The organism is Marivita sp. (genome assembly GCF_051859345.1).
Taxonomy (GTDB): Bacteria; Pseudomonadota; Alphaproteobacteria; order Rhodobacterales; family Rhodobacteraceae; genus Marivita.
On sequence record NZ_JBHYFV010000016.1, the window covers coordinates 1 to 57,671 of the forward strand.

The following is a 57,671-nucleotide window of genomic DNA, read 5'->3' on the forward strand; positions in this document are numbered from 1 at the left end:
ACCACGCGGTCACCTTTGCGCACGCCAAGGCTTTCCAGGATGTTGGCCATCCGGCAGACGCTGCGATGCAGGTCTTTGTAGGTGATGTGCTTGGCCGCCTCGTTGGGATCATCCGGTTCGAAGATGATCGCGGTCTGATCGCCGCGCGTCGCAAGGTGCCGGTCGACACAGTTCGCCGCCACGTTCAGCGTGCCATCGGCGTACCAGTTGATCTTGACCTGACCCAGGGTGAAATCCACGTCCTTGATCTGCGTCGGCGCCTTCATCCAGTCCAGACGCTGCGCCGCCTCGGCCCAGAACCCTTCCGGATCAGACACAGACCGCGCATACATCTCCTCGTACCGCGCAGCGTCAATATGGGCGTTTGAAGCCGTCTCTGCCGATGGGGGATAGGTTGTGTCAGTCATTTGGGTGTCCTCCTCTTTGGTCAAAGAAAACCGCCCCAGCCGGGAAATGGCAAGGGCGGCAAAGGTCGCAAGAATGCAACGCCCCGCATTCAGATGGCGAGATACTCGGCGCGCAGCGATTCGTTTTCCAAAACTTCCGCCGCCGTTCCGTCAAACACGATGGACCCGGTGTCGAGGATGATCGCGCGGTCCGCCAGTTGCAGGGCGCGAACTGCGTTCTGTTCAACAAGGATCGTCGTCATCCCCTGTTCCTTGATCAGGCGTAGGGTCTTTTCGATCTCGTCCACGATCACCGGCGCAAGACCTTCGTAAGGTTCGTCCAGCAGAAGCACCTTGATGTCGCGGGCCAATGCGCGGGCAATGGACAGCATCTGCTGTTCGCCACCGGACAGGGTCACACCTTCCTGCTTGCGGCGTTCGCCAAGGCGGGGAAACAGGTCGTACAGACGTTCGATCGACCAGCCGACGGGTGGGGCGATCTGCGCCAATTGCAGGTTTTCCTCGACTGTCAGGCCGGGAATGATGCTGCGATCTTCGGGGACGAGACCAAGACCAACTGTGGCCGCCTCGTAGGACTTCATCTTGTGCAGCGGCTGGTGGTCCAGCCAGATTTCGCCATGGTTGACCTGCGGGCTGTCCATGCGGGCGATAGAGCGAAGCGTGGTCGTCTTGCCGGCCCCATTGCGGCCAAGAAGGGCAACGATTTCACCTTCATGGACGTTAAACGAAATGCCCTGCACGATATAGCTTTCGCCGTAATAGGCATGCATATCCCACACCGACAGAAAGGCAGGGGCGGTTTCCGCGCGGTTGGCGTGTTTCGAGAAATCGGGTCTGACGTTCATGTGTCTGTCCTCGCAGTGGGAGGGGTGGCGGGGAAGATCCCCGCCGGAAATGCGTTAAGCGGCTTCGCCGAGATAGGCTTCCTTGACCTTCGGGTGGCCCTTGATGTTTTCGGGGGTGTCCTCGACCAGGGGCGTACCCTGGGCAAGAACCGTGATCCTGTCGGCCAAAGAGAACACCACATGCATGTCGTGTTCGATGATCGCGATGGTGATGTCGCGCTTTTCCTTGATCTCTTTCAGCAGATCGATGGTGTTGTTCGTATCGGCCCGCGCCATGCCTGCAGTTGGTTCGTCCAACAGCAAGAGCTTGGGATTCTGAACAAGGCACATCGCCATTTCGAGACGGCGTTTGTCACCGCGTGACATCGAGGCTGAATGCATGTTGCGCTTGTCGATCATGTTGACCTCTTCAAGCATTTGTTCGGCCTGATCGCGCAATTCGCCTTCGCTGAAAACCGAGCGAATGCCATGTAGCGCAAAGGAACCGTCCCGTTTGGCGAAGCACGGGATCAGCATGTTTTCCATCACGGTCAGGTCGCCGAAAATCTCGGGTGTCTGGAACACGCGCGAAATGCCCATCTGGTTGATCTCGAACGGGGTGCGGCCCAGCACGCTTTGCCCGTCAAACATGACCGAGCCGGTGTCCGGGATCAGCTTGCCGACAAGGCAATTGAGCAATGTGGACTTGCCGGCCCCGTTGGGTCCGATGATCGCGTGGCAGGTGTTGTCTGCCACGCTGAGATTGACATCGCCCAAGGCCTGAAGGCCACCGAACCGTTTATTGACGTCTTTGACTTCAAGAATTCCCATCTCAAAATCTCCTTATTCCGCAGGTTCAGTGGTTGCGTTCTTGGATTCCTGTGTCTTTTTCCGGCGGAAGAGCCCCGCGATTTTCTGACCGCCCTGAACAAGTCCGCCGGGCAGAAATATCACCACCAGCATGAACACGATGCCCAGCGTGAGGTGCCAGCCCTTGCCGATGAAGGGATAGATCAGGGTCACCACGACATCCTCGAGCCCGTCCGGCAGGAACGCAAACCAGCCATGCAGGATGTCCGCGTTGATCTTCGAGATGATGTTTTCCATGTACTTGATCAGGCCCGCACCCAAGACCGGACCGATCAGCGTTCCGACACCGCCAAGGATTGTCATCAGGACAACTTCGCCTGATGCAGTCCAGAACATGCGCTCTGCGCCGGCCAATGGGTCCATCGACGCCATCAGGCCGCCGGCCAGACCAGCGTACATGCCAGAAATCACGAAGGCAGCAAGAGTATAGGGGCGCGCGTTCAGCCCGGTGTAGTTCAGGCGTTGCTGGTTGGATTTGATCGCCCGCAGCATCAGACCGAAGGGCGACCGAAAGATACGGATCGACATGTAGAACGCGATCAACATGAAGATTGCGCAAAGGTAGTAGCCGACGTTGAACGTAAAGCTCCATGGCCCAAAAAGAAGGTCAAATCCGGACCGCATCTCCACACCGGGCAGGATATTCGTCGAAGGGATCGAACCGTCGGCGGTGGCCGATTGGCCAAGGAATCTCGGATCGTTCAGCGTCAGTTGCAGCCCCGTTTCGCCATTCGTCAGCGGGGTCAGCACCGAATAGGCAAGGTTGAACGACATTTGCGCAAAGGCGAGTGTGAGGATCGAAAAGTAGATCCCAGACCGACGTAGAGACACGAACCCGATGAGCAAGGCAAACACTCCGGACACCACAACGCTTAGCGCGATGGCCGGCAGGATATTCATGCCCACAAGTTTGAACACCCAGACCGCCGCGTAGGATCCGACTCCAAGGAATGCCGCGTGTCCGAAACTCAGGTATCCGGTGAGGCCGAAGAGGATATTGAACCCGATGGCGAAGATCCCGAAGATCACGAAACGCTGCATCAGGTCCGGATACCCGGCATTGAACTGCGCCATCGCGCTGTCCGTCGGGAACGGGTTGAGGATGAAAGGCGCGAATAGGGTGAGAATTGTCACGATAAGCAACAATGTCCCGTCTTTCTTGTTCAATCCGAACATGGCTTAATCCTCCATCACGCCTTTTCGGCCCATCAGGCCCCGCGGACGGGTGAGCAGAATGATCATTGCAACAACATAGATGATGATTTGGTCGATGCCCGGAAGGATCGATTTGACCTCGTTCATGGATGCAAGGCTTTCGAGAATTCCCAACATGAAACCGGCCAGAACCGCACCGGGCAGGGACCCCATTCCGCCCACAACCACCACGACGAAGCTCAGGACGAGAAAGTCCATGCCCATGTGATAATTGGGCGAGTTGATCGGCGTGTACATCACACCAGCAAGGCCCGCGACAGCTGCGGCGAGACCGAACATGATGGTAAAGCGCCTGTCGATGTTGATACCAAGCAAGCCCACGGTTTCGCGATCCGCCATGCCGGCGCGGACAACCATGCCGAATGTTGTGAACTGGAGAAATGCAAAAACCGCACCGATGATCAGGGCCGCGAAGGCGAAATAGACCAATCGCCAGTAAGGATAGATAATCTGGCCAGGATCGAACCCGATCATTGCGCCAAAGTCGAACGATCCGACAAAAGCCGCAGGAGCGGGGGTCGGGATCGGGTTGGCACCGTAGTAGAACTTGATGATTTCCTGCAATACGATCGCAAGGCCGAAGGTCACGAGGATCTGATCCGCATGCGGTCGCTTGTAGAAGTGCTTGATCAGGCCGCGTTCCATGATGACGCCGATGGCGATCATCACCGGGATGGCGAACAGGATCGACAAGGGTACGGCCCAGTCGATTATACTTGCACCCAGGCTTTCACCGAACATGTCGTAGACATATGGCACGTCGCGCATCTGTGGATTACCGAGAAAATCAACCTCGCCTGGAACAGGCACTTCGTGGCTGATGCTCAGTAGGCGCGACAGCGTCACGGCGCAGAAGGCCCCAATCATGAAAAGCGCGCCGTGGGCAAAGTTCACCACGCCAAGCGTGCCGAAGATGAGTGTCAGGCCCAACGCGATCAGCGCATAGGCCGAGCCTTTGTCGAGGCCATTGAGAATTTGCAGAACTATGGCGTCCATTGCCCCACCCTTTGCGGTCAGAAGTGTGGAAGTGCAGACAGCCCGTCAAGCCAACGGGCCAGAGAAGATCGGGATGGGCGCATCGGCCCACCCCTGAGTTTTTCGGCTTATGCGCCGTTGTTGCAGTTGCCCAACTGGCCGCCCGCAAACATCGGGTGATCGGCCGGGTAGGTCACCTGTGACGCCGGGGTCACTTCGACAACTTCGAGAAGGTCGAACTCGGATGTCGGGTTCTCTTTCCCGCGCACCACAAGAACATCCTTGAAGCACTGGTGATCGTCGGCCCGGTAGAGCGTCGGTCCGTTGCCCATGCCATCGAATTCGAAGCCTTCCAGCGCTTCGCCAACCGCGCAGGGTGCGAAGGAGCCAGCACGCTCGACCGCATCGGCATAGAGCAGCGTCTGCACATAGCAGGTGTGCGCGGCCTGTGACGGCGGGAAGCCGTACTTGGTGCCGAAGGATTGAACAAATGCCTGGGAGCCTTCGTCCTGCAGCGACCAGTGCCAGTTGGTCGAGCCGTGAATACCTTTCACGTTTGCCCCGGCACCGCGTGCCATCAGACGCGAATACAGCGGCACGACGATTTCGAAGTTCTTGCCATTCGCCTGACGGTCGCGAAGGCCGAACTGCACCGCGTTGGTGAGCGAGTTCACCATGTTTCCGCCGTAGTGGTTCAGGACCAGAACGTCGGCGCCGGAATTCATGACCGGTGCGATGTAGGAACTGAAATCAGTTGCGGCCAAAGGTGTCAGGACCGTGTTCACGGTTTCCCAGCCCAACGCTTCGGTTGCGGCGACGATGGATTCTTCCTGCGTCCAGCCCCAGGTGTAGTCCGCCGTCAGGTGGTATGCCTTGCGGTCGCTGCCGTAGATGCTTTGAAGCACGGGGGCAAGCGCTGCACCGGACATGTAGGCGTTGAAGAAGTGACGAAAGCCGTTTGCCTTCTTGTCCTTGCCCGTGGTGTCGTTCGAGTGGGTCAGGCCGGCCATGAAGATCACGCCTGCAGATTGGCACAGATCCTGAACTGCGACCGCAACGCCCGACGACGATCCGCCGGTGATCATGATTGCGCCGTCTTTTTCGATCATCGAACGCGCAGATGCGCGGGCGGCATCGGATTTTGTCTGCGTGTCGCCTGTGACGTATTCGACTTTCTTGCCCAGGATGCCGTTCCCCTGCAACGCCTTCGACGAGAAGGTGTTCATCAGACCACCATCGCCGCCGCCGTTGAGGTGTTCGACCGCCAGTTCGTAGGCGCGCAGCTCGTCGGCCCCTTCGTCGGCGTAAGGGCCGGACTGCGGAACGTTGAAGCCCAGCGTCACGGTCGATCCTGTCGGCGCGTTGGTGAATCCGCTTTCCTGCGCGGACAGGTAAGTTGGCAGAGCAAGACCTGCGCTGGCGACAGCACCTGTCTTGAGCACGCCGCGACGTGTCAGATTGCCTTTGGACATATAATCCTCCCAATGTCTTTAAAGGTTCGACGGGGTTCCTCCACCCACCAAACCGCACATTTGTGCAATATGATTATCGGCCATGCACGGAAAACATAGCAATAAGCGCTTTTCCCAAAACGATTTTTCTGTCAAAAAATGTACAATGCAGCGCAGAAATCTGTAAATTTGTTTTTTCTGCGACGCAGAAAGGGATTGATTCAGCATAGGATTTTGCCATGCCGCGCGACACTCTGACAGGCAGCCGCATTCGCGAACGCCGCGTGATGGCAGGGATCAAGCAGTCAGAATTGGCAAAGCGGGCCGAAATCTCGCCATCCTACCTGAACCTGATCGAACACAATCGCCGCAGAATCGGCGGGAAATTGCTTGTCGACATCGCGCATGCGCTTGGGGTCGAACCGGCGTCGCTGACGGAAGGTGCGGAAACTGCGTTGTTGGCCAATCTGCGCGAAGCGGCAACCGATACAGAGATGTCCGAAGCTGAATTCGCGCGGGTCGAGGAATTTGCCGGTCGATTTCCCGGATGGGCCGCCCTTCTGGCCGACAGCCAGCGCAGGGTCGAGACGCTTCAGCGCAGCGTTGAGGCTTTGACCGATCGCATGACCCATGACCCGCATCTGGCGGCGTCCCTGCACGAGATGCTGTCAACCGTGACGGCGATCCGATCTGCCGCCTCGATCCTCGCAGAGCCGGGTGACATCGAACCGGAATGGCAGCGACGTTTCAACCGCAACATCTATGAAGACAGCGCGCGTCTTGCCGACAGCAGCCGCAGCCTTGCGCAATACCTGGAAGAAGCGGATTCCGAGGCCTCGGAAACCAATGCGCCGCAGGACGAACTGGACGCGGTGTTTCAGAAGACCGGCTTCCATCTGCCAACGCTGGAGACCCCGGATGCAGATGTCGGCGCGTTTGCGTCGCAGCTGGAGCAGGGACTGTCCCAATCGGCGCGTTGGCTATTGCACGGGACATTGTCGCGCTATCGCGATGATGCCCGACGGATGCCCTTGTCGGACTGTGCCGACGTGGTGGCCGCGACAGGCAGTGACCCGTTGGCCTTTGCGCAGAGATTCGGATGTGACGTGGCCAGCGCGATGCGCCGTCTTGCACATCTGCCGGATGATATTCTGGTCAACCCTGTGGGCCTCGCCATCTGCGACGGGTCCGGTGTGACCACCTTTCGCAAACCTTTGCCGGAATTTCCGTTGCCGCGTCTGGGCGCGGGTTGCGCGCTCTGGCCGCTGTACCGCGCCTTGGCCCGCCCGATGATGCTGCACACCGACCTGATGGAGCAATCTGCCCGCGCATCTGCACGGCATCGCGGCTACGCCATTTCGCAACCCACGGGACCAGCCAGGCTGGGTGATGATGTGCTTTTTGAAAGTCATATGTTGATCGTCCCGGAACCCAAGCGCGACACCTCGGAACCGATCCGACAAGTCGGGCTGACCTGCCGGATATGTCCACATCCAGCCTGTGACGCACGCCGCGAGCCGTCGATCATGATCGCGTCCGCGCCGAGGAAGCTTTGACACATTGCCCAGCCTTCGTAATAGTTTAGACAAGCTGGCCTCAATCAATGGCAAAAGACGACCAGCGCTTGCGGCATCGGGGGAGGGTACGCATGTCCAAACAGGTTCTTTTAATTGAAGATGAACCCAATATTATTGAAGCGATCAGTTTCATTCTGTCTCGGGACGGGTGGAGCGTAAAAACCCATTCCAACGGCGCCGACGCGGTGGAAATGGTCAAGGTGCGCAAACCCGATGTAGTGATTCTGGACGTGATGCTGCCCGGAAAGAGTGGCTATGACATCCTGCGTGAATTGCGCGAAGACCCCGACAACGCGAAACTTCCTGTCTTGATGCTGACCGCGCGAGGCCAGACCAAGGACCGTGAAATCGCGGAACGCGCCGGGTGTGATGCCTTCATGTCCAAACCGTTTTCCAATGCGGATGTCTTGGAAACCGTGAGAGCGCTTGCCGCCAAATGACGGACCCGACGGACAGGCCCGGACCGCCCACCGTCTTCCACGAACGGCGCACCTATCGCAGACGCCGCATCATGGATGCCGCGCGGGTCGCACCGGTTCTGGCTTTGCTGCTCTGGAGCCTTCCACTGGTCTGGCCCCAGATCGGCGAAGGCACTGTGGGAAGTGCAACAGCGCTGATTTACATTTTCTCTGTCTGGGCCGGGATCATCCTTTTGACCTGGGGTTTGTCGCGTCTTCTTGGAGGCAAAGCCGATGATCCGCCGGACACGGACGCATGAGCACATTCAATCTTCTTGTCGCGGTCTGCACAGCCTATGTGTTTTTCCTGTTCCTCGTGGCGTTTGTCGCGGACCGGATGGCGCTGCAGGGCAAGAAGGCGTGGCTGCGTTCACCCTTGATCTACACCTTGTCGCTGTCGATCTATTGCACCGCATGGACGTTTTACGGTGCCGTCGGTTCGGCAGCGCGCAACGGGTTTGAATACCTGACGATCTATCTTGGACCAACGCTGGTCATGGTCAGTTGGTGGTGGCTCCTGCGCAAGCTGATCCGCATTGGGCGCACGCAGAAGATCACGTCGATTGCTGACCTGATCTCGTCGCGCTATGGCAAATCAAGCTTGCTTGCCGCCGGGGTGACGATCCTCGCCGTGATCGGCACGACACCTTATATCGCGCTTCAACTGCAATCGGTGACGCTTTCGTTTTCCGTCTTCGCAGAGCGGGCGGACGGGGTCTCGCCGCAGGATCAGGCCGATCTGGCGTTGTGGTTGTCGCTTGGCCTTGCGCTTTTCACGGTTCTGTTCGGCACCCGGAACCTTGATGCCAAAGAGCGGCATGATGGCGTTGTGATGGCGATTGCCGTCGAGGCGGTGGTCAAGCTTGTTGCGCTCTTGTCCGTTGGGATCTTTGTGGTGTGGGGAGTGTCCGGGGGTCTGACCAACGCACTCAACCAGATAGATGCGTCAGAGTTCGGGCAATGGCACACCGACCGCAGTCGCTGGGCCGGTTTGATCTTCCTGTCGGCCGCCGCATTCCTGTGTCTTCCCCGGACATTTCAGGTGCTGGTGGTCGAAAATGACGACGAAAGCCATCTGCGCACGGCAAGCTGGGCGTTTCCGCTCTACCTGTGTCTGATCAGCCTGTTTGTTGTGCCCATCGCGGTTGTCGGTCTGGACATCATGCCGGACGGGTCGAACCCGGATCTCTTTGTCCTGACGGTGCCTTTGGCCTTGGGCGAAAACGGACTGGCGATGCTGTCTTTCCTCGGCGGTTTCAGTTCGGCCACGTCAATGGTGATCGTGGCGGCGATTGCGCTTTCGACGATGGTGTCGAACCACATTGTCATGCCGATCTGGCTCCGGCTGCGGCCCAGCGGGGCCAGCGTGTCGGGCGATGTGCGTGCCGCCGTTCTGATGGCGCGGCGCATCTCCATCGTCGGGGTCGTGATGCTGGGCTATCTCTATTTCCGTCTGTCCAGCGGCGGTGAGGCGTTGGCCTCCATCGGGCTTGTCGCTTTCTGCGGTCTTGCGCAGGTGCTGCCTGCCATGCTGGGTGGCATGTTCTGGCGCGGCGCGACCCGGCTCGGGGCGTTTGCAGGGCTCACGGCCGGCTTTGCGACATGGCTTTATACGCTTTACCTGCCAAGCTTTGGCGTCGGGACGATTCTTCCCGTGTCGATTGTCGAAAACGGCTTGTTCGGGTTGATATGGCTGCGCCCGGATGCGCTCTTTGGAATCATGGGGATGGATCAACTGATGCATGCCCTGCTGTGGAGCATGTTGTTCAACGTGCTGGCCTTTGTCACGGTCTCTCTCATCACGTTCCCGTCCCCCCTGGAACGGTTGCAGGCGGCACAATTCGTCAATATTTTCGACCATTCCGCAAACACCCGAAGCTGGTCCGGAGGCAGCGCCCAGAGCGAAGACCTGATGGTCATGGCGCAACGTATTCTGGGGGCAGGCGAAGCGCAGGCGCTGTTTTCGCGCTATGCAAAAAGGCAGGGCGCGCGTGGTGATCTTCCAGCCCCGACACCCGATTTCCTTCAAGTGCTGGAACGGGAACTGGGAAGTTCCGTCGGGGCCGCAACGGCACACGCGATGGTGGGGCAAATCACCGGCGGGATGGCGGTATCGGTCGAAGACCTGATGGCGGTGGCGGATGAAACCGCACAGATGCTCGAATATTCGGCCCGTCTGAAAGAGCAGTCCGAAGAACTGAGCCGCACCGCGCTTGAGTTGCGCAACGCCAACCAGAAGCTGACCCGCCTGTCGATCCAAAAAGACGCGTTTCTAAGCCAGATCAGCCATGAATTGCGCACCCCGATGACGTCGATCCGCGCGTTTTCGGAAATCCTGCGCGACACCGACCAGATGCAGCCGGAAGACCAGTCCCGGTATGCGTCGATCATCCATGATGAATCGCAGCGTCTGACGCGTTTGCTGGACGATCTGCTGGATCTGAGCGTGGTGGAAAACGGGCAGGTGAACCTCAACCTGACTGAAGGCACACTGCGCGATGCGCTTGATCGGGCGGTGTCGTCTGCGGCGATCGGCGAAGACGGGGTGAAGCTTGAAATTCGGCGCGATCCGAGCCGCGAAGACATCGTTCTGCATACTGATCTGGATCGCCTGAGCCAGGTTTTCATCAACCTGATCGCCAACGCCCGCAAGTATTGCGATGCGAAAACGCCACGTCTGGTGATTCGCGTGATGCAGGAAGCCGACCGCGTTGTGGTTGATTTTCAGGACAATGGCGCAGGAATTGCTCCCGAGGCTGTCGACATGATTTTCGAGAAATTCGCGCGCGTCAGTGATCAGAAGGCAGGGGGTGCGGGGCTTGGCCTTGCCATCTGTCGCCAGGTCATGACCCGACTGGGTGGGGCGGTCGATTATGTCCCGGCATCGCGCGGGGCGACGTTTCGCGTGGTGGTGCCTTATCGCACGGCGATGGCGGCGCAATAATCGGCAAGGCGCGATTTCGGTAAACCCTTGGTAACCAATTCCGGCCATAACCTTGGACGTGCGGCAAAGGGGTTTGATGCGCAGCCATGACAGATGACGCGGGCGATACGGTTCTGGAACGCAAGGCGCAGGCGCAGCGAAAGGCGCTGGGTGTCGGCGCTGTGTCGATGCCGCGCGCCTTGGGGCGGGGGCTGTCCGTCGCGGCAGACGCGCTGTGGGGGCTGGGGCTTGTCGCTGTGCAGGCGACAGATGATACCCTGCGCACCGAACGCGCCATATCGCGCATCGGTGACGACCAACTGTTGATCATTCTCGAAAACGAAACTGGTCCCTGCGGTCTTGCAGCCTTTGATCGCGACATCGTAACGGGCCTGATCGAAGTGCAGACCTTGGGCAAGGTCACGCGATTTCCCAATGACAGCCGCGCCTATACCCCAACCGACGCGGCGATGATGGCACCGCTTCTGGACGCCGCCTTGCCACGTTTCGCGTCCATGCTCGCCGGTCAGCCGGAAATGGCGCATTTGCAGGGGTATGGATTTGGCGCGCTGGTCGAAGATGCCCAAACTGCCGGGCTCGCGTTGGACGCGGACCAGTACCATCTGACAGCCTTTGACATCAGCCTTGCACAGGACACCCGAAACGGGCGCGCCCTGTTCCTGTTTCCCGAGCCTCCAAAAGCTGCGGTTTCCGGCAAACCTGCTGTCACCGGGAAACACGAAGCGTTGTTCAAACGCGTTCCCGCGCGGATGCAGGCGGTTCTGACCCGCATCCATATCCCTCTGGACAAGGCGCAGGCGCTCCGGCCCGGGGATGTGCTTCCTCTGTCGTCGCAGGCGACATCCGGCGCGACACTGGTGGTGGCGGGTGGCCATGTCGCGGCGCGCGGCGCCTTGGGGCAGATGAACGGATTTCGCGCCATTCGCATCGGGGTCGAAGAAACAGCGCTTCACAAACCCGAACCACGCCGCCCGCAGGATGCAGGGTTGCCGGTGGTGGCAAATCCCCAACCACCGTCGTCAACCGGGCTGGTGGCCCAGCCGACGACAGGCTTTTCCTTTGACGGGGCTTTCGACATGGCGCTGGATGATCTTTCGACAGACGTGCCCGCGTAGATTGACTCGGTCTGATCTTACGATCGGGCGGCCGCGGCGGCATCCAACGTGGGGCGCAGCGCCGACAGGTCGTACCCCGCCCGCGCAACCGCGCCCAGGATCGCTTCGGACGGTTGTTGTCCGGCCTGACTCAGCGCCCAAATGATCGAACACCGCGTGCCAGACGCGCAATAGGCCAGAACCGGTCCGTCTGACGCGTCCACAATTGCGGCCTGTTGGGCCACCCGGTCTGGCGTCATTGTCTGATGGGTGATCGGCAACACCTCAAAGCGAAGCCCCTCGGCCTCGATCGCGGCGCGCAACGCGTCCGCCTGATGTGAGGGCGGCACCTCGGCATCGGGGCGGTTGCAGATCACGGTTGTGATACCTGCCGCCTTGATGGCGGCAGCATCTTCGGGATCAATCTGCGGGGACACGTTATAACGGTCGGTGATTTGGCGAATATCCATGGCAAAGACCTACTGCGCAGGCGCGGGCCTGTCCAGCCATGCCCGCAGGCCCGGCATGGCAAGCATTCCCGCAAGCATCGCACCAAGAAAAACCAGACCCTCGACACCACCATAGCTGAGCGATGCAATGGCGGGACCGGGGCAAAGGCCGACAAGACCCCAACCCATCCCAAACAGGATCGAGCCGACAACAAGGTTGCGACCCAGCCTGGGGTCCGGGGGTGGGGGCATGACATCGCCTGTCAGCGAAAAGCGCCGCTTTGCAGCAACCCGCCATGCGATGGCCATCGGAAGGATCGCCCCTCCCATGACAAAGGCCAATGTCGGATCCCAGTTGCCAAAGATGTCGAGCCACCCCTGAACCTTGCGGGTGTCCGTCATGCCTGAAACGAACAGCCCGGCACCGAAAAAGCTTCCGGCGAGAAAGGCAAACATATTGCGCATCAGATGATCCCCAGCAGATGACGGAACAGAACGACAGTCAGGCCGCCAGCAAGAATGTAGAACACGGTGGCCACCATGCCGCGCAAGGACAGACGGGAAATCCCGCAGACCCCGTGACCCGAGGTACAGCCATTCGCAAGGCGCGTGCCGACACCCACAAGCAGACCTGCCGCAATCAAAAGCGCAAAGTTACCAGTGGCGTGCGTGTCCTTGGGGCCAAGAAACATCAGCAGAACTACCGGGATCAGGGCAAGCCCGACCAGAAAGCTGATCCGTTCCCACATGGTGCTGCGCCCGCTTCCATCGACAAGCCCGCCGATGATGCCGCTGGCCCCCATGATGCGTCCGTTGGCAAGCAGATACACCGCGCCACCCGTGCCGATCAGCGCGCCGCCGACCAGCCCGTAAATCCAATCCGGGTTCATGTTCTTACAATCCGTTCACTGGGACCTTGAGGAAGACCTTGCCGTCCTCGTCCGCTGGTGGCATCTGACCGGCGCGCATGTTCACCTGCAACGACGGGATGATGAGTTTCGGCATCGCCAGCGTTGCATCGCGGGCATCACGCATCTCGACAAAGCTGTCCTTGCTGGCATCGGCGCCGACATGCACGTTCCTGGCCTTCTGTTCGCCAACGGTGGTTTCCCAGGCGAACTCGTCCCGGCCGGGAGCCTTGTAGTCATGGCCCACGAAAATCCGCGTCTCGTCAGGCAGCGCAAGAATTTTCTGCACGGAATCAAAAAGTTGTTCCGATGATCCACCGGGGAAGTCGCATCGCGCGGTGCCGAAATCGGGCATGAAAAGTGTATCACCCACAAAAGCCGCATCGCCGATCACATAGGTGAGGCAAGCCGGCGTATGGCCCGGCGTGTGCAGCACATCGGCGCGCATCTGGCCGATATGGAAACTGTCGCTCTCGACAAACAGCTTGTCGAACTGGCTGCCATCGCGCTGAAATTCGGTGCCTTCGTTGAACACCTTGCCGAACGTGTCCTGCACAACCTGAATGCGGTCGCCGATCCCGATCTTGCCGCCAAGCGCGTCTTGCAGGTAGGGTGCGGCGCTCAGGTGGTCGGCATGCACATGGGTTTCCAGCAGCCACTGCACATCAAGCCCGTTGCCTTTGACAAAAGCGATGATGGCATCTGCGGATCTGGTGTCGGTGCGACCCGACGCGTAATCGAAGTCCAGCACAGAATCGACAATTGCGCAGGCGCTGCCTTGGGGGTCTTGAACCACATACGAGATCGTATTTGTGGCGTCGTCGAAAAAACCGGTGACTTTGGGTGTCATCTTTCAACTCTCCTTGGTCTTTGTAGACATATAGCAAAAATTGAATACGTCACAAGGGGCAGGTGTAAAAAATGTACGCGGCGTGCAACTTTTTGGTCAAGCAGTCCCGTTGCCCGCGCCGGTCGGGTTGGCGAGGTAGCGCAGGACGTCGTCGCGGTCGATCACGCCGATTGGCTGGTCCTTGTCCATCACGCAAAGAGTGCCGCCCCCGGACACCAAAGTGGTCATGACCTCTTGCACCCGCATATCCGCATCGACGCTGGGCGCACCATCCGTCGCGGGTGCCTGACGCATGATATCGCGCGCGCGCAGCACGCCAAGCGGGTTCATATGCTGCACGAAATCCGCGACGTAATCGTTCGACGGATTGCGGAAAATCTCTTGCGGGGTGCCACATTGCACAATCCGCCCACCTTCCATGATGGCGATGCGATTGCCGATCTTGAACGCCTCGTCCAGATCGTGGCTGACAAAGATGATGGTGCATTTGAACCGTTCCTGAAGCTCGAGCAGTTCATCCTGCAACTTGGTGCGGATCAGGGGGTCCAGCGCCGAATACGGTTCGTCCATCAGCAGGATCGGTGCGTCGGTGGCAAAGGCGCGGGCCAAACCGACGCGTTGCTGCATTCCGCCGGACAATTCGCCGACCTTGCGATCAGCCCAGTCGGTCAGGCCCACAAGCGCCAGTTGTTCCTCGACGCGGTCATTGCGATCGGCCTTGGACTGACCGCCAAGTTCCAAACCCAGCCCGACATTGTCCCGCACGGACCGCCAGGGCAACAGGCCGAATTGCTGAAATACCATCGACACATTGCGCAATCGCATCTTGCGCAGGGTGTCCACACCGGCGTTGGTCACATCGACCATCTTCGTTCCGTCATGCACCCGCACACAGCCCCGCACCACCGGGTTGAGCCCGTTCACCGCCCGCAAAAGCGTCGATTTGCCCGACCCGGACAACCCCATGAGTACAAGGATTTCGCCCTCGGAAACCGTCAGCGAACAGTCATGTACCCCCAGAACCTGCCCGGTATCGCGCTGGATCTGTCCCCGATCCTGACCTGCGTCCATCAGCGGCAGCGCTGCCTTGGGTTTGTCCCCGAACACGATGGAGACATTGTCGAATTCGACGCGGGTCTCGCTCATTTGTCGCGCTCCATCCGCAGCATCCGGTCAAGGATGATCGCGACCACCACGATCACAAAGCCGCTTTCGAAACCCCGCGCAGTGTTCACCTGATTGAGCGCGCGCACCACCGGAACACCCAGCCCGTCGGCCCCGACCAGCGCCGCGATCACCACCATCGACAGCGACAGCATGATGGTCTGGTTCAGCCCGGTCATGATCTGCGGCAGCGCCGAGGGCAGTTCGACTTTCCACAGCAATTGCGATTTCGTCGCCCCGAACGCCTCCGCTGCCTCGATCAGAGGTGTTGGCGTGGAACTGACCCCAAGATGCGTCAACCGGATCGGCGCAGGCAGCACAAAGATCACAGTGGCAATCAGGCCCGGCACCATGCCGATGCCGAAAAACACAATCGCCGGAATAAGGTATACGAAGGTCGGCAAGGTCTGCATGAGGTCCAGAACCGGCCGCATCCATGCATACAACTTGGGCCGATGTGCCACCGCGATGCCAATGGGCACGCCAACGCCCATACAAACGACGCAAGCCGACAGGACCAATGTCAGGCTCTCGGTCGTTTCTTCCCAATAGCCCTGATTGATGATGAACAGAAACCCAAGCGCGACAAACAGCGCGACCTTCCAACTGCGTTGCAGGGAATAGGTCAGCGCCACGAACAGCCCGACGATCACCAGCGGATGTGGCGTTTGCAACAGCCAGAGAAAGCCGTCGATCATGCCTTCGAGCGCATCCGACAGCGCGTCGAAAAAGAAAGACCCGTTGCTTTCAAGCCAGTCAAAGGCTGTCCCGGCGATTTCCCCAACCGGGATCTTGTTCTCTGTCAGCCAGTCCATGCGGTGTCCCCGAGACGCATAAGGAAAGGGCGACCCATGGCCGCCCTGATCCGGTTACTGAAGCGCGGTTTTCACCGCGGCAACGGCATCGCCGCCATCTTTGGTGGTGACGCCATCCAGCCAGCTCATATAGGCATCCGGGTTCGCCTGAAGCCAAGCGGTCGCCGCATCACGCGCTTCTTCGCCATCATTCAGGATCGCGCCCATGATCTCGTTTTCCATGGCCAGCGTGAATTCGAGATTGTTGAGCAAGGCACCTAAGTTCGGGCAGGCATCGACAAATCCAGCCGCCGTGTTGGTGTAAACGGTCGCGCCGCCAAGGTTCGGACCAAACCAGTCGTCACCGCCCTCGAGATAGGTCATGTCGAAATTCGCGTTCATCGGGTGCGGTTCCCAGCCCAGGAACACAACGGGTTCGCCCCGATCATCGGCGCGGGCGACCTGCGCCAGCATCCCCTGTTCCGAACTTTCGACCACATCGAAGCCTTCAAGCTCGAACGCATTGGCAGCGATCATGTCCATGATCAACCGGTTGCCGTCATTGCCCGGCTCGATCCCGTAAATCTCTGCATCCAGCGCGTTGCTCTGCGCGGCAATGGCGTCAAAGCTGGTGATTCCCAGATCGGCCCCGGCCTTGTTGGTGGCTAGTGTGTATTTCGCGCCTTCGAGGTTGGCGCGCACCGTGTCGACGGTCCCGGCCTCGCGATAAGGCGCGATATCGGCCTCCATCGTGGGCATCCAGTTGCCAAGGAACACGTCCACATCGCCTTCGGCCAGCGCCGTATAGGTCACCGGCACCGACAGCACCTTGATGTCGGTCTCATACCCCAGCGCATCAAGAACCACCGTCGTGGCCGCCGTGGTCGCGGTGATGTCGGTCCAGCCCACATCGGAAAAGACAACCGTATCGCAATCGGCAGCGGCGGCGCCTGCGGCACAGATCGCAAGGATGGAAAGTGAGGATTTCAGCATTGATTTGGGTCTCCCTGAAAGAGGTCAGTTTTTTGTTGATTGACGAGTCAATTAAAAACGCCATACGGTCCGGACGTCAAACCATTAATGAAACGGGGTCAAACGTGCCGAAGCTCGGGATGGAGCCTATACGCCGAGAGGCGCTGGTGAAAGCCACGATTGCCGAGATCGGGCAGGCGGGGTCACTTGATGTGACCGTGGCGCAGATCGCGCGGCGTGCGGGCATGTCCTCGGCGCTGGCGCATCACTATTTTGGTGGCAAGAATCAGATCTTTCTCGCCGCCATGCGCCACACGCTCAGTTTGTACGGCGCTGAAGTACGGGGCGCTTTGGTCATGGCGCACGGGCCGCGTGCCCGTGCCGAGGCGATTGTGCGCGCCGGGTTCACCAGCTCGAACTTCCGGCGCGAAGTTGTTGCTGCGTGGCTGAATTTCTACGTCCTGGCGCAATCCGACGATCAGGCGCGCCGCCTTTTGGCGGTCTATCAGCGCCGGTTGCATTCGAATCTGGTCCATAATCTGCGCCCCCTGATCGGCCCCCGCGCTGGCGAAGTGGCGTTGCGCATCGCGGGCCTGATCGATGGGCTTTACCTGCGCGAAGCGCTTCGCAAAGACGCGCCTTCGGGGGATGAGGCAACACGACAGGTGCTGACCTTGCTTGACCAGGAAATCAAACACGCGGACAGGGACACCCTTGCATGAGCTATGACACGCAGCCCAAAGCCAGCCATTTCATCGACGGTGCGTATGTCGAAGACACGACCGGCGTACCGATTCCCGTGATCTATCCTGCCACGGGAGAGCAGATCGCGACAGTTTATGCTGCCACCCCCGCCATCATTGATCAGGCTTTGTCTGCCGCGCATCGGGCGCAAAAGGAATGGGCCGCGATGTCGGGCACCGCGCGGGGTCGGATCCTGCGCCGCGCAGCCGACATGATGCGCAACCGCAATCATGACCTGTCAGTGTTGGAAACCCATGACACCGGCAAGCCCTACCAGGAAACCATCGCCGTGGATGCCACCAGCGGTGCGGACGCGCTTGAATATTTCGGTGGCCTGGCGGGCAGCCTGACCGGCGAACATATCCAGCTGGGCGAGGATTGGGTCTATACCCGCCGCGAACCGCTGGGAGTGTGCGTGGGCATCGGCGCGTGGAATTACCCGACCCAGATTGCCTGCTGGAAAGGCGCACCTGCGCTTGCCTGTGGCAATTCCATGGTTTTCAAACCCTCCGAGACAACACCGCTGTGCGCTTTGAAAGTTGCCGAAATCCTGCACGAAGCGGGTCTGCCTGCCGGAATTTACAACGTGATTCAGGGGCTTGGCGAGGTTGGCGCGTCGCTGATCACTGATCCGCGTGTGGCAAAGGTGTCGCTGACTGGTTCTGTACCAACTGGTAAAAAAGTCTACGCGGCGGCGGCGGCGCAGATGAAACATGTCACAATGGAGCTTGGCGGAAAGTCCCCCTTGCTGATCTTCGATGATGCCGATCTGGAAAACGCGGTGGGCGGGGCGATTCTGGGTAACTTCTACTCCTCTGGTCAGGTGTGTTCGAACGGGACACGGGTATTTGTCCAGAAAGGGATTAAGGAAGCGTTTCTAAAACGCCTGACGGAACGCCTTTCGAATGCCGTGATCGGTGATCCGTTGGATGAAGCGACCAATTTCGGCCCGATGGTTTCCGAGAAACAGATGAAAATCGTTCTCGATTATATCGAAAAAGGCGAAAATGAAGGCGCGCGTCTGGTCTCTGGCGGCAAACGTCTTGATCGCGATGGTTTCTACTTGGAACCCACTGTCTTCGCGGACGTAACCGACAACATGATCATCGCGCGGGAAGAGATCTTTGGCCCGGTCATGGCAGTGCTTGATTTCGAATCTGAAGAAGAGGCGATAACCCGCGCCAATGACACGGAATTCGGATTGTCCGCCGGAGTCTTTACCCGCGACCTGTCGCGGGCACACCGGGTCATTGCGCAGCTTGAGGCCGGGTCGTGTTATATCAATTCGTACAACGACGCCCCGGTCGAAGCGCCGTTTGGCGGCACGAAAATGTCCGGTGTCGGGCGCGAGAACTCCAAGGCCGCGATCAACCATTACAGCGAAGTGAAATCCGTCTACGTCCGCATGGGTGACGTCGAGGCGCCGTACTAAGGCACTGATATGAATGCTGATTACGTCATAGTCGGCGCAGGCTCTGCGGGCTGCGCGATGGCATATCGTTTGTCCGATGCCGGGCGGTCGGTGATCGTCATAGAGCATGGCGGATCGGATGCAGGGCCGTTCATCCAGATGCCCGGAGCGCTCAGCTATCCGATGAACATGAAGCGGTATGACTGGGGGTTTCAGTCCGAACCGGAACCGTATCTGAACAACCGACGCCTGGCCTGCCCGCGCGGCAAGGTGATCGGGGGGTCGTCCTCGATCAACGGCATGATTTATGTGCGCGGCCACGCCAAGGATTTTGACCATTGGCGCGATCAGGGCGCTGCGGGCTGGGGATATGCGGATGTCTTGCCCTATTTCCAGAGGCTTGAGAACTGGCATTCAGGTGGTCACGGGGGTGATCCTGACTGGCGTGGCACGGACGGACCGCTGCATGTCACACGCGGTGCGCGGGACAATCCCCTGACGCGGGCTTTCGTCGATGCGGGCGCGCAGGCGGGCTATGGCGTCACCGGGGATTACAACGGCCATCGCCAAGAAGGGGTTGGTCCGTTCGACATGACGGTCTGGCAGGGTGAACGCTGGTCGGCGGCCAAAGCCTATCTGCGGCCGGCGCTCAAACGCGAAAACTGCAACCTTGTCAGAGGCTTGGCGCGGCGGGTTGTGATCGAGGACGGGCAGGCCAAGGGTGTCGAGATCGAACAAGGCGGGCAGATCAAGGTGATCGGCGCCAATGTTGAAGTGATCCTTGCAGCGTCGGCCATCAACTCTCCGAAATTGCTGATGCTTTCAGGGATCGGACCGGGACAGCATCTTAGGGAACACGGCATTGACGTGGTCGCGGATCGCCCCGGTGTGGGGCAGAATTTGCAGGACCACCTTGAGGTCTATGTGCAGGCGGCGGCAAGCCAGCCGGTGAGCCTGTTCAAGTATTGGAACTTGCTTGGAAAGGCCTATGTCGGGGCGCGATGGTTGCTTGCCAAAACTGGACCCGGTGCCTCTAACCAGTTTGAAAGTGCTGGATTTATTCGCTCTCGCGCCGGGATTGACTATCCTGATCTTCAGATCCATTTCCTGCCCATCGCGGTGCGATACGACGGGCAGACAGCGGCCGAGGGGCATGGGTTCCAGGCGCATGTGGGGCCGATGCGGTCGCCGTCGCGGGGGGAGATCACGTTGCGGTCAGGTGATCCTAAAGACGACCCCAGGATTTTCTTTAACTACATGAGTCATAAGGAAGATTGGGCCGATTTCCGCCAAGGTATACGTTTGGTGCGCAACATCTTCGAGCAGGACGCGTTCAAGCCCTATTACAAGCACGAGATCCAACCCGGAGATTCGGCGCAAAGTGATGAAAGCATTGATGATTTCATCCGCGACCATGCCGAAAGCGCCTATCATCCCTGTGGCACTTGCAAGATGGGATCGCGCGACGACCCGATGGCGGTTGTGGACCCGGAAACGCGGGTGATTGGTGTGGAAAATCTGAGGGTTGCGGACAGTTCGATCTTTCCGCGCATCACCAATGGGAACCTGAATGCGCCCTCTATTCTGGTGGGGGAAAAGGCGTCGGACCACATTCTGGAGAAGACAGCCTTGCCACTGGACAATCGCGAACCTTGGGTTCATCCGAATTGGGCGGTGCAACAGCGGTAATCCGTACGCTTGGTACGCCAGAACCGTACAAGGTTTTTGCACGGTTTCCACTTTGCGCGGCCGGGCACCCTTATGAGCGTTCAAACAGTTGAAACAAAAAGCCCAAGCTACAGGTTACCTGCGAACTGCCTGTAACCTCACCGACAGATCGCGTAACACTCTCCTATGACCGAGTCGCTCTCCGACATGATTGCCTGCCCCAAGTGCGACGCGCTTCATCGTGTGCCGCAAATCGAGACGGGCGCGCAGGCGAAATGTGTGCGCTGCGGGACAGTGCTGATGGCGCCGCGGGAAAGAGCCATGACGCGGATCGTGATGTTGTCGGTGACGGCGTTGATCCTGATGGTGGCGGCGGTGTTCTTTCCGTTTCTCGAACTGAGCACGCATGGGCTTGGGCGCAAAAGCTCGGTCTTTGATGCGATTCTGGCGTTTTCGGACGGGTTGATGTTGCCGCTGTCTTTTGCCGTGGCGGCGTTGATCGTGGTGTTGCCGGTCACGCGGTTCATTGCGCTGATCTATGTGTTTGCACCGATGGCGCTGGGCTGGGCGCCGGCGCGGCAGGCGAAGGCCGCGTTCAAACTGGCCGAAGCGATCCGGCCCTGGGCGATGGCAGAGGTGTTCATCATTGGCGTGGCGGTGGCGCTGGTCAAGGTGGCTGGGCTGGCGCAGGTGACGTTGGGACCGGCATTCTGGGCGTTCGTGGGATTGGTTATCATCACGGTTCTAAAAGATAATTTCATGTGTCGGGTAACGGTATGGCAAACGCTGAACGCGCGCAGCCCGTCCTGACCGCGCGCGCCGCTGGTCTGGTGGGATGTGCCGAATGCGGGCATGTCTTTGCGCGGGGCACAGAGACTTGCTCTGTCTGTGGGACCCATCTTGTCAGCCGGGACATGGCCAGCCTGCAGCGGGTGTGGGCGTGGCTGTTCGCCGGAATGGTGATCTACATCCCCGCCAACGTGTACCCGATGCTGCGTACCTCGACCCTTGGTCACACGCAGGAAAGCACCATTGTCGGGGGTGTGTTCGACCTGATCGACCATGGCTCTATCGGTGTTGCGCTGATCGTTTTTGTCGCCTCGGTGATCATCCCGGTCAGCAAGTTTATCGCGATTGCTTACCTCGCCTTGCGAGTGAAACGTGGAAAGCCGGGCACATCGACCCATTTCCATCTTTATGAGTTTGTCGAATTCATCGGACGCTGGTCAATGATCGACGTGTTTGTCGTGGCAATTCTGTCGGCGTTGGTACAATTGAATTTTGTGGCGACTATCAATCCCGGGATTGCGGCTGTCAGCTTTGCGCTGTCGGTTGCATTCACCATGGTTTCCGCCAATAGCTTCGACCCCAGGCTGATCTGGGATGCCCCTGGAGGAAAACCGGTTTGAGCGATCCTACCCCTGCTGACATGAACGTTGACCCGCCGAAAAAGTCGTTTCTGCGGAACCTGTCCTTTGTCTGGCTGGTGCCGCTGCTGGCGTTGGGCGTGTCGCTTGGCATTGCGTGGCAAAGTTTTGCGGATCGTGGCGAACTGATCGAAGTGGCGTTCGAGAATGCATCGGGGGTCACCGCAGGGGAAACCACATTGCGGTATCGCGAGGTGGTGGTGGGCACCGTGGAAGACGTGCGCTTTTCCAGCGATCTGGACAGGGTGCTGGTGTATGTGCGGATCGACAACGATGTCGCACCATTCATCGACGACGAGGCGGCGTTCTGGGTTGTGCGGCCCGAAGTGTCGGCGCGCGGGATCAGCGGTCTGTCGACCGTGTTGTCGGGCGTCTATATCGAAGGGGCGTGGGACAACGTGCCGGGTGCTGTGATGCAGCAGTTTACCGGGTTGGACACACCTCCGTTGAACCAACCGGGGCGGCCGGGGCGGCGCATCACGCTGGCCACGGATGACGGAACGACCATTTCGAACGGATCGCCGGTGCTGTATCGTGGCGTCGAAGTGGGACGGCTTGAGACACCGCGCCTGTCTTCGGATGGGCGGACGGTTCTGGTGGACGCGTTCATCGACGCGCCGCATGACGCGCGGCTGACGCAGGCGACGCGGTTCTGGGACACGTCCGGATTCGAGCTGTCTTTTGGCACGTCGGGATTTTCGGTGGATTTCGACTCGCTTGCTTCGCTTGTCACCGGCGGTATCGAGTTCGACGATGTCTACGAGGACGGTGAACCGTTGCCGTCGAGCTATGTCTTCACGCTGTACGAGGCCGAGGAAGACGCCCGCCGCAATACGCTTGTGCGGGGACCATCGCAGGGGGTGCCGTTTGCAATCCAGTTTGCCGAGTCGGTGAACGGTCTGGAGGCCGGCGACGATGTGACCTATCAGGGCCTCGAAGTCGGTGTCGTGACCGAGTTGCGGTCTCGGGTGATCGAAACGCAGTTTGGGCCAGAGTTGTCCTTGTCGGTGAACGTGTCGATTGATCCACAGCGCATGGGGCTGCCAGCGGGGGCCACGCTCGAGGAAACGGTCGATTTCTTCAGCTTCGCGGTCGAGACCGGGATGCGCGCGCGGCTGGCGACGGAAAGTTTGCTCAGCAGCGATTTACGGATCGAACTGGTGGTTCTGGACGATGTGCCAACCGCCAGCCTGATCGAGACTGACGGCGAGGCGCCGCGCTTGCCGAGCATCGAATCCAATCTGTCGGATTTCACGGCCACTGCCGAAGGTGTGCTGGAACGGATCAACGCGCTGCCCATCGAAGAGGTGATGCAGCAGGCGATCAACCTGATGGAATCGTTCGAGGCGCTGGCACGCAACGAGGATCTCCAGCGGGTTCCGGGGTCTGCCGTGGCGCTGATCGACGACACCCGCGCACTGGTTGGCAGCGAGGCAATCCAGGCGATTCCGGCGCAGCTTCAGACGGCGGTGAATGATCTGACAGCGCTTGTGGCCGAGGTGCGTGAAGGCGGCGCTGTCGAGGCCCTGAACAGCGCGATGGCCAGCCTTGACGAGGCGATGGTCGGGATCAACGAAGCGTCGAAATCCGCGCCCGCCTTGACGCAGAATCTGACCCGCCTGACCGAGGAAGACATTCCGGCGGTGCTGGCCGAATTGCAGGGTGTGGCGCAGACGACGCAGGAATTGCAGCTTGATGAGCTGGTCGCGAGCGCGACGCAGACGCTCAATACGATCGACGCGTTGATCGCGCAGGAGGCTGTGCAAGGGATTCCAACGGCGGTGACAGCGGCGATTGCCGATGTCCGGCAGGTTGTGGCGGATGTGCAGGCCGAAGGCGCGGTTCAGGCGCTGGGCAGTTCGCTGCGCAGTCTTGACGAGGCGATGGTCGGGATCAACGAAGCGTCCAAATCCGCGCCTGCCTTGACCCAGAATCTGACCCGCCTGACCGAGGAAGACATTCCGGCGGTGCTGGCCGAATTGCAGGGTGTGGCGCAGACCGCGCAGGAACTGCAGCTTGATGAACTGGTCGCGAGCGCGTCGCAGACGCTCGATTCGATTGACACGTTGATTGCGCAGGAGGCGGTACAGGGTATCCCTGCGGCGGTGACGGCGGCGATTGCCGATGTCCGGCAGGTTGTGGCGGATGTGCAGGCTGAAGGCGCGGTTCAGGCGCTGGGCAGTTCGCTGCGCAATCTGGATCGGACAATGGCGGACATCAGCGTTGCGTCGCAGGATGCGCCCGCCGTGACCGCCAATCTGCGCCAGATCACCGAAACCGACATTCCCGAATTGCTGGCCGAGTTGGACGCTGTGGCGACCACGGCGAACGAGCTTGAGTTGCAGGCGCTGGTGGACAGCGCGACCGGGACGCTCAACCGGGTCGATGCACTGGTTGGCAGTGACGACACGATGGAATTGCCGGGCACGATCAACGATGCGCTGACCGAAATGCGGCTGGCCTTGGCCGAATTGCGCGAAGGCGGTGTGGTCGAGAACCTGAACGCCACATTGCAATCGGCGTCGGATGCCGCCGGATCGGTGGCAGAGTCGGTGGAAGATCTGCCGCAGTTGACCGCCCGTCTGGAACGGCTGGTGGCCGAAACCGAAACGGTTGTTCAATCTTATGGCGATCGGTCGGATTTCAACACGCAGACGCTTGGGGCGTTGCGCGAGGTACAGAATGCAGCCCGTGCAATTTCGGATCTGGCGCGCGAGATCGAACGAAGCCCGAATTCGCTGATTTTCGGGCGCTAATAAAGGGACGAGTGGTATGACGGAATTGAACTGGCGCAGCCTGACTTTGGTGATGGCATTGCCTTTGGCCGCGTGCAGCACGGGCGATACTGCCCGGTATCTGATCGACGCCCCCGCCGCCTCGGGCGCGGAAACGCGGGTGTCGGTGCGCAGCGTCGAATTGCGCGATGTGTCCTTGCCCAGCCATGCGTCCGGAACTTCGATCCTTGTGCGCGAAGCCGATGGCGCGTTGCGCCCGTTGGGGGATGCGGAATGGGCGGATGATCCGGAACGCGCGGTCACAGGATCGCTGGCGCAATTGCTGGACGAGCGCAGCACCGCAACCGTTTCGGCAGAGCCCTGGCCGCTGTTGGACGGACCGTCTGCGCGGCTGGATGTGCGGATCGACAAGATGCTGGCCAATGCGTCAGGTGTGTTTGAAATCACCGGTCAGGCGGCAGTGAGCGCCGTCGATGGCAGCCCGCGCGAACGGGTCGAGCGGTTTGCAATTGCGGTGCCGATCACCGAGACCTCGGCCTCTGCCGTGACCGAAGCGCAGGGTCGGGCGCTGGTCGCGCTCTCGGATGAATTGATCCGGCTCTTGCGCTAGGCTTTCATGACACTGATCCCAAATGCGCTGAGCGAGCTTCTCGATCATTCGTTCGACACGGTGATCGACGTGCGCAGCCCTGCGGAATACGCCGAAGATCACGTCCCCGGAGCCATCAACCTGCCCGTTCTCGACAACGAGGAACGCGCGCGGGTCGGCACGCTTTACAAACAGGTGAGCCCGTTTGATGCGCGCAAGATTGGGGCGGCTTTGGTGTTCCGCAACGCCGCCAACCATATCGAAACAGCACTGTCGCATCATGACGGGGCGTGGAAACCCCTTGTCTATTGCTGGCGTGGCGGGCAGCGGTCGGGATCGTTCGCGTGGCTGTTGTCGGAAATCGGCTGGCGATCGGATGTGATCAAGGGCGGGTACAAGACCTATCGGCGGCTCGTGGTGGACATGATCCACCGGCAGGCCTTGCCGCATCGGTTCGTGCAATTGGGCGGCTATACCGGCACGGCCAAGACGGAATTGCTGCCGTTGCTGGCAGCGCGCGGCGTTCAGGTGATTGATCTTGAGGGGCTGGCCAACCATCGTGGCTCGCTTTTGGGGGACATGGGGGAGCAGCCGTCGCAAAAGGCGTTCGAGGGTGCATTGGCCGGTCTGCTCTGCCGTCTGGACCCGTCGCGCCCCGTGGTGGTCGAGGCCGAAAGCAGCAAGATCGGCAACCTGTTGATCCCGCCCAGCCTTTGGGAGGGGATGAAGCAGGCTCCTTGGGTCGAAGTCTCGGCCCCGATCGCGGCGCGCACCGACTATCTTGTTCACGCCTATGATGACATTCTGTCCGACACGGATGCGTTGCAGACCAAACTTGCGCCGCTTCGCACACATCGGGGTGAAGCGCTGGTGTCACGGTGGCTTGGGCTAAGCGCGGCAGGGGACAAGCGGGCGCTGACGCAATCGCTGATGGAGGATCACTACGATCTGGCCTATGCCAAGTCGATGAAGGCGATGTCGCCCAACGTGATGGCGCGGATCGAAACGGACGGGTTGTCGCCTGCGCATCTTGACGATGTCGCGGGCCAGATCGCGGCGGTGCTTCAGGTGATGGAAACCTGACCGACCGGTCCGCCGTGCAAATCGCCGATCCGGGCCGTATCCGTGTACCCCGCCTTTTGCAGATCGTGGAGGATGTTGTCCGCCTGATCTGCGGGAACGGCAGCCAGAAGGCCGCCTCCGGTTTGCGGATCGAACAGCAGGCGGCTCTGCGGGTTGTCGGGGATGTTTGAAAATCCTGCTCGATTGTTCGTGTAAAGCGAAGAATGCTCACCGCGTTCCGACATATCAAGCGCGCCGGGCAGCAGCGGGATCGCATCCGGGGTCAGGCTGGCCGACAGACCGGACGCAATGCAGAGGTTCTGCGTATGGCCTGCCAGCCCGAAACCGGTCAGGTCGGTCATGGCCAGGGCCGACTTGCGCAGGATACAAGAGGCGCTGTTCTGGCCCTGCTGCATGGCGTCAAGCGCGCCTGCCACATCCGCACCGCGTGCCTTGCCCGACATTGCCGCAGCCATGATCACGCCAGTGCCGATGGGTTTGGTCAGGATCAGCACTGCGCCGTCCTGTGCGCCGCCAAGCGTAATGGGATTGGCGTCACACAACCCGGTAAGCGCGAGACCGATGGTCAGTTCATCGCCAAAGGTGCTGTGTCCACCAACAATCTCTGCCCCAGCCTCCTGCAGGATCACTTGGGCCGAGGTGAGAATCTCGGTCAGGGTGCGCTGGGCAAGGCCGTCCGACAGGCGCGGCAGGGTGATCGACAGGGTCGCTGCCTGCGGATCGGCCCCCATCGCCCAGATATCCCCCAGGGCGTGATGCGTGGCGATGCGGGCCATGACCGCTGGATCACCCCAGAAGCTGCGCAGGTGATCGGTGGTGAAGACCTGCCGCGCGCCGCCTGTTGTGAGCAGCGCTGCATCGTCGCCGGGCAACGGCGTGATGTCGGCGCGCTGCGTGGGTTTGAGCGTGGCAAGCGCGTTGGACAACGCGTCGCGTCCCAGTTTCGCGCCGCAGCCACCGCACATCGGTTTGGGGCCCATCGCCTGTTGCACTCCCTTGGCGCGGGGATAGGGCAAGGGGGGAGTGGGCATTTTTGGCAGGTGATCGAACTGGTCCATGAACTTGCGGTCAATGCGGTCTTTCCAATCCCAGACCCAAGGTCCAGTGAAGGTCAGGCCGAAGCGATCCCCGAGGGCGGATTTCTTTCCCAGCGAGATAAGTTTCAGGTAATCTTTTTGTGGAATGTAGGGTTTGAGCGGGCCACCAGAGAGGGAAGAGGCAAGGTTATGGAATAAAACCGGCGCCTGACGCACGGCATAGACGCCCGCCTTGGGACGCGGGGCGTGGGCCATGTGGGCGCAGTCACCAACGGCAAAGATGCGAGGGTCGCTGGTTTGCAGGTGATCGTCGACCGTGAGAAAGCCGTTTTGCGTGTCGAGGCCCGTGTCGATCATCCACGGATAGGGTCGTGCGCCTGCGGCGCCGGTGATGAAATCGGCCGCAATGGTCGCGCCATCTTGCAGGTGGATGGTGTTGGCGGACAGGTGTGTGATCGACGTCTGTTCGTGCAACGTGACGTTGTGCGCTGTCATCGCATCGCGCAGGCGGGCTGCGCTTTTTGCAGGCAGGGCCGACAGCGCGGTCGCGTTGTCGATCAGGTGGATCGTGGCGGGGCGTTTGCGCTTTTGCAGGGCGTGGGACATCGCCATCGCCAATTCCACCCCGGCGACGCCACCGCCGATGATCGCGACTGTGGCCGGGCTGGTGCCTTTACGGAACGCGTCCCATCTTGCGGCAAAGGCGCCAAGTGGTTTGGCGGGTATCGCGTGGTCGGAAAAACCGGACAGGGCGGGCATGTCGGAGGTGATGCCGACATCGACCGATACAACGTCGAACCCAACGGGCGGATGGGTGTCGATCTGGACCGTGCTGGTGGCAGGGTCGATGCCGGTGACCGATCCGAGGATGAGCCGCGCATTGGCGGCCTGCGCAAGTCGAACAAGGTCGATGTCAAGCTGATCTCGGGTGTAATGCCCTGCCACAAAGCCGGGGAGCATACCGGAATAAGGCGCTGTGGGACCGGGATTGATCAGTGTCAGGCGTGCGCCGGGCAAAGGCTTCATCGCCCATTTGCGCAGCACCAAGGCGTGGGTGTGGCCGCCGCCGATCAAAACAAGGTCCTGGGTCAGAGGCAGGGGCGGCTGGTGCATGGGGCTGGTCCTTTGGTGGTCGGACCGGGCTTTAGCATGGTCGTGCTGCTGCTCCCATGCGACCGGTGATCAACTTTCGTAACGTGTCTGTCCGCGCCGGTTGGCATCGACGGGAAGGGTCACATGCAGGGGTTGATGCGCACGCTGCGGGCAGGCGGTGCGGGGGCAGACATGGCAGCTTGTCCCGATCCGGGCAAAGAGCGTCCTGTCCTCCATATTGAAGCGCTGGGCATAGCCGACCTGGTGCGCCTGATCGGTGTCGCAGCCGATGGCGACGACAAGGCGGCGTTCCTGCAATCGCGCACCGACCACCGGGCGGTCCGACGTGCGCGACAGGGTAAAAAATCGTCCGCCATCGGGCATTTCGACAAATTGCGGCAGCAGTTGGCCGGGCACCTGAAACGCGCCGTGAATGTCCCAGACGGGGCAGGCGCCGCCTTCTTCGGCGAGTGTGATGGTTGTGGCGTTGAAGCGTTTGGACACGTTGCCGGCCCGGTCCACCCGCAGAAAGAAGAACGGGATGCCGCGCTGCCCGTCACGTTGCAGGGTGGTGAGCCGCTGGCAGACCATTTCGAAACTGACGCCAAAGCCCGAGATGATGCGGTCGATGTCATAGCGGGTCGCCTCGGCCAGCGTCAGGAATTCGGCATAGGGCATGAGCAGCGCGGCGGCGAAATAGTTGGTCAGTTCAACCGTGAGACGCGCGCGTCCCGCGTCTTGGGAGATCCCGCTGGCGGCGACGTAATCCTGAACGATCTGGCGCGCTTCGAGCAGGCCGACCACATGGGCAAGCTGGAACACGCGATTCGGGTGATCAAGCGCTTCGGACAGATGCACGATCCCATCGGTTTCGCGAAAAAGGCGCAACGCTCCAGGCATGTCGGACAGTTTCTGCACCGTCGATGTCACGCCATGGTCAAGACGCAGATGCCGTTTGAGCAGGGCATACATATCATCATGCGACCCGCCGAGGCGCGCGCGCAGATCCTCGGCCTGTCGTTCGAGCGGGTCAAAATGGTTCTCGTTGGCGCGAAACACGTCATGGATCGCGGTTTCCGGCGTCTTGAACCGCAATTCGCTGGCGGCGGTCTGGCCGGCCAGGCGGCGAAAATGATCGGCCATGGCGCGGTGGGTCTGATGCAGCACAAGGAACCGCTCGACCAGCGTCGGAGCGTGATCCAGCGCGCCGCGCAGTTCGGTCAGGTCAGGCGGTTCGTCAGAGAAAATCGGGTCGCGCACCGCCGCGCGCAGGTCTGCGAGTTTTGTCGTTTCGGAATTCGTAACAAGGCTGCGCATATCGACGCCATATGCTTCGGTCAGGGCGACAAGCACCTGCACCGACAGGCTGCGCTGGTTGTTTTCCAACAGGTTCACATAGGCCGCAGAGATGCCGAGCCGCTGGGCCATTTCGGCTTGCGTGTGCTTCATCTGGCGGCGCAATTGCCGCAATTGGGGGCCAACGAAGGTCTTGCTCATGTTTACAACATTACAAAAAATAGTTTTGTTGTGGCAAGAATTAACATCACGACCGCATTAAGCGTGAAATTATATTTCGTGACGGTATCTATCCAGTAAGTCCGAAGGAGGAGTGGCGGCAATAGCGGCTGACGGGAGCGGGCTTTTTGATCGGGAGGATATTACATGATCTACAAAATGACGCGCCGTGCGGCCCTTGCCGGAGTTGCCGCGATCGCCATGGTCGCTACCGGAGCGACATCCGCTTTGGCCGAAGGCTGGAAGCCGCAGAAGCCCATCGAAATGGTCATCATGGCCGGTCAGGGTGGCGGCGCGGATCGCCTCGCCCGCCTGTTCCAGTCAATCATCCAGAAAGAAGGCCTTGCGTCGATGCCGGTGCTGCCGGTGAACAAAGGTGGCGGATCGGGTGCCGAGGCGCTGCGCTACCTCAAGGACAACGAGGGCGACGCGCACAAGATCATGGCGACGCTGAACAGCTATTACACCACGCCGCTGCGCACCGATATCGGTGTCGATATCGAAGAGTTTCAGCCGATTGCCCGCATGGCGCTTGATACGTTTGTACTTTGGGTGAACGCGGACAGCGATATCCAGACGCTGGATGATTTCGTCGCGGCGGTCAAAGCGTCGGATGGTGAGTGGAAGATGGGCGGCACCGGCACCGGGCAGGAAGACAGCCTTGTGACCGCGATGCTGGAAAAGGAATTCGACATCAAGGTGACATATGTGCCCTTCGGTGGTGGCGGTGACGTGGCCAAGAACGTGGTTGGCGGGCACATCGATTCCTCTGTGAACAATCCCTCCGAAGCGCTGGGGTTCTACCAGGCGGGCAAGATGCGCCCGATCATGGCGATGACTCCCAACCGGCTCGACGTGTTCCCCGACACGCCGACCGCGACAGAGCTTGGTCATGACATCGTCTACTGGATGCAGCGGTCTTTCGTGGCGCCCAAGGGCATGCCGGCGGAGGCGGTCGCCTATTACACAGAGATGTTCCGCAAGCTGTCGGATTCCGAGGAGTGGCAGACCTACACCAAGGACAAGGCACTGATGGCAGATTTCATGGCCGGGGACGCGCTTCAGGCGTATTTCCTCGAAGAGCGTGAAAAACATGCGGCGATCCTTGCCGACATGGAAGGCGACGGGTCCTCCTGAGCCAAAGTCTTTGCTTGCCGGAGGCAGGCATCCGGCCGGGGTGTGAACCGCCCCGGCCGATTTGGTGACCGGGCTCACCTGTCCGACGCAGATAAATCTACAAGACCACCGGGGAGTTCGGGATGCTAGTCGCAGACAGAGTGATCGCCATCGCCATCATGGCCATGTCCGCCTATTTCATGTGGCACGCCACAGCCTTGCCCATCGGCTGGAACGGCATGACGGGTGGGCCGGGGGGCGGCGCGTTTCCATTCTGGCTGTCGCTGATCATGTTGCTGTCTGCCGGGGGTGTCCTGGCGCGCAGCCTGATGCAAGGCCCGTCGTCGCAGCATTTCTTCGACAGCCAGATGTTGCGAAAGGTGATGATGGTCGTGGTGTCGATCTTCGTCACAATCGCGCTGATCCCCGTTGTGGGGGCCTATGTGGCGCTGCCGTTGTTCATCTTCTGGTATTTGCGCATCTATGGCGGTCATGGGTGGGTGCTGACTTGTAGCCTGACCCTAGGCACGCCGGTGTTCCTGTTCTTCTTTTTCGAAGTGACGCTGAAGATCCTGTTGCCCAAAGGGCTGACAGAACCCTTGTTTTTCCCGCTTTACGCAATGTTCTTCTGATCGGGGTCCGGGACTATGGATACGCTTGCCTTACTCGCGGACGGTTTCGCGACGTCGCTGTCGCCGCTCAACCTGATGATCGTGATTCTTGGGGTGACAGCCGGGCTTTTCATCGGTGCGATGCCGGGGCTTGGGTCGGTCAACGGGGTCGCCATTGTGCTGCCGCTGACCTTCATCGTGCCGCCAAGTTCGGCGATCATCCTGCTTTGCGCGATTTACTACGGCGCTATGTATGGCGGGGCAATTTCGTCGATCCTTCTGGGCATTCCCGGTGCCTCGACTGCCGTCGCGACCACGTTCGACGGGCGACCAATGGCGCAACAGGGCAAGGCAGGGCTGGCACTGATCGCGGCGGCGGTTGCGTCGTTTGTCGGGGGTACGATCTCGGTCCTGTTGTTCACGCTGTTCGCCGTGCCGCTTGCCGATCTGGCGCTGGCCTTTGGTCCGGCCGAAGAGTTCGCGCTGGTCCTGATGGCGTTCACGACCTTTGTGGGGCTAGGCGGCGATGACAAGCTGAAGACGATCATCATGATCTGTCTGGGGCTGGTGCTGAGCACCGTCGGTCTTGACCTGATTTCCGGCCAGCCGCGCCTGATTTTCGGCGATATGCCGGGGTTTTATTCCGGGGTCAGCTTTCTTGTGTTGGCCATCGGCGTCTACGGCATCGGCGAGATCCTCTACACGATCGAATCCTCGCGCACCGCGCCGCAGGTCACACCGGCCAAGATCACGCTGCGCGATCTGGGCGATGGCATCCGCACCATGAACAAGATGTGGCGCACCATGAGCCTCGGGTCGTTCCTTGGCTTCTTCGTGGGCATGTTGCCTGCTGCCGGGGCGACACCTGCCGCACTGATGGCCTACGGAATCGCACGGTCCACATCGAAAGACCCCAAGAGCTTTGGCAAGGGCAATATCGAAGGTGTTGCTGCACCGGAAACGGCGAACAACGCCGCCTCGACCGGGTCGCTGCTGCCGATGCTGACGTTGGGCATTCCCGGATCGCCCACCACCGCGCTGCTGCTGGGCGGGATGGTGATGTGGGGGCTGATGCCGGGGCCGATGCTGTTCATCGAGCAGCCGGATTTCGTCTGGGGGCTGATTTCATCGCTTTACACCGCCAACTTTGCCGCTGTGGCAATCAACATCGCGCTGATCCCGTTGTTTGTCTGGGCGCTGCGGATGCCGTTCACGGTGCTCTGTGCGCTGGTGATCGTGCTGTGCATCGTGGGCGGATTCGCCCCGAGCCAGAAAATGCACGATGTCTGGCTGATCGCGGGCTTTGGTGTCGCCGGATACCTGCTGCGCAAGGCGGATTACCCGCTGGCCCCTCTGGTTCTGGCGCTGGTGCTTGGGCCGCTGATGGAAAAGAGCTTCCGTCAGACGCTGATTTCCGAGCAGGGCAACGTGCTTGCGTTCATCGAACGGCCGCTCTCGGGAACGTTTATTGTCATTGCAGCACTTTTCTTTGTGCTTCCTTTGGTTAAGTATCTGCGCAAAGGCGGACGGCGGAGCGTCGCTGCGGCGGAATAAACTGAATTTCTGACGACAAAAGGGGACAGGGCATGGCACCAAACGTCAAGGCACTGCTGGAGGGACACGCGTCCGATGCAAAGGCATTTGGGGCACCGGGACGAGACTGGCTCAGCTATGGCGGGCTGCGCGATCTGTCAGCCGAGGTCAGCGCCAGCTTGCGCGGCTTCGGGATCGGGCCGAGCGACCGGGTGGCCATCGTGCTGGCGAACGGGCCGGAAATGGCGTCAGCCTTTGTGACGATTGCACAAGCGGCGACCACGGCACCTCTGAACCCGGCGTATCGTGAGGACGAATATACCTTCTACCTCGAAGACCTGGGCGCCAAGGCGATTGTACTGGCGGATGGCTATGACGGACCGGCCCTGGCTGCGGCGCAGTCCCTGGGTCTGATGGTGTTGCGCACGGTTGTGGCAGACGGCGCTGCGGCAGGAGCGTTTACCTTGGCTGCCGATGGCGCCACAGGTGAGGCGCTGCCAGCGAGCGATCCGACCGATGGCGATGTGGCGCTGATCCTGCACACCTCGGGCACCACGTCACGGCCCAAGATCGTGCCGCTGTTGCAGACCAATGTTGCGGCGTCGGCGCATAACATTGCGGCGTCACTGAACCTGTCGTCAGAGGATCGCTGCCTGAACGTGATGCCGCTGTTTCACATTCACGGGTTACTTGCCGCTGTATCGGCGTCCTTGTCCGTCGGCGCGTCGATCTGGTGCGCACCGGGCTTTGACGCGCTGCGGTTCTTCGGCTGGATGCGCGATGCGCAACCGACTTGGTACACCGCCGTGCCGACCATGCACCAGGCGATCCTGAGCCGCGCCAAACGCAACGCCGATGTGATCGAAGAGGTGCCCTTGCGGTTCCTGCGGTCGTCCTCGGCAAGCTTGCCCGGGCAGGTCATGGAAGCGCTGCGCGAGACCTTCAACGCGCCGGTGATCGAGGCCTATGGCATGACCGAAGCGGCGCACCAGATGTGCTGCAACCCGTTCGACCGGCAAAAGCCGGGTGCGGTGGGTGTGGCCGCCGGCCCCGAAGTGCGCGTGGCACATGAGACCGAGAACACTCTGATCGACGGCACCGGCGAAGTGGTGATTTCGGGCCCGAACGTGACACCGGGCTATGAAAGCAACCCCGACGCCAACGCCAAGAACTTCTTTGACGCCGATGGCAAGCGCTGGTTCCGCACTGGCGATCAGGGCGCGTTCGATGCGGACGGTTTCCTGCACCTGACGGGACGATTGAAGGAAATCATCAATCGTGGCGGCGAAAAGGTGTCGCCGCTGGAGGTGGATGGCGTGCTTCTGGATCACCCGGGCGTTGCGCAAGTGGTGACGTTTGCCCTGCCGCATCCCAAGCTGGGCGAAGAGGTGGCGGCGGCGGTGGTTCTGACCGAAGGGTCCGAAGTGACCGAGCGCGAGATCCGCGATTTCGCCGCTGAGCGGATGGCCGATTTCAAGGTGCCGCGCAAGGTGATCATCCTTGACGAGATCCCGAAAGGGGCCACGGGCAAGATGCAGCGGATCGGTCTGGCGGAGAAGCTGGGGCTGGTTGAGCCGGTCTGAGCTTGAGCTGTGATGGAGCGCCGGGTGGCTTGTTTGGGAGCCTCCGGCGGGAGTTTATTTGGCAAGATGAAGGAGGAGCGGTTCGCGGCATACCAGCGGATCGTTTTGGGGTGAGCGATGAAGATTTGCGTATTCGGAGCAGGCGCCATTGGCGGCTATATGGGTGTGAAGCTGGCGCAGGCCGGGGCGGATGTAAGCCTTGTGGCGCGCGGTCCGCATCTGGCGGCGATGAAATCCAATGGGCTGAAGCTGATCGAAGAGGGTGGTGAAGAGACGGTTGTGTCCGTGACCGCGTCGGACAATCCGGCGGATCTGGGTGTTCAGGATTACATCATCGTCACGCTCAAGGCGCATTCTGTGCCGCCCATCGTGGACAAGATGGCGCCGCTGATCGGGCCGAACACGACCATCGTGTCGGGCGTCAATGGCGTGCCGTGGTGGTATTTCCACAAGATCGGTGGGGAGCATGAAGGCACGCGGCTTGAGAGCGTGGACCCGGGCAATGCGCAATGGGACGGGTTTGGTCCGGACCGGGTGCTGGGCTGTGTCGTCTATCCGGCGGCGGAGGTGATCGAGCCGGGTGTGGTCAAGCATATCGAGGGCAACCGCTTTTCGCTGGGGGAACCTGACGGATCGAAATCGGAGCGGGCCACCGCGCTGTCGCAGGCGCTGTCCTCGGCGGGGCTCAAGGCACCGGTGCGGCCGCGGTTGCGGGATGAAATCTGGGTGAAGCTGTGGGGGAACCTGTCGTTCAATCCGATCTCGGCGCTGACCCATGCGACGCTGGATGTGCTCTGTACCGATCCCGGCACACGGGCGGTGGCCAAAGGCATGATGCTCGAGGCGCAGGAGATTGCCGAGGCGCTCGGCGTGAAGTTCCCGATCGATGTGGAGCGGCGCATTGATGGCGGGGCGGCTGTTGGCGCGCACCGGACGTCGATGTTGCAGGATCTGGATCAGGGCCGCCCGATGGAAATCGACGCGCTGGTGGGATCGGTGCAGGAATTGGGCCGCGTTGTTGGTGTGCCAACACCGACAATCGATACGGTGCTGGCGCTGGTGCAGTTGCGGGCGCGGACGGCCGGGCTTTATGCGTAAGCGGCGGTCACGATCACTTCGACCTTGAGGTCGGGGCGGGCCAGTCTGGCCTCCCCGCAAGCGCGGACGGGGGCGTGGCCTTCGGGCACCCAGGCATCCCAGACCGCGTTCATCTCGGCGAAATCCGCCATGTCGGCCACCCAGATGATAGCTTGCAGGATCTGGTCGCGGGACGATCCGGCCTGTGTGAGCAGCGCATCGACGCGGGCGAGACAGTCTTGCGTCTGTTCGGTCACGCTGTCGCCTGCGCCGACCTGACCGCAGAGGTAGACGGTGCCGTTGTGTTTGACGATCTTGCTCATGCGTTGGGCGGTTTCGTGGCGTTCGATCATGAGTCTTCTCCTGGTCATTGTTTGCGCTGACACTTGCTGTTGGCGCGCGGATTGTCCAGAACGCTTGGGACAGATGAGGGGAGAGATCAGATGTCCGACACGCGCGCGAACAAACGGTTCCGGTCACAGGAATGGTTCGACAACCCGAACAATCCGGGGATGACCGCGCTGTACCTGGAGCGCTATCAGAACCAGTCGTTCACTCAGGGCGAGTTGCAGGCAGAGAAGCCCATTATCGGGATTGCAAATACCGGGTCGGACCTTGCGCCCTGCAACAAGATCCATGTGTTCCTGATGGACCGGATCAAGGCGGGTATCCGTGATGGTGGGGGCATTCCGATGGAATTCCCGGTGCATCCGATTCAGGAGACCGGCAAGCGCCCGACGGCGGCGTTGGACCGGAACCTTGCCTATCTCAGCCTTGTCGAGGTGTTGCACGGATATCCCATTGACGGCGTTGTGCTGACCACGGGCTGCGACAAGACCACGCCGGCGCAGCTCATGGGGGCGGCGACGATGGATGTTCCGGCGATTGCGCTGAATGGCGGGCCGATGCTGGATGGCTGGTACAAGGGCAAGCGCGCGGGGTCCGGCACGACGATCTGGGAAGGGCGGCGGCTGATGGCGCGGGGCGAGATCGGCTACGAGGAATTCATGGAACTGGCCTGTGCGTCCTCCCCGTCCTTGGGGCATTGCAACACGATGGGCACAGCCAGCACGATGAACGCGATGGCCGAGGCGCTGGGCATGTCCTTACCCGGCAATTCGGCGATCCCGGCCCCGTTCCGGGAGCGCATGGCGATGGCCTACGAGACTGGCAAGCGCTGCGTGCAGATGGTGCTGGACGATCTGAAGCCGTCGGACATTCTGACGCGGGAGGCGTTCGAGAATGCGATTGTGGTCAATGCCGCGATCGGCGGATCGACCAACGCGCCGCCGCATTTGCAGGCGATTGCGCGTCATGCCGGGGTTGCGCTGGACGTGACCGATTGGGAGAAAATCGGGTTTGACGTGCCCTTGATGGTGAACATGCAGCCTGCGGGCGAATACCTGGGCGAGAGTTTCTATCGCGCCGGGGGTGTGCCTGCGGTGATGGGCGAGTTGCGCAAGGCGGGGCGGTTGCACGAGGGGGTGATGACTGCCTCGGGGCAGAGCCTTGGAGATGTGCTGGCGCAATGGGAGAGCCTTGATCGGGATGTGATCACGACCCATGACGCGCCGCTGCGCGACAAGGCGGGGTTCAAGGTGTTATCCGGCAACCTTTTCGATAGCGCCTTGATGAAGACCTCTGTCATTTCGCCGGATTTCCGCAAACGGTTCCTGTCGAAACCCGGCGCGGAAGGTGTGTTCGAGGCGCGCGCCATCGTGTTTGAAGGGCCGGAGGATTATCACGACCGGATCAATGATCCCGAGTTGGGCATCGACGAGGAAAGTATCCTGTTCATCCGCAACGTGGGCTGTGTTGGATACCCCGGATCAGCCGAAGTGGTAAACATGCAGCCACCCGACGCGCTGGTGCGCGCGGGGGTCAATCACTTGCCGACAGTGGGTGATGGGCGGCAATCGGGCACGTCGGAAAGCCCGTCGATCCTGAACGCGTCCCCCGAGGCGGTTGTGGGGGGTGGTCTGGCCTATTTGCAGACCGGGGACCGGGTGCGGCTGGACCTGAACGCCTCGACGCTGAATGCGTTGGTGGCGGACGCGGAGTGGGAGGCGCGCAAGGCGGCGTGGCGTGCGCCCGAAATCGTCAACCAGACGCCTTGGGAAGAGATCTATCGCCGCCATGTCGGGCAATTGGCGGAAGGTGGGTGCCTTGAGCTGGCGACGGCGTATCAGCGGATCGCCAAAGATTTACCGCGGGACAATCACTGAGGGGGTCTGGGGGCGCTGCCCCCGTCGCCCGATGGGCGACTCCCCCGGAGTTTATGGGCAAGATGAAACAGGAGCAGTGTCATGCGACAGACGATCATCATTACGGGGGCTGGAAGCGGGATCGGCAAAGCCAGTGCTGAGGCGTTTCTGGAGGCGGGTTGGCAGGTCGGGTTGATCGGACGGCGGGCGGAGCCGCTGGAGGAAATCGCGGCGGGGGTGGACACTGCGCTGGTCTTGCCCTGCGACGTGACCGACGAGGCCGAGGTTGCGACGGCGTTCGATACGGTGATCGACCGTTGGGGACGCTTGGATGCGCTGTTCAACAATGCGGGTATCGCCGTGCTTGGCGCGCCGATCAACGAGATTCCGCTGGCTGATTGGCGGCGCTGTATCGACATCAACCTGACGGGCAGTTTCATCTGTGCGCAGGCCGCTTTTGCGCGGATGCGGGCGCAGACCCCGCAGGGTGGGCGGATCATCAACAATGGGTCGATCTCGGCCCAAGTGCCGCGTTGGGGATCGGCGCCCTATACGGCGTCCAAACACGCGATCACCGGACTGACGCGGTCGATCTCGCTTGATGGGCGGCCGTTCAACATCGCTTGCGGGCAGATCGACATCGGCAATGCCGAGACCGAGATTGTCCACGGGTTGCGCAAACAGGCGGAAGATGCGGGCACTCCGGTAGAGCCTGTCATGGATGTGGCACATGCCGCGTCGTCGGTTTTGCACATGGCCGACCTGCCGCTCGATGCCAATGTGCAGTTCATGACGGTGATGGCGACGACCATGCCTTATATCGGGCGCGGCTAGATTTTCCTTGGATTCGGCGCGGCCTTCGTGCGTTTATGCCGATAGACAACAGGGAGGAATGAACCATGATCAAGCGCGCCTTTCTCAAGCTCGCTGGAACAACCGCACTGGCACTGACGCTGGGCACCGGCGCGTTTGCGCAAGAGGTCACGCTGCGGATGCACCAGTTCTTGCCGGCACAGGCCAATGTGCCCAAGAACGTGCTGGTGCCCTGGGCCGACCGGGTGATGGAAGCGTCGGGAGGGCGGATCGAGATCCAGCATTTCCCGTCGATGCAGCTTGGCGGCACGCCTCCTCAGTTGATTGATCAGGCGATTGACGGCGTGGCCGACATCATCTGGACCGTGGCGGGGTACACGCCGGGCCGTTTCCCGCGTGCCGAGGTGTTCGAACTGCCGTTCACCATGACCGATGCGGGCGATATGTCGGCGGCCTATTGGGAGCTGGTCGAAGAGCAGATGCTGGATCAGGACTTTGCCGATTTCAAAGTGCTGGGCGTCTGGGTGCATGGCCCTGGTGTGATCCATTCCGCCGATCCGATCACGACGCCGGGCGACCTTAACGGGGTCAAGTTGCGCGCGCCGACGCGGGTGACGAACAAGCTTTTCACCAACCTAGGGGCGACGACGGTGGGCATGCCGGTTCCGGCGATCCCCGAAGCGCTGTCCAAGGGTGTCGTCGATGCGACGGTGATCCCGTGGGAAGTCACAGGTGCGCTCAAGGTGGCGGAGCTGGTCGAGAACCACACCGAGTTCGAGGGCAACGCAATCTACACCACCACGTTCATCTTTGCGATGAACAAGGAAAAGTATGAGAGCCTGCCGGATGACCTCAAGGCGGCGATCGATGGGCAGTCGGGTGCGGAGTTCAGCCGCATGGCCGGCACGCAGATGCAGGCGGATGACACCCCGTCGCGCGAAGCGGCGCTGGATATGGGCAACAACCTGATCAGCATTTCGGAGGCCGATGCCGGTCCGTGGCGCGAGGCGGCTGCGGCGACCACCGATGAATGGATCGCCGAGATGGATGAAAAGGGCATCGACGGAAATGCCCTCATCGCGCGTGCGAATGAGCTTTTGGAAAAGCACAACACGCAGTAAAGCGTGGTGGGCCGTCCGGATGGGATCCGGGCGGCGCACCAAGGCAGGGGGCAGAGCGGCATGACAACGGCGATTGAGCGCCTCGCGCGGACGATGGCCATTCTTGGCGGTCTTGTCCTGACGGGTCTGGTTCTGCTGACCTGCGTGTCGGTTCTGGGCCGCGGGCTCAATTCCATGGGCCATAGCGACTGGCTTACGGCGCTGTCTCAAAGCTTTGCCGAGGGATTGATCGCGTCGGGCGTGGGGCCGGTGACGGGCGATTTCGAACTGGTCGAGGCAGGCATCGCGTTTTCGATCTTTGCCTTTTTGCCGATCTGTCAGCTTTACGCCGGTCATGCGACGGTCGACGTCTTCACGTCGCGCCTGTCGGAGTCGATCAATGGCTGGCTGATCGCGTTCTGGGACGTTGTTCTGACGCTGATTATCTGGCTGATTACATGGCGGCTATGTGCCGGGTTGCTGGACAAGTACGGCAATGGCGAAACTACGTTCCTGCTGCAATTCCCGATCTGGTGGGCGTATGCTGCAAGTTTCGTCGCCGCTTTTGTGGCCTCGGTGACGGCGCTTTATTGTTCGGTCGGGCGGGTGACCTTTGCCGCGACCGGGCGGTCTATCTTGCCGGCGTCGGGGGCTGACGCGACATGAGCATGCTGGAGCTGGGCATCTGGTCCTTTCCGGTCCTGTTGGTGCTGATCTTTCTGCGCGCGCCGATCGGGCTGGCGATGCTGCTTTGCGGGATTGGCGGGCTTTGGTTGGCGCTGGGCAGCCCGGACGTGGTGCTGGCGCGGCTGAAGTCCGAGACATATTCAACGTTTTCCAGCTATTCGCTGTCGATTATTCCGATTTTCTTGTTAATGGGGCAGTTCGCGACCCTGTCGGGGATGTCGCAGGCGCTGTTCAAGGCTGCGGAGTCCTGGCTGGGGCACCGCAAGGGCGGCGTTGCGATGGCGTCGGTCGGGGCCTGTGCCGGGTTCGGGGCGATCTGCGGATCGTCGCTGGCCACTGCCGCCACGATGAGCCGGGTGGCGCTGCCGGAACTGCGGCGCAACGGCTATTCCGGCGGATTCTCGACCGCGACATTGGCTGCGGGCGGCACGCTGGGCATCCTGATCCCTCCGTCGGTGATCCTTGTGATTTACGCGATCCTGACCGAACAGAACATCGCCAAGCTGTTTCTCGCGGCATTCATTCCGGGGGTACTTGCCGCCCTTGGGTATATCTTAACGATTTCGCTTTACGTCCGACGACATCCAGAGGCGGCAGGACATCGGGACCCTGTGCCGTTTGCGGATCGGTGGCGCGCGCTTTTTGACGTGTGGCCTGTCTTGCTGGTCTTCGGACTGGTTGTTGGAGGGATATATGCAGGTTGGTTCACGCCAACGGAAGGTGCTGCCGTGGGCGCGGCAGGGACAGGGCTGATCGCGCTGGTGTCGGGGAACCTCGGCTGGGACGTGTTCAAGCAGAGCATCATCCAGACGGCTGTCAGCACCGCGATGATCTTTTTCATCGTGCTGGGGGCTGCGTTCTACAACGGGTTCCTGGCGCTGACGCAGGTGCCGCAGGAATTGTCGAACTGGGTCGTAGACATGGGGCTGGGCCCTTTCATGGTGCTATCGCTGATCCTGCTCTTCTACCTTGTCTTTGGTTGCCTGATGGACAGCCTGTCGATGATCCTGCTGACCATCCCGATCTTCTTCCCGGTGATTTCGGTCATGGATTTCGGCTTTGTCGATCTGGCGGTGATGCAGGCGGATGCCGCGCGCGAGGTTCTGAAGACGGGTATTCCCGAAGGCATGACGCAGGACATGCTGGGGTCGATCAATGCCGCAATCGCGGGCGGGATCGAACTGACCCGCGAGCAGATGCAGGCGCTGGACATTCGCGTGACCCAGGGCATGGCGAACCGGATCGAAGCCGAATGGGTGGCGATCTGGTTCGGCATCCTCGTGCTGATCGTGGTCGAGGTTGGGCTGATCACGCCGCCGGTGGGGATGAACCTGTTCATCATCAATTCGATGGACCGTGACACACCGATGATGGAGACTTACAAGGCGGTGATCTGGTTCGTGACCTCGGACATCCTGCGGGTGATCCTGCTGGTGCTGTTCCCGGCGATCACGCTGTTCTGGCTGTATTGACAAGAGATCTGCGCAATTATGCACAGTGAATTCTGTCATGTGCGCGAAATTTGATCTGGCAAAGTGAACCGATCAGTTTAGATAGGGGGCACATAAGGAAGGAACGCCGCCGAGCATTGGCCATTCTTCCAATAGCCCTGAGTCAACCTGGAGTTTTCCCATGCACCGCCTGTTTGTTGTCTTGTTGCTGCTTGTCAGCCCGGTGATGTCCGTGGCGCAGGATATGCGTTTGGCCAAGATTATCGAAGTGCAATCGGCGGATGGTGCGGTGACGCGGCAGTTTTTCGGGCATGTCGTCGCGAAAGAGACGGTTGATCTCGCGTTTCAGGTGGGTGGTCAGATCATCCAGATCCCGCTGATCGAAGGTGAACGTATTCTTGAGGGGACGACGGTTGCGCAACTGGATCTGGAACCTTTCGAACTGGCGCTGGATCGGGCGCGGGTGCAAGAGGATCAGGCCCAACGCACGGTCGAGCGGTTGCAAAAGCTTCAGGGCAGCACCGTGAGCCAGGTGACCGTCGATGATGCGGAAACGTCGCTGCAACTTGCCGCGATCGCGGTGCGCAATGCCGAACGGGAACTCAAGAACGCCACGCTGCATGCACCGTTCGATGCGCTGGTGGCATCGCGGAACGTCGCGAATTTTGCAACCATCAGCGCGGGAACGCCGGTTGCACGGCTGCATGACATGTCCGATCTGAGGATTGAAATCGAAGTGCCGGAAGTCCTGTTTCAGCGCGCCGGTCGGGATCCGAGCATGGAACTTTCGGCGCAGTTTCCAACCATCGACAAGCGATACCCGGTGACCCCGCGCGAATTCAATGCCGAGACGTCGCAGGTTGGGCAGACCTATCAGATCACGTTGGGAATGACGCCTCCAGAGGACCAGACAATCCTGCCGGGGTCGTCCGTCACGGTCTATGCGACGCTGAATGGCGGGACGTCGGACATCATCATCCCGGCGTCGGCAGTGAACACCAGCAATGACGGCAGCCCCAACGTGATGGTGTTCACACCCACCGGCGCGGATGAAGGCACTGTCGCCCGCCGCCCGGTGACGGTCGAGCCGACCATTCGCGGCAATGTGCGCGTGACCGAAGGCCTTGAACCGGGGGAAGAAATCGTCGCCAGCGGGGCCAGCCAACTGAATGACGGGGACCGCGTAAAGCGGTTCGCCGGGTTCACGAACTGAGCGTTGCAGCATGAATATCGCAAAAGCGTCCATCGACCGCCCGATCATCACATGGCTTATCATTCTCGGCGCGCTTCTGGGTGGCATCTGGGGGTTCTTTGCTCTTGGGCGGCTGGAAGACCCGGCCTTCACGATCAAGACCGCCGTGGTGGTGACGGAATATCCCGGTGCCGATGCCCAGCAGGTTGCGCGGGAAGTGTCCGAACCTCTTGAATCCGAGATTCAGAAGATGTCCGAGGTCAAGGAAGTCCGGTCGGTGAACCAGCCGGGACTGTCGCGTATCACAGTGGACATGAAGGACCAGTTTGATGGCAATGAATTGCCGCAAATCTGGACCAAGCTGCGCAACCGGGTCAATGCCGCGCGCCTTCCCGACGGCGTGGGGCGACCGTTTGTGAATGACGGGTTTGGCGATGTCTACGGCATCTACTACGCCGTGACTGCGCCGGGGTTTTCGGATGCCGAGATTTACAATCTCGCGACATTCCTGCGCCGGGAATTGCTGACGGTCAACGGTGTGGCCGATGTGAGCCTGTCCGGCGTGCCCAGCGAGGTCATTTATGTAGAGCCGAACCTTGTCTTGAGCACAAACCTCAACATTCCGCCCGCCGCCATTCAGGGCGCGTTGGCAACCGCCAATTCGGTTGTGGATGGCGGGTCGATCCAGAGCGAGGATGGACGCACGCTTATCCAGGGGCCAGACGGCTATGACACGGTGCAAGAGATCGCCGGCCTGACCGTCGGGGTTGGTGGCGAAATCCTGAACCTGTTCGATTTTGCGGACGTGCGCCGCGCGCGGGAAGACACCCCTGACCTGATCATCCGGCATAACAGGGTCGAGGCGTTTACGCTTGGGATCGCCGGGATCGGATCCGAGAACATCGTCGATGTCGGCAAGCGAGCTGATGCGAAACTGGCCGAGTTGTCGTCGCAAATCCCGTTGGGTGTCGACTTGCAGCCGATCTACCAGCAGCATGTCGTGGTCGAGGAAGCCTCGAACGCGTTCCTGATCAACCTTGCAATGTCGGTGTCCATCGTGGTGATTGTTCTGGCCTTGTTCATGGGCTGGCGCGCGGCCGTCGTCGTTGGTGTGACGTTGCTCTTGACCGTGGTTGGCACGCTGTTCTTCATGGCGATCTTTTCCATCGAGATGGAGCGGATTTCCCTTGGTGCGTTGATCATCGCGATGGGGATGCTGGTGGACAATGCCATCGTGGTGGCCGAAGGCATGCAGATCGCCATGCGGCGCGGCAAGGACAGTCGCGCGGCAGCGGATGAGGCGGCGAGCAAGACGCAAATCCCGCTGCTGGGGGCCACGGTGATCGGCATCATGGCCTTTGCCGGGATCGGGCTTAGCCCGGATGCAACCGGCGAATTCCTGTTCTCGCTGTTTGCCGTGATCGGGATTTCGCTCTTGCTGTCCTGGATTCTGGCACTGACTGCGACACCGCTGTTCGGGCACTATTTCTTCAGGCAGGGGTCGGGCAACGAAGATGACGCGTATGGCGGGCTGCTGTTCCGGATGTACGGGTCTGTCCTGCGCGGAGCCTTGCGCGCGTGGTGGGCGGTGATCATCGGTCTGATCGGCATCACCGTGGTGTGTTTCATGCTGTTCGGGCAGATCAAGCAGCAGTTCTTCCCGGACAGCAACACGCCGCTTTTCTTCGTGCATTACAAGCTTGAACAGGGCGCTTCGATCGAACAAACCTCGCGCGATCTGACGATGTTCGAAGACTGGCTGGCCGAACAGGAGGACGTTGTCTCCTCGACCGCCTTTATCGGGCGCGGCGCGGATCGGTTCATGCTGACCTACCAGGCCGAAGACCCGAACCCGAGTTATGGCCACATCATCGTGCGTACCAACACCATCGACGAAATCGCGCCTCTGATTGCCGAACTGGAGGACTTCGCGGCGCAAAACCTGCCAGAGGGGGAATTCCGCGCCAAACGTCTGGCCTTTGGTCCGGGGGGTGGTGATCCGATCCAGGCGCGGTTCTCTGGCCCCGATCCGGACGTGCTGCGTGATCTGGCGGATGAGGCGATGGAACGCTTTACCGAGGCGTCCGAAAACATCGTGGCCCCGCGAATTGACTGGCGTGAACAGGAACTGGTGCTGAAGCCGGTCTATGCCACGGATCGGGCGCAAGAGGCCGGGATCACCCGCGATGACATCACGTCGATCCTGCGCTTTGCGACCACGGGAATTGATGCCGGGGTTTACCGTGAAGGCGACCGGCAGATCCCGATTGTCCTGCGCGCTGATCCGCGTGACGAACTGGCCCTGACCGATCACGTTGTCTATTCGCAAAACGCCCAAAGCTTTGTGCCGATCGAACAGGTCACGGACGGTCTTACCTTCGAGGCGCAGAACACGCTTTTGATGCGGCGCGACCGATTGCTGACGATCACGGTCGGGGCGGATGTTGTCAAAGGAATGACAGCGGCTCAGGTGCAGACCGAGGTGACGGACGCCATCGAGTCGATGGAGTTGCCGCCGGGCTACAAGATGGAATGGGGTGGGGAGCTTGAATCCTCATCACAGGCCCAGGAAAGTCTTGGTCGGCAATTGCCGATGAGCCTGATCATCATGGTGGTGATCTCGGTCCTGTTGTTCAACGCGCTGCGGCAGCCGTTGATCATCTGGCTTCTGGTGCCGATGTCGGTCAACGGGGTGAGCCTTGCGCTTTTGGGCACCGGGTTCCCGTTCACGTTCACCGCGCTTCTGGGTCTGCTGTCGCTGTCAGGGATGTTGATCAAGAACGGCATCGTCCTGGTCGAAGAGATCGACCTCGTGCGCGCGGAAAAGCCCGAACAAACGCTGAAGGAGTCGATTGTCGAGGCATCCACCTCGCGTCTTCGCCCTGTTGTCCTGGCGGCGGCGACCACCATTCTGGGCATGACGCCGCTGATCTGGGATGCGTTCTTCAGGTCGATGGCGGTGACGATCATGGGCGGTTTGGCCTTTGCGTCGATCCTGACTTTGGTTGCAGCACCAGTGTTTTATTATGCATTCTTCATGCGCAGCGCGAAGAAAGCTGAGGCGGCGATGGCGTGAGCGGGGCTGTGAGGCTTGTATTCATCATGATAAATTGGTTGCATGGCGCGGCTGTCCGAACGGGGGCAGCCGTCAACCTTAAAGGTCGCCATGACACCGGGCTCCAAGACTGATCTCTCAGAACGTCCGCGACGCCGGTCCCGACCGGTGCGGGTGGCCGAGGCGATCAAGGATTGGGTGGTCGAGCAGGGGCTGATGCCGGGCGACCGGCTTCCCGGTGAGTCCGAGCTGATCGACCGCTTCCAGATGTCCAAGGGCACGATCCGCGAGGCGATGCGCATCCTTCAGGCGCAAGGGCTGGTCGAGACCAAGACCGGGCCGGGCGGGGGCAGTTTCGTCGGTGAGGTGTCGCGCGACCGGGCGCATGCGTTGCTGGCGAATTACTTCTATTTCCAGAACGTCACCATCGCCGACATCTACGCGGTGCGTCTGTCGCTGGAACCCGAGATGGCGGCCTCCTTGGCGGGCAAGCTGACCGAGGCGCAGCTGGCCGAGTTGGAAGAGATCATGCGGAACTACGCCGCCCCAGCCAAGGATGCGCGAGAGGAGCGGTTGCAGCATGTCGCGTCATTGCGGTTTCACGCGCGGTTGTCGGATTTCGGGGAAAACGCGCTCTTGAGTTTCTTCATCAGCTTCATGGCACAGATCCTGACCGACCTGACGGTCTACAAACGGTTGTATGCCACGCCGAACCACGATCTTTGGAAACGCGGGCGCGATCACCAGCTGGACCTGATTGCCGCGCTTCGGTCGGGTGATGCCGAGGCGGCCCGGCGCGTGATGGCAAGCCATATGGAGATGGCGCGCGACCTGATGGAAGATCAGGAAGCCGAGGTCATGAAACGCTTCATTGCGGAGTGACCGGGTCTTTGGTTGCCGAGAACGGCGCGCTGCGCTGCGGATCGTCGAGCGTCGGCACATGGCGCACCCAGTCGCCGTAAAGCCCCGATGTGGCGCGGCTGTGCAGGGCGCGCAGATCGGTGAGCGGCGTTTCGGAATAATCTACACGCAGGGTCATCGGCGGCTGTGCGCGGCTGACCACCAGCAGCGCGGCGGACAGAAGCCCCCGGCTGTCACCCCCGGCGCGCGAGGCAGCGTCGAGCGCGTCGAGAAGGCGGGTGTCCAGTGATCCAGTGGCGGTGAGAAACCCATCGAGACAGGCATCCAGAACATCGGTCGAGGCCAGCAGGTTGCCGGTAACAACGACATGATCGGCCGTTCGGACGTCGGCAACGGCGATGCTGTTGGCCCCGGTGAAGTGGCCAGTGTTGCCCAGAGGATCAAGCGCCGCCAGTTGCCGTTCCGCGCGACCGCTATCGGCCTTGGTGATCTGATCGACGGCGTCCGCTGCCGGGGTGCCGCCCCGCATCAGGTCCAGAACATCGCTGCCCCACATCGTGCTGGGCAAAGACCCCTGCGACGCCGACAGCCCCGATTCGGCTTCTCCGCGCAGAACCCAGCCCCCGACACAGAGGCTTCCCGTGGTGGCCGCGCCGCCATAAGCGCCCGTTTTTTCATCGAAAGCCAGAATTGAAATGGTCATTGATGGCCCCGTTTTCCTTGGACTTGAATTTATCATGAAAATTTGGCCTGATGCAATTTATCATGATAAATAAAATCTGATATCTCAGGAGAGGAAGTCACCCATGTCGCTTTTCCATGTCACCCGCCGCAGCCTGTTGGCCGCTGGCACAGCTTTGGCGCTGACGCTTGGGGCGGTTGCGCCTGTCGCCGCGCAAACCCCGCCCGGCGTTCTGATTGTCGGCCAGATCGCAGAACCGAAGGCGCTTGATCCCGCGGCCGTCACCGCCGTGAACGACTTCCGCATCCTGATGAATGTCTATGACGGGTTGGTGCGCTACAGGGACGGCACGCTTGAGGTCGAACCGGCGCTGGCGTCGGATTGGGAGATCAGCGAGGACGGCACGGTCTATACCTTCACCCTGCGCGACGGCGTGAGCTTTCACGATGGCAGCCCGTTCAACGCCGAGGCGGTGAAGTTCAATTTCGACCGGATGCTGAACGAGGATCACCCCTATCACGACACCGGCCCGTTCCCGCTGGCGTTCTTCTTTTCCGCCGTGGAAAACGTCGAAGTTGTGGATGATCTGACCGTCCGGTTCACATTGAACGGACCCTATGCGCCGTTCCTGTCGAACCTCGCCTATCCCACGGGGCTGATCGTGTCGCCCGCTGCCGTCGAAGAGCATGGCGCGGATTTCGGGCGCAACCCGTCGGGCACCGGCGCGTTCACCTTTGTCGAATGGCGCTCGAACGAGGCGGTTGTGATCGAGGCCAACCCCGATTACTGGGACGGCGCACCCGAGTTGGAAGCGGTCGTGTTCCGCCCGATCACCGATGCCAACACCCGCACCGCCGAAATGCTGGCGGGCGGGATCGACCTGATGGTCGAGGTTCCCCCGGTGGCGCTGTCGGAATTCCAGGGCGATGCCTATAACGTGCATGAACAAGCCGGACCGCATGTCTGGTTCCTGATCCTGAACACCAGGGAAGGCCCGTTTGCGGATGTCCGCGTGCGTCAGGCGGCGAACTATGCGGTCAACAAGGCGGCGCTGGTCGAGGAGGTTCTTGAAGGCACCGCCGAGGTGGCTGCCGGTCCGACACCGCCGGCCTTTGCCTGGGCCTATAACGAGGAACTGGAGCCCTATCCGTATGACCCTGACCGCGCGCGCGAGCTGATCGCCGAGGCCGGGGCAGAGGGGGCGGAACTGACCTTCTTTGTCACCGAAGGGGGATCGGGGATGCTGGACCCTGTCGCGATGGGCACGGCCATTCAGGCCGATCTCGAAGCGGTGGGCTTTGACGTGAGCATCGAAACCTATGAGTGGAACACCTTCCTTGGCGAAGTGAACCCCGGTCTTGAGGGCAAGGCGGACATGGCGGAAATGGCGTGGATGACCAACGATCCCGACACGCTGCCTTTCCTTGCGCTGCGCACCGAGGCCTGGCCGGATGCAGGTGGCTTCAATTCGGGCTATTATTCCAACGAGGAGGTCGACGAACTGCTCGAGGCGGCGCGGGTCGCCACCGATCAGGATGAACGCGCGCGGCTTTACAAGGAGATGCAGACCATCGTGCAGGAAGACGCGCCCTGGGTGTTTGTCGCCAACTGGAAGCAGAACGCGGTGACGAACGAGGCGGTCGAGAACTTCTCGCTTCAGCCGTCATTCTTCCTGCTTCTGGATGATGTTGTGAAGAACTGAGTTTCGGGCGGGCGTGGCCCGCCCGACCAAGTGGGGGGCCAGCCCCCCACACCCCCCGGAGTTTATCTGGCAAGATGAAGGGGTCCTTTGTGACAGGCTATATCCTCAAGCGTTTGGTGTCGGCGGTTCCGGTGTTGCTGGGGATCACGGTGATCGTGTTTCTTATCATGGCGATGATCCCGGGTGATCCGGCGACGGCGATTCTGGGCAGCTATGCGACCCCGGAGAATGTTGAAAAGCTCAACCGGGATCTGGGTTTGGACAAGGGGCTGGTGCAGCAGTATTTCATCTGGCTGGGCAATATGCTGACCGGGGATTTCGGCACCTCTTTCGCGCTCAACCGGCCGGTGCTGGACGAGGTGCTGGAGCGGTTCAACGCGACGCTGATCCTTGCTGGGACTGCGTTTGTTCTGTGTTCGATCCTCGGCATCATCGCCGGGGTGATTTCGGCGGCGAACCAGTATGGATGGGGCGACAAGGCGATCACCTTTGTCGTGCTGCTGGGCATTTCAATCCCGTCGTTTTTCCTGGGCATGATGATGATTCTGTTCTTTGCGGTGAACCTGCGCTGGTTCCCGGTGTCGGGCATGTGGCCGATCTATGGGGACCGAGATCTGGGGGCGCTGCTGTCGCATCTGACCATGCCGGCGTTGGCGCTGGCGGTGGTGGCGACAGGGGTCATCGCGCGGCTGTCTCGGTCGGCCATGCTCGAGGTGTTGCGGCAGGATTTCATCCGCACGGCGCGGGCCAAGGGGGTGCATGAGCGCGGCGTGATCTGGCGGCACGCGCTTCGGGCCGCGATGGTGTCGATCATTCCGGTTCTGGGCATCCAGGCGGGTTTCGTGCTGTCGGGTGCGGTTTATATCGAGATCGTTTTCCAGTGGCCCGGTGTGGGGCGGATGCTGGTCGATGCGATCCTGACTCGCGACATCCTTCTGGTGCAGGGGGGCGTGGTGTTCGTCGCCGCCTGTTACGTGCTGTTCAACATCCTGGTGGACGTGGCGCAGAGCCTGCTTGATCCGAGGATCAAGACATGAGGGCGTTCCTGGTTCTTCTGGCGCGCAACCGGCTGGCCTTGGCTGGCGGGATTGTCATGCTGGCGGTGGTGCTGCTGGCGCTGGTCACGCCGATCCTGCCTTTGGCGGACCCGGATGTGACGAACACGAGCAACAGGTTTCAGCCGATCTTTTCCGAGGGTGCGCTGCTGGGCACTGACCATCTGGGGCGCGATCTGCTGTCGCGGCTGATGTGGGGGACGCGGTTGTCCTTGGCCGTCGGGTTTGCGGCGGCGATTGTCGCGGCGACCCTTGGTGCCGCAATCGGGATCATCGCGGGCTTCTATGGTGGGCGCACAGACAACATCATCATGCGCGGTGTCGATATGTTGATGGCGTTTCCCTATATCCTTCTGGCGCTGGCGATTGTGGCGGCGCTGGGTCCGGGGCTGTTCAATGCGCTGGTCGCGGTGGCGGCGGTCAATGTTCCGTTTTTCGCGCGCAATATCCGAGGTATCACCGTGGGCATCGCGCATAAGGAATTTGTCGATGCGGCGCGGCTGGCGGGGCTGTCGAACACCCGGATCATCCTGTCCGAGATCCTGCCCAACGTGATCCCGGTGATCGTGATCGCCATGTCGACCACGATCGGCTGGATGATCCTGGAGACCGCCGGGCTGTCCTTTCTGGGTCTTGGCAGTCAGCCGCCGCAGGCCGATCTTGGGTCGATGCTGGGCGAGGCGCGGTCGGCGCTCATCACCAATCCGCACACCTCGGTTGTGCCGGGGGTGATGATCCTGATCATCGTCATGTCGATCAACCTTTTGGGCGACGGCGTGCGCGATGCGCTGGACCCGCGTTTGAAGTCCGGCGCGCTGTCGCGGCCGATGGCGACGACGCAGGTGGATCGCAGCGGCCCTGTGCCTGCGCCCACGGGCAAGGGGCTCCTGGAGGTGCAGGGGCTGGAGACGCAGTTTCACGTCAAGGACCGTGTCTATCGCGCGGTGGGTGGTGTCGACCTGCATGTCGAGAAAGGCGAATGTCTGGGTATCATCGGTGAGAGCGGCTCGGGCAAATCCGTGACCGCGTTGTCGCTGATGGGGCTGGTCGCCTCGCCGCCGGGGGTGATCACGGGCGGGGCGGTGCATTATGATGGCGAAGACCTGATCGGGGCACCCTACCGCAAACTGCGGGACATGCGTGGACGCAATGTGGCGTATATCTTTCAGGATCCGCTGGCGACGCTGCATCCGCTCTACCGCGTCGGCGACCAGTTGATCGAGGCGATCCGGGCGCACCGGCCCATTGGCAAGGCCGAAGGGCAGGCGAAGGCCATCGAACTGCTGAATGCGGTGCGTATCCCCAATGCGGAGAAGCGCGTGACGGATTATCCGCACGAAATGTCCGGCGGGATGCGGCAGCGCGTCGGCATCGCGATGGCGCTGGCCAATGATCCCGACATCATCATCGCGGACGAACCGACCACCGCGCTTGATGTGACGGTACAGGCGCAGGTGTTGACCATTCTGGACGATCTGCGTCGGTCGCGGGGATTGGCGATTGTGTTCATCACGCATGATTTCGGCGTGGTGGCACAGCTCTGTGATCGGGTGGCGGTGATGTATGCCGGGCGCATCGTCGAAGAGGGTGGCACCGAGGATATCCTGCAAGCACCGCGTCATCCCTACACAGCGCGCTTGATGGCCTGTGTGCCGGAACTGGGCGGCGGCAAGCGGCGGCTCGAGGCCATCGCGGGGCTGCCGCCGGTGGTGGACAAGCTGCCCGACGGCTGTGCCTTTGCGGATCGGTGTCTCAAGGTGCAGCCGGAGTGCCGCGCGGGGGAGATCCCGCTGGAATGGCAGGACGACCGCAAGGTTCGGTGCCTGTATCCCGAGGACAAGACGCGCGAGGCGGCAGAATGACCGAGGCACTTAAACTGACGGAGGTGTCCAAGACCTTTCCGGTGGGACGTACGCTGTTCGGGTCCGCCAAAGGATCGGTCAAGGCGGTGCATCCCATCACGCTTGACGTGCAAGGGGGGGAAACGCTTGGCATCGTGGGCGAATCCGGCTGTGGGAAATCGACCCTTGCGCGGATGCTGGTCGGGTTGCTGGAGCCGACCAGCGGGACGATCGAGATTGAGGGTGAGGCGTTGGACAATGCCGACCCGTCGGTCTTTGGCAAGAAGATTCAATATGTTTTTCAGGATCCGATCTCGTCGCTCAATCCGCGCAAGACGATCCGGCAGGTGATGGAAGCGCCTTTGAAGCATCTCTACGGCATGGGCGCGGCGGACCGGCAGGCGCGGATTGCCGAGATTTTCGAAAGCGTGAATCTGCGCGAGGAATTTCTGGACCGTTATCCACACGAATTTTCCGGCGGGCAGGCACAGCGTATCGGCATTGCGCGCGCGCTGGCGGCCAAGGCGCGCATCCTGATCCTCGACGAACCGGTCTCGGCTCTGGACGTGTCGGTACAGGCGCAGGTGCTGAACCTGCTGGCCGATCTCAAACGTGAATTCGACCTGACCTATCTCTTCATCAGCCACGATCTGGCGGTCGTGGAGGCGGTGAGCGACCGGATCGCGGTGCTCTACTTTGGATCGGTGGTCGAGATCGGTCCGGCCGAAGAGATCTTTGCCAATCCGCGCCATCCCTATACGCGGCTTCTGGCGCAAAGTGCCCCGGTGGTCGGGCGTCCATTGACGGAACCCGAGGCCAAGGGAACGGAACTTCCCGACCCGCTCAATCCGCCGCCGGGATGCGCCTTTGCCGCGCGGTGTCCAAGGGCGCAGGACCGGTGCCGGTTGGAGGTGCCGAAACTTGCGGCGACGTCGGCTGGAACGCAGGCGGCGTGTTTCTTTCCTTTGGAGGACGCGGATTGATGCGGCCCTTCATCGGAACACGCGACGCAGCTTGGCGAAGAGGGTTGGCTTGGACGGAACGGGCCTTGCTTCAGGCTTTGGTTCAGGCATTGGCACCACCTGCGCACCTTTGCCGGGTCTCAAGGCGGGATCGTGTGGGGCCACTTCTGACAGCCTCCTGAAGGTCAGGGCGTGAAGGGTGGCCCGGTTGTTGCGTGCCGCGTGCCCCATGAGACTGCGCAGGTAGGCGCGGCAGTTGCGCAGCCGCGACCACCGGTATTCCGCGACAAGGTCGGTTTCCCTGTTCAATACCTTTTCCATGAACCGGGCGATCTGGCCTGTCTGGACAAGGAAATGTGTCGTCGGATGACTGCTGAGCGGCACCTGGACATGTTCGATCCGCAAAGACGCCAACGCGGCGGTGATGCACCCGATCTGGTAGACATCTTCGGGTTCAAGGGGGTCATAGATGAGCTGAACCTCACAGCGCCGGCATGACCCATCCTCGATACGATATGGCCAGCCGCTGATCGCCTGCGACTGGGTCCACCAGCGAAGATCTGTGTCGTCGGTGATCGAAAACTGCGGGGAAAGGGCAATCACCCGGTCCGCGCCGAGCATGTCCGCAAAGGCAATCGCGGCGTATCCCCCCATGGATGACCCGTAGGTGCCACGCTCGCGATACCCCCGGCCCAGTGCGGCCGCTTGGTGCAGGGCGGTCTTTGGCAGACCTTGAAACCAGTCGTTCCTGACGCTTTTGAAAGCCACCACGTCGTAGCCCCGGTCCAGAAGGTAGCGCACCGCAAACCCTTCGGCGTCGAGATCGTCGAACATGAAATGGGTGAAGGTGAAAAACAAGCCCAGACGGTTGCCTTCGCCTTTGTGAAACTCGATGCGGTGGTCCAAATCATCGAAGATGTGGTCGGTCGTCACAAAAGCACCCGTATCCCGGCCACATGCGCCATTTTCAAGCGCGCTTCACCACACTCGCCGACGCGGTTCCCGACGTCTGCGGTAGATGGGTCATCTATGCGGTTTTCATCGCGGGATCAACGCGGGTGGCACTCAAACGTTCCGTGATGTCATGCTGTCTCTGGTGGCTTTGATCGCGATCCTGTCGCACAGGCGCACTTTTACATGCGTGGATGCTTGCGACGGGTTGCACGGGTTCCTGTTCCGATTGTGTCGCGGTCGTGCCGTTTCCAAATGATACGGTTCAACAATGACCCGCTTTATATCATGTGTCAAAATTTGCGGGCCGCATCGGCACTTGGACCGGCGACGGAAACCTGCCTGCCGCTGATCAAGGCTTGTTCGCGCGCGGGAGTGTTTCCAAGGCGATGGACGCGACACTGCACAGAAAACAATCACCGGCCAAGGTTAATTGTCCGCGATAGCCAAGCCTGCATGGAAACCGGGATTTCCGACGATAGTCGCCAAAAAGCAGTATGAGAATTCGATGACCCACCTTACGCTAGGTTAACTTTATTTGCATTGGGGGATTCATGGATACGCATGGGTGGGACATCGTTGCTGCGTGCCGACAAGACGATTTGAACAAACTTCTTTCAAAAAGAATGACGAAGGCTCCTCCGTCATTGTCCTATTCGGACAAGTCCGGAATCAAGATTGATGCTGTCTTTGATCCCTGGGAAATTACGAGTTTCGGCACGGACGATACGCTCACTCTCAAACTGCCTTTCAAAAGCGGGACGCTGAAAAACGCGAGCAAATTCGCGGTAAAGCCAACGATTGATCTGGCCGGGGTCCAGATGGAGGTCTCGGTCAAGATCGCATTTATCGACAACACCGCCGGAACAGCCTGCGATCTGAAATTTCAGCTCAAGACTGTTGGGAAGTCCAAGCAGGACAAGACCAAGGGTGCAGTTTTCGTGATCAACGCCGATCTGGATGGCACGCTGAAAAAAGAAGATTCGTCGGGCAATTCCGCAACCGATTTGCGAGAACACATTCCGCAGGTCCTGATCGCGAATGCCGACAAACTGAGCTATGCGCTGACGTCGCTCAATCTCGTGCCCACGGGTGAGCGATCATGGATCAAACCGGTTCACAAACACTTCATGTTTGCACAGGGTGCGGTCGACAAGCAGGGCAAGCAACAACCCGGACATCTGGTGGTTGCGATGATGATACGCGACCGTCCGGCAAGCAGCAGGTCGGACAATATCGACAACGCATTGACCGGCAATTCGTCCGGCCTGAATATGGCGTTTGCGCCGGACCTGTTTCTCGAGCATTTCATCATGCCGTCTTTGCCGTCTTCATTCGTGAATAAGGCATTCCTTAAATTCAGGATGAAGGGGGACGAAATCCATCTGGTGATCGAACCGGCGAGCACTGCTCCTCCCCCCCACATCACTATGCCAGCCGAATGCGCGACAGTGCATCACTGGGGAACCGGGTACGTCCCCTTTCTCTATCCTCTGACGATCAGCGTTGATGATGACCTGATGCACGTCAACGCCAGCGGGACGTTCGACATCACCGGGTTGGCGGACAGTTCCGTATCGTTCTGGTTCAAACAGGAGATGAAACCGGCCTTTGATGCAAAAACACAAACTTTGAAGTTCAATGCATATTGCAAGACCAAGTCGGATTACCACAAACACATCCCCGCCTGGATCTACATCGTGGCCGGCGTTGCAGCGCTGGGTGTGCCCCTGATTGTTGCGGCGGTTGTCACTGCGATTGTCGATGTGGTTGTGGCGGCGGTGACAACCGCCGTGGCCAAGCAAGCCGCCGGGGCAGGCGGGCAGCAAACCAAACTGGGCAATCTTGCCGCTGCGGTTGTGAACTGGCCGGGCAGTGCATCGGTCGATATTTCCCATGCCGACCTCGAGACAGCCTTTGTCGTCCGGGGTGAAATAAATTCGTAATTTCATAATTTTAGAAGGTTCTTCCTTATGAACTATTCCAAGACAGTCGAACTTTTGACGACAACAACCGCTGGTGAAGTCAATCTGTTCCAATGGGACATCGTCAACGCAACCACGTTCAAGGGGGTCAATCGATCCGTCGCGATCCAGGACAAGACCCCCAAGACGTTCGACAACAAGTCCCCGGTGCCGCCAGCCGGTGTTGCAACAATCGACGGTGCCTGGGACACATGGCAATTGACGACCGGCGGCATGGGCAACGAGGTGATGATGGAGTTGCCCGTGAAATCGGGGTCCACTACCTACACGATGTTGAGCCCGAGCTATGCCAAGCTCAGCCCGCCAAAGACCAACGCCACGACGCAGGGCAATGTCTCGCTAGGAGCAGACCAGCTGACACTCGAGGCGCAGGATTTGAAGAACCTCAATGCGCATGCCTTTAGTGAACAAACCGTCAAGGCAGGAAAAATCTATTTTGAGGTCACGCTTGAAACCAATGGCTTTGGCGCGCTGATCGGACTGGCCCGCCTTGATGCTCCGGATTCGAACTTCTGGACCGACGCGCATTCGATTTCGTACCGGTCAAACGGGGCCATCTTTTATGGCGGGCAGCCGAAAGGCGTTGTGGATGCCCAGGGTAACACGGAAAACGGTGCCCGCTGGACCAATCCGAACAGCACAGTCGGCATGGCTGTGGATTTCGACAATGGTCAGGTCTGGCTGCGCGCTCCGGACGGGACATGGCAAGGGGCAAATGCCGATCCGGAGAACAACACTGGCGCACTGACATCCTTCGACGTGTCGCAGGATCTCTACCCGTTGGTTGGCGTCTATTCGCAGGCGAAAGCCAAGATCAACCTTGGGCAAGAACCTTTTGTTCACCCGCTTCCGACCGGTTTCGAAAAAGGCATCAAGATCAGCGACACGGTTGATCGCACGCAGGATCTGGCGGGGGTCAAGATCACCGCGCGCGTGACGTTGCAGAAAAAAGACAAC

General features: G+C 60.6%; 50 protein-coding genes (1 of these 50 running past the window's edge). 32 read left to right on the top strand and 18 right to left on the bottom strand.

Annotated elements, in window-relative coordinates:
- The 6 genes from ACTIEN_RS11910 to ACTIEN_RS11935 form a co-directional block, all read right to left on the bottom strand.
- A partial coding sequence (locus tag ACTIEN_RS11910; protein ID WP_439523360.1) for an acetyl-coenzyme A synthetase N-terminal domain-containing protein occupies positions 1 to 407 on the bottom strand: 407 nt, incomplete at its 3' end.
- Between the two features lie 89 nt (positions 408 to 496).
- On the bottom strand, positions 497 to 1,252 hold the full coding sequence (locus ACTIEN_RS11915; protein ID WP_439523361.1) for an ABC transporter ATP-binding protein: 756 nt from the start codon (positions 1,250 to 1,252) through the stop codon (positions 497 to 499).
- 54 nt (positions 1,253 to 1,306) lie between these two features.
- Positions 1,307 to 2,062: an ABC transporter ATP-binding protein gene (locus ACTIEN_RS11920; protein WP_439523362.1), complete on the bottom strand. Its 756-nt coding sequence runs from the start codon at positions 2,060 to 2,062 to the stop codon at positions 1,307 to 1,309.
- A gap of 12 nt (positions 2,063 to 2,074) precedes the next feature.
- Entirely contained in the window at positions 2,075 to 3,277 is a 1,203-nt protein-coding gene (locus tag ACTIEN_RS11925; RefSeq protein ID WP_439523363.1) for a branched-chain amino acid ABC transporter permease, read from the bottom strand.
- A 3-nt stretch (positions 3,278 to 3,280) separates the two neighbouring features.
- A complete protein-coding gene (locus ACTIEN_RS11930; RefSeq protein ID WP_439523364.1) occupies positions 3,281 to 4,312 on the bottom strand; it encodes a branched-chain amino acid ABC transporter permease in 1,032 nt (343 codons plus the stop codon).
- Positions 4,313 to 4,419: 107 nt separating this feature from the next.
- On the bottom strand, positions 4,420 to 5,763 hold the full coding sequence (locus ACTIEN_RS11935; RefSeq protein ID WP_439523365.1) for a substrate-binding protein: 1,344 nt from the start codon (positions 5,761 to 5,763) through the stop codon (positions 4,420 to 4,422).
- Positions 5,764 to 5,981: 218 nt separating this feature from the next.
- On the opposite strand from ACTIEN_RS11935, the gene ACTIEN_RS11940 reads away from it, so the two are divergent.
- From ACTIEN_RS11940 to ACTIEN_RS11960, 5 genes are all read left to right on the top strand, one after another.
- Positions 5,982 to 7,298 (top strand): helix-turn-helix domain-containing protein, encoded by a 1,317-nt coding sequence (locus ACTIEN_RS11940; RefSeq protein WP_439523366.1) that lies wholly within the window; start codon positions 5,982 to 5,984, stop codon positions 7,296 to 7,298.
- Positions 7,299 to 7,390: 92 nt separating this feature from the next.
- Entirely contained in the window at positions 7,391 to 7,759 is a 369-nt protein-coding gene (locus ACTIEN_RS11945; RefSeq protein ID WP_439523367.1) for a response regulator transcription factor, read from the top strand.
- The gene (locus ACTIEN_RS11950) at positions 7,756 to 8,037 is read left to right on the top strand and encodes a hypothetical protein (protein ID WP_439523368.1); all 282 of its coding nucleotides are present in this window, start codon (positions 7,756 to 7,758) and stop codon (positions 8,035 to 8,037) included. Before ACTIEN_RS11945 ends, ACTIEN_RS11950 begins: the two co-directional genes overlap by 4 nt.
- A complete protein-coding gene (locus ACTIEN_RS11955; protein WP_439523369.1) occupies positions 8,034 to 10,721 on the top strand; it encodes an ATP-binding protein in 2,688 nt (895 codons plus the stop codon). The genes ACTIEN_RS11950 and ACTIEN_RS11955 overlap by 4 nt, the downstream gene beginning before the upstream one ends.
- An 86-nt stretch (positions 10,722 to 10,807) precedes the next feature.
- Positions 10,808 to 11,836 carry a FliM/FliN family flagellar motor C-terminal domain-containing protein gene (locus ACTIEN_RS11960; RefSeq protein WP_439523370.1) on the top strand — a complete coding sequence of 343 codons (1,029 nt, stop codon included), beginning with the start codon at positions 10,808 to 10,810 and terminating at the stop codon, positions 11,834 to 11,836.
- A 17-nt stretch (positions 11,837 to 11,853) separates the two neighbouring features.
- On the opposite strand, the gene ACTIEN_RS11965 is transcribed toward ACTIEN_RS11960, so the two are convergent.
- The 7 genes from ACTIEN_RS11965 to choX all read right to left on the bottom strand — a co-directional run bounded on the left by ACTIEN_RS11965 (position 11,854) and on the right by choX (position 16,973).
- Positions 11,854 to 12,285, bottom strand: a complete 432-nt coding sequence (locus ACTIEN_RS11965) for a TIGR01244 family sulfur transferase (protein WP_439523371.1) — start codon at positions 12,283 to 12,285, stop codon at positions 11,854 to 11,856.
- 9 nt (positions 12,286 to 12,294) lie between these two features.
- Positions 12,295 to 12,729 carry a DUF6691 family protein gene (locus tag ACTIEN_RS11970; RefSeq protein ID WP_439523372.1) on the bottom strand — a complete coding sequence of 145 codons (435 nt, stop codon included), beginning with the start codon at positions 12,727 to 12,729 and terminating at the stop codon, positions 12,295 to 12,297.
- Positions 12,729 to 13,154: a YeeE/YedE family protein gene (locus ACTIEN_RS11975; protein WP_439523373.1), complete on the bottom strand. Its 426-nt coding sequence runs from the start codon at positions 13,152 to 13,154 to the stop codon at positions 12,729 to 12,731. The genes ACTIEN_RS11970 and ACTIEN_RS11975 overlap by 1 nt, the downstream gene beginning before the upstream one ends.
- 4 nt (positions 13,155 to 13,158) lie before the next feature.
- The gene (locus tag ACTIEN_RS11980) at positions 13,159 to 14,022 is read right to left on the bottom strand and encodes an MBL fold metallo-hydrolase (RefSeq protein ID WP_439523374.1); all 864 of its coding nucleotides are present in this window, start codon (positions 14,020 to 14,022) and stop codon (positions 13,159 to 13,161) included.
- Between the two features lie 96 nt (positions 14,023 to 14,118).
- Positions 14,119 to 15,168 carry a choline ABC transporter ATP-binding protein gene (gene choV, locus ACTIEN_RS11985; protein WP_439523375.1) on the bottom strand — a complete coding sequence of 350 codons (1,050 nt, stop codon included), beginning with the start codon at positions 15,166 to 15,168 and terminating at the stop codon, positions 14,119 to 14,121.
- Positions 15,165 to 16,001, bottom strand: a complete 837-nt coding sequence (gene choW / locus ACTIEN_RS11990; RefSeq protein WP_439523376.1) for a choline ABC transporter permease subunit — start codon at positions 15,999 to 16,001, stop codon at positions 15,165 to 15,167. The genes choV and choW overlap by 4 nt, the downstream gene beginning before the upstream one ends.
- Positions 16,002 to 16,055: 54 nt before the next feature.
- Positions 16,056 to 16,973, bottom strand: a complete 918-nt coding sequence (choX, locus tag ACTIEN_RS11995; RefSeq protein WP_439523377.1) for a choline ABC transporter substrate-binding protein — start codon at positions 16,971 to 16,973, stop codon at positions 16,056 to 16,058.
- A gap of 119 nt (positions 16,974 to 17,092) precedes the next feature.
- Between choX and betI the strand changes: the two genes are divergently transcribed.
- From betI to mnmH, 8 genes are all read left to right on the top strand, one after another.
- A complete protein-coding gene (gene betI, locus ACTIEN_RS12000) occupies positions 17,093 to 17,674 on the top strand; it encodes a choline-binding transcriptional repressor BetI (RefSeq protein WP_439523378.1) in 582 nt (193 codons plus the stop codon).
- A complete protein-coding gene (gene betB / locus ACTIEN_RS12005; RefSeq protein ID WP_439523379.1) occupies positions 17,671 to 19,128 on the top strand; it encodes a betaine-aldehyde dehydrogenase in 1,458 nt (485 codons plus the stop codon). The genes betI and betB overlap by 4 nt, the downstream gene beginning before the upstream one ends.
- Before the next feature lie 9 nt (positions 19,129 to 19,137).
- The gene (betA, locus tag ACTIEN_RS12010) at positions 19,138 to 20,796 is read left to right on the top strand and encodes a choline dehydrogenase (RefSeq protein WP_439523380.1); all 1,659 of its coding nucleotides are present in this window, start codon (positions 19,138 to 19,140) and stop codon (positions 20,794 to 20,796) included.
- A 165-nt stretch (positions 20,797 to 20,961) separates the two neighbouring features.
- Positions 20,962 to 21,585, top strand: coding sequence for a paraquat-inducible protein A (locus tag ACTIEN_RS12015; RefSeq protein ID WP_439523381.1), 624 nt, complete (start codon positions 20,962 to 20,964; stop codon positions 21,583 to 21,585).
- Entirely contained in the window at positions 21,552 to 22,184 is a 633-nt protein-coding gene (locus ACTIEN_RS12020; protein WP_439523382.1) for a paraquat-inducible protein A, read from the top strand. The genes ACTIEN_RS12015 and ACTIEN_RS12020 overlap by 34 nt, the downstream gene beginning before the upstream one ends.
- Positions 22,181 to 24,958 (top strand): MlaD family protein, encoded by a 2,778-nt coding sequence (locus tag ACTIEN_RS12025; protein ID WP_439523383.1) that lies wholly within the window; start codon positions 22,181 to 22,183, stop codon positions 24,956 to 24,958. The genes ACTIEN_RS12020 and ACTIEN_RS12025 overlap by 4 nt, the downstream gene beginning before the upstream one ends.
- Before the next feature lie 16 nt (positions 24,959 to 24,974).
- A complete protein-coding gene (locus ACTIEN_RS12030; RefSeq protein ID WP_439523384.1) occupies positions 24,975 to 25,547 on the top strand; it encodes a PqiC family protein in 573 nt (190 codons plus the stop codon).
- A gap of 6 nt (positions 25,548 to 25,553) precedes the next feature.
- The gene (mnmH, locus tag ACTIEN_RS12035; protein ID WP_439523385.1) at positions 25,554 to 26,609 is read left to right on the top strand and encodes a tRNA 2-selenouridine(34) synthase MnmH; all 1,056 of its coding nucleotides are present in this window, start codon (positions 25,554 to 25,556) and stop codon (positions 26,607 to 26,609) included.
- Here mnmH and selD read toward each other — a convergent pair.
- Positions 26,591 to 28,759, bottom strand: coding sequence for a selenide, water dikinase SelD (selD, locus tag ACTIEN_RS12040; RefSeq protein WP_439523386.1), 2,169 nt, complete (start codon positions 28,757 to 28,759; stop codon positions 26,591 to 26,593). The two genes, mnmH and selD, sit on opposite strands and share 19 nt — an antisense overlap.
- A gap of 69 nt (positions 28,760 to 28,828) precedes the next feature.
- Positions 28,829 to 30,235: a helix-turn-helix domain-containing protein gene (locus tag ACTIEN_RS12045; RefSeq protein WP_439523387.1), complete on the bottom strand. Its 1,407-nt coding sequence runs from the start codon at positions 30,233 to 30,235 to the stop codon at positions 28,829 to 28,831.
- A 165-nt stretch (positions 30,236 to 30,400) separates the two neighbouring features.
- On the opposite strand from ACTIEN_RS12045, the gene ACTIEN_RS12050 reads away from it, so the two are divergent.
- The 5 genes from ACTIEN_RS12050 to ACTIEN_RS12070 all read left to right on the top strand — a co-directional run bounded on the left by ACTIEN_RS12050 (position 30,401) and on the right by ACTIEN_RS12070 (position 36,194).
- Positions 30,401 to 31,390 carry a tripartite tricarboxylate transporter substrate binding protein gene (locus ACTIEN_RS12050; protein WP_439523388.1) on the top strand — a complete coding sequence of 330 codons (990 nt, stop codon included), beginning with the start codon at positions 30,401 to 30,403 and terminating at the stop codon, positions 31,388 to 31,390.
- Positions 31,391 to 31,512: 122 nt separating this feature from the next.
- Positions 31,513 to 32,001, top strand: a complete 489-nt coding sequence (locus tag ACTIEN_RS12055; RefSeq protein ID WP_439523389.1) for a tripartite tricarboxylate transporter TctB family protein — start codon at positions 31,513 to 31,515, stop codon at positions 31,999 to 32,001.
- A 15-nt stretch (positions 32,002 to 32,016) separates the two neighbouring features.
- Positions 32,017 to 33,534 carry a tripartite tricarboxylate transporter permease gene (locus tag ACTIEN_RS12060; RefSeq protein ID WP_439523390.1) on the top strand — a complete coding sequence of 506 codons (1,518 nt, stop codon included), beginning with the start codon at positions 32,017 to 32,019 and terminating at the stop codon, positions 33,532 to 33,534.
- 32 nt (positions 33,535 to 33,566) lie between these two features.
- The gene (locus ACTIEN_RS12065) at positions 33,567 to 35,096 is read left to right on the top strand and encodes an acyl--CoA ligase (RefSeq protein ID WP_439523391.1); all 1,530 of its coding nucleotides are present in this window, start codon (positions 33,567 to 33,569) and stop codon (positions 35,094 to 35,096) included.
- Positions 35,097 to 35,213: 117 nt separating this feature from the next.
- Positions 35,214 to 36,194 (top strand): 2-dehydropantoate 2-reductase, encoded by a 981-nt coding sequence (locus ACTIEN_RS12070; RefSeq protein ID WP_439523392.1) that lies wholly within the window; start codon positions 35,214 to 35,216, stop codon positions 36,192 to 36,194.
- Here ACTIEN_RS12070 and ACTIEN_RS12075 read toward each other — a convergent pair.
- A complete protein-coding gene (locus tag ACTIEN_RS12075) occupies positions 36,185 to 36,526 on the bottom strand; it encodes a RidA family protein (RefSeq protein WP_439523393.1) in 342 nt (113 codons plus the stop codon). The two genes, ACTIEN_RS12070 and ACTIEN_RS12075, sit on opposite strands and share 10 nt — an antisense overlap.
- 90 nt (positions 36,527 to 36,616) lie before the next feature.
- Here ACTIEN_RS12075 and ACTIEN_RS12080 point away from each other — a divergent pair, with 90 nt between their 5' ends.
- The 8 genes from ACTIEN_RS12080 to ACTIEN_RS12115 all read left to right on the top strand — a co-directional run bounded on the left by ACTIEN_RS12080 (position 36,617) and on the right by ACTIEN_RS12115 (position 47,557).
- The gene (locus ACTIEN_RS12080; protein ID WP_439523394.1) at positions 36,617 to 38,398 is read left to right on the top strand and encodes an IlvD/Edd family dehydratase; all 1,782 of its coding nucleotides are present in this window, start codon (positions 36,617 to 36,619) and stop codon (positions 38,396 to 38,398) included.
- Positions 38,399 to 38,479: 81 nt separating this feature from the next.
- On the top strand, positions 38,480 to 39,211 hold the full coding sequence (locus ACTIEN_RS12085) for an SDR family oxidoreductase (RefSeq protein WP_439523395.1): 732 nt from the start codon (positions 38,480 to 38,482) through the stop codon (positions 39,209 to 39,211).
- A gap of 65 nt (positions 39,212 to 39,276) precedes the next feature.
- Positions 39,277 to 40,311, top strand: coding sequence for a TRAP transporter substrate-binding protein (locus tag ACTIEN_RS12090; protein ID WP_439523396.1), 1,035 nt, complete (start codon positions 39,277 to 39,279; stop codon positions 40,309 to 40,311).
- A 60-nt stretch (positions 40,312 to 40,371) separates the two neighbouring features.
- Entirely contained in the window at positions 40,372 to 40,956 is a 585-nt protein-coding gene (locus ACTIEN_RS12095) for a TRAP transporter small permease (RefSeq protein ID WP_439523397.1), read from the top strand.
- Positions 40,953 to 42,449 carry a TRAP transporter large permease gene (locus tag ACTIEN_RS12100; RefSeq protein WP_439523398.1) on the top strand — a complete coding sequence of 499 codons (1,497 nt, stop codon included), beginning with the start codon at positions 40,953 to 40,955 and terminating at the stop codon, positions 42,447 to 42,449. The genes ACTIEN_RS12095 and ACTIEN_RS12100 overlap by 4 nt, the downstream gene beginning before the upstream one ends.
- 160 nt (positions 42,450 to 42,609) lie before the next feature.
- Positions 42,610 to 43,641 (top strand): efflux RND transporter periplasmic adaptor subunit, encoded by a 1,032-nt coding sequence (locus tag ACTIEN_RS12105; protein WP_439523399.1) that lies wholly within the window; start codon positions 42,610 to 42,612, stop codon positions 43,639 to 43,641.
- Positions 43,642 to 43,651: 10 nt separating this feature from the next.
- Positions 43,652 to 46,696, top strand: a complete 3,045-nt coding sequence (locus ACTIEN_RS12110) for an efflux RND transporter permease subunit (protein ID WP_439523400.1) — start codon at positions 43,652 to 43,654, stop codon at positions 46,694 to 46,696.
- Between the two features lie 90 nt (positions 46,697 to 46,786).
- Entirely contained in the window at positions 46,787 to 47,557 is a 771-nt protein-coding gene (locus ACTIEN_RS12115; protein WP_439523401.1) for a FadR/GntR family transcriptional regulator, read from the top strand.
- On the opposite strand, the gene ACTIEN_RS12120 is transcribed toward ACTIEN_RS12115, so the two are convergent.
- A complete protein-coding gene (locus ACTIEN_RS12120) occupies positions 47,544 to 48,239 on the bottom strand; it encodes a DUF1028 domain-containing protein (protein WP_439523402.1) in 696 nt (231 codons plus the stop codon). The genes ACTIEN_RS12115 and ACTIEN_RS12120 overlap by 14 nt on opposite strands.
- A gap of 103 nt (positions 48,240 to 48,342) precedes the next feature.
- Here ACTIEN_RS12120 and ACTIEN_RS12125 point away from each other — a divergent pair, with 103 nt between their 5' ends.
- From ACTIEN_RS12125 to ACTIEN_RS12140, 4 genes are all read left to right on the top strand, one after another.
- On the top strand, positions 48,343 to 49,920 hold the full coding sequence (locus tag ACTIEN_RS12125; protein WP_439523403.1) for an ABC transporter substrate-binding protein: 1,578 nt from the start codon (positions 48,343 to 48,345) through the stop codon (positions 49,918 to 49,920).
- Between the two features lie 89 nt (positions 49,921 to 50,009).
- The gene (locus ACTIEN_RS12130; protein ID WP_439523404.1) at positions 50,010 to 50,957 is read left to right on the top strand and encodes an ABC transporter permease; all 948 of its coding nucleotides are present in this window, start codon (positions 50,010 to 50,012) and stop codon (positions 50,955 to 50,957) included.
- A complete protein-coding gene (locus ACTIEN_RS12135; RefSeq protein ID WP_439523405.1) occupies positions 50,954 to 52,837 on the top strand; it encodes a dipeptide/oligopeptide/nickel ABC transporter permease/ATP-binding protein in 1,884 nt (627 codons plus the stop codon). Before ACTIEN_RS12130 ends, ACTIEN_RS12135 begins: the two co-directional genes overlap by 4 nt.
- Positions 52,834 to 53,799 (top strand): ABC transporter ATP-binding protein, encoded by a 966-nt coding sequence (locus ACTIEN_RS12140; protein ID WP_439523406.1) that lies wholly within the window; start codon positions 52,834 to 52,836, stop codon positions 53,797 to 53,799. Before ACTIEN_RS12135 ends, ACTIEN_RS12140 begins: the two co-directional genes overlap by 4 nt.
- Positions 53,800 to 53,808: 9 nt before the next feature.
- Here the strand turns inward: ACTIEN_RS12140 and ACTIEN_RS12145 are convergent, their stop codons facing one another.
- Positions 53,809 to 54,711, bottom strand: a complete 903-nt coding sequence (locus tag ACTIEN_RS12145; protein WP_439523407.1) for a hypothetical protein — start codon at positions 54,709 to 54,711, stop codon at positions 53,809 to 53,811.
- A gap of 572 nt (positions 54,712 to 55,283) precedes the next feature.
- Here ACTIEN_RS12145 and ACTIEN_RS12150 point away from each other — a divergent pair.
- Both ACTIEN_RS12150 and ACTIEN_RS12155 read left to right on the top strand, forming a co-directional pair.
- Entirely contained in the window at positions 55,284 to 56,675 is a 1,392-nt protein-coding gene (locus tag ACTIEN_RS12150) for a TULIP family P47-like protein (RefSeq protein ID WP_439523408.1), read from the top strand.
- A 27-nt stretch (positions 56,676 to 56,702) separates the two neighbouring features.
- On the top strand, positions 56,703 to 57,671 hold the beginning of the coding sequence (locus ACTIEN_RS12155) for a TULIP family P47-like protein (protein ID WP_439523409.1). It continues 1,572 nt past the right edge of the window; the window shows 969 of its 2,541 coding nt (coding positions 1-969); its start codon is at positions 56,703 to 56,705; its stop codon lies beyond the right edge, outside the window.

Bases quoted from the DNA above. Each gene is read 5' to 3' on its own strand.
- ACTIEN_RS12050 (WP_439523388.1), top strand. From the start codon at position 30,401: ATGATCTACAAAATGACGCGCCGTGCGGCCCTTGCCGGAGTTGCCGCG.
- ACTIEN_RS12140 (WP_439523406.1), top strand. From the start codon at position 52,834: ATGACCGAGGCACTTAAACTGACGGAGGTGTCCAAGACCTTTCCGGTG.
- ACTIEN_RS12020 (WP_439523382.1), top strand. From the start codon at position 21,552: ATGGCAAACGCTGAACGCGCGCAGCCCGTCCTGACCGCGCGCGCCGCT.
- ACTIEN_RS12150 (WP_439523408.1), top strand. From the start codon at position 55,284: ATGGATACGCATGGGTGGGACATCGTTGCTGCGTGCCGACAAGACGAT.
- ACTIEN_RS12015 (WP_439523381.1), top strand. From the start codon at position 20,962: ATGACCGAGTCGCTCTCCGACATGATTGCCTGCCCCAAGTGCGACGCG.
- ACTIEN_RS11955 (WP_439523369.1), top strand. From the start codon at position 8,034: ATGAGCACATTCAATCTTCTTGTCGCGGTCTGCACAGCCTATGTGTTT.
- ACTIEN_RS12120 (WP_439523402.1), bottom strand. From the start codon at position 48,239: ATGACCATTTCAATTCTGGCTTTCGATGAAAAAACGGGCGCTTATGGC.
- ACTIEN_RS12085 (WP_439523395.1), top strand. From the start codon at position 38,480: ATGCGACAGACGATCATCATTACGGGGGCTGGAAGCGGGATCGGCAAA.
- betI (WP_439523378.1), top strand. From the start codon at position 17,093: ATGGAGCCTATACGCCGAGAGGCGCTGGTGAAAGCCACGATTGCCGAG.
- ACTIEN_RS12080 (WP_439523394.1), top strand. From the start codon at position 36,617: ATGTCCGACACGCGCGCGAACAAACGGTTCCGGTCACAGGAATGGTTC.
- ACTIEN_RS12095 (WP_439523397.1), top strand. From the start codon at position 40,372: ATGACAACGGCGATTGAGCGCCTCGCGCGGACGATGGCCATTCTTGGC.
- ACTIEN_RS11940 (WP_439523366.1), top strand. From the start codon at position 5,982: ATGCCGCGCGACACTCTGACAGGCAGCCGCATTCGCGAACGCCGCGTG.
- betA (WP_439523380.1), top strand. From the start codon at position 19,138: ATGAATGCTGATTACGTCATAGTCGGCGCAGGCTCTGCGGGCTGCGCG.
- ACTIEN_RS12045 (WP_439523387.1), bottom strand. From the start codon at position 30,235: ATGAGCAAGACCTTCGTTGGCCCCCAATTGCGGCAATTGCGCCGCCAG.
- ACTIEN_RS11915 (WP_439523361.1), bottom strand. From the start codon at position 1,252: ATGAACGTCAGACCCGATTTCTCGAAACACGCCAACCGCGCGGAAACC.
- ACTIEN_RS12115 (WP_439523401.1), top strand. From the start codon at position 46,787: ATGACACCGGGCTCCAAGACTGATCTCTCAGAACGTCCGCGACGCCGG.
- ACTIEN_RS11980 (WP_439523374.1), bottom strand. From the start codon at position 14,022: ATGACACCCAAAGTCACCGGTTTTTTCGACGACGCCACAAATACGATC.
- choV (WP_439523375.1), bottom strand. From the start codon at position 15,168: ATGAGCGAGACCCGCGTCGAATTCGACAATGTCTCCATCGTGTTCGGG.
- betB (WP_439523379.1), top strand. From the start codon at position 17,671: ATGAGCTATGACACGCAGCCCAAAGCCAGCCATTTCATCGACGGTGCG.
- ACTIEN_RS12055 (WP_439523389.1), top strand. From the start codon at position 31,513: ATGCTAGTCGCAGACAGAGTGATCGCCATCGCCATCATGGCCATGTCC.
- mnmH (WP_439523385.1), top strand. From the start codon at position 25,554: ATGACACTGATCCCAAATGCGCTGAGCGAGCTTCTCGATCATTCGTTC.
- choW (WP_439523376.1), bottom strand. From the start codon at position 16,001: ATGGACTGGCTGACAGAGAACAAGATCCCGGTTGGGGAAATCGCCGGG.
- ACTIEN_RS11935 (WP_439523365.1), bottom strand. From the start codon at position 5,763: ATGTCCAAAGGCAATCTGACACGTCGCGGCGTGCTCAAGACAGGTGCT.
- ACTIEN_RS11975 (WP_439523373.1), bottom strand. From the start codon at position 13,154: ATGAACCCGGATTGGATTTACGGGCTGGTCGGCGGCGCGCTGATCGGC.
- choX (WP_439523377.1), bottom strand. From the start codon at position 16,973: ATGCTGAAATCCTCACTTTCCATCCTTGCGATCTGTGCCGCAGGCGCC.
- ACTIEN_RS11970 (WP_439523372.1), bottom strand. From the start codon at position 12,729: ATGCGCAATATGTTTGCCTTTCTCGCCGGAAGCTTTTTCGGTGCCGGG.
- ACTIEN_RS12060 (WP_439523390.1), top strand. From the start codon at position 32,017: ATGGATACGCTTGCCTTACTCGCGGACGGTTTCGCGACGTCGCTGTCG.
- ACTIEN_RS12125 (WP_439523403.1), top strand. From the start codon at position 48,343: ATGTCGCTTTTCCATGTCACCCGCCGCAGCCTGTTGGCCGCTGGCACA.
- ACTIEN_RS12075 (WP_439523393.1), bottom strand. From the start codon at position 36,526: ATGATCGAACGCCACGAAACCGCCCAACGCATGAGCAAGATCGTCAAA.
- ACTIEN_RS12030 (WP_439523384.1), top strand. From the start codon at position 24,975: ATGACGGAATTGAACTGGCGCAGCCTGACTTTGGTGATGGCATTGCCT.
- ACTIEN_RS12065 (WP_439523391.1), top strand. From the start codon at position 33,567: ATGGCACCAAACGTCAAGGCACTGCTGGAGGGACACGCGTCCGATGCA.
- ACTIEN_RS12110 (WP_439523400.1), top strand. From the start codon at position 43,652: ATGAATATCGCAAAAGCGTCCATCGACCGCCCGATCATCACATGGCTT.
- ACTIEN_RS11920 (WP_439523362.1), bottom strand. From the start codon at position 2,062: ATGGGAATTCTTGAAGTCAAAGACGTCAATAAACGGTTCGGTGGCCTT.
- ACTIEN_RS11930 (WP_439523364.1), bottom strand. From the start codon at position 4,312: ATGGACGCCATAGTTCTGCAAATTCTCAATGGCCTCGACAAAGGCTCG.
- ACTIEN_RS12070 (WP_439523392.1), top strand. From the start codon at position 35,214: ATGAAGATTTGCGTATTCGGAGCAGGCGCCATTGGCGGCTATATGGGT.
- ACTIEN_RS12105 (WP_439523399.1), top strand. From the start codon at position 42,610: ATGCACCGCCTGTTTGTTGTCTTGTTGCTGCTTGTCAGCCCGGTGATG.
- selD (WP_439523386.1), bottom strand. From the start codon at position 28,759: ATGCACCAGCCGCCCCTGCCTCTGACCCAGGACCTTGTTTTGATCGGC.
- ACTIEN_RS11960 (WP_439523370.1), top strand. From the start codon at position 10,808: ATGACAGATGACGCGGGCGATACGGTTCTGGAACGCAAGGCGCAGGCG.
- ACTIEN_RS11925 (WP_439523363.1), bottom strand. From the start codon at position 3,277: ATGTTCGGATTGAACAAGAAAGACGGGACATTGTTGCTTATCGTGACA.
- ACTIEN_RS12135 (WP_439523405.1), top strand. From the start codon at position 50,954: ATGAGGGCGTTCCTGGTTCTTCTGGCGCGCAACCGGCTGGCCTTGGCT.
- ACTIEN_RS12090 (WP_439523396.1), top strand. From the start codon at position 39,277: ATGATCAAGCGCGCCTTTCTCAAGCTCGCTGGAACAACCGCACTGGCA.
- ACTIEN_RS11950 (WP_439523368.1), top strand. From the start codon at position 7,756: ATGACGGACCCGACGGACAGGCCCGGACCGCCCACCGTCTTCCACGAA.
- ACTIEN_RS11945 (WP_439523367.1), top strand. From the start codon at position 7,391: ATGTCCAAACAGGTTCTTTTAATTGAAGATGAACCCAATATTATTGAA.
- ACTIEN_RS11965 (WP_439523371.1), bottom strand. From the start codon at position 12,285: ATGGATATTCGCCAAATCACCGACCGTTATAACGTGTCCCCGCAGATT.
- ACTIEN_RS12100 (WP_439523398.1), top strand. From the start codon at position 40,953: ATGAGCATGCTGGAGCTGGGCATCTGGTCCTTTCCGGTCCTGTTGGTG.